The organism is Acetobacter senegalensis, assembly GCF_001580995.1.
GTDB lineage: Bacteria > Pseudomonadota > Alphaproteobacteria > Acetobacterales > Acetobacteraceae > Acetobacter > Acetobacter senegalensis.
The window spans coordinates 1-55,855 of sequence record NZ_LHZU01000128.1 but is presented as its reverse complement, the minus strand read 5'-3'; the positions used below and the strand labels follow the sequence as shown (position 1 = coordinate 55,855).

At 57.2% G+C, this 55,855-nt stretch carries 57 protein-coding genes and 1 tRNA gene (1 of these 58 cut by a window edge); 45 read left to right on the top strand and 13 right to left on the bottom strand.

The genetic code is table 11. From position 1 onward, the window contains the following. Positions 1–194: the beginning of a glycosyltransferase family 9 protein gene (locus AD948_RS08585; RefSeq protein ID WP_061471494.1), read on the bottom strand. Its footprint begins 712 nt before the window's first position; only the first 194 of its 906 coding nucleotides appear in the window; its start codon is at positions 192–194; its stop codon lies off the left edge, out of view. Between the two features lie 192 nt (positions 195–386). Between AD948_RS08585 and AD948_RS08580 the strand changes: the two genes are divergently transcribed. The 4 genes from AD948_RS08580 to der all read left to right on the top strand — a co-directional run bounded on the left by AD948_RS08580 (position 387) and on the right by der (position 4,504). Beyond that, on the top strand, positions 387–779 hold the full coding sequence (locus AD948_RS08580; protein ID WP_039905359.1) for a hypothetical protein: 393 nt from the start codon (positions 387–389) through the stop codon (positions 777–779). A gap of 182 nt (positions 780–961) precedes the next feature. Beyond that, positions 962–1,654: a tetratricopeptide repeat protein gene (locus AD948_RS08575; RefSeq protein ID WP_058988506.1), complete on the top strand. Its 693-nt coding sequence runs from the start codon at positions 962–964 to the stop codon at positions 1,652–1,654. Positions 1,655–1,662: 8 nt separating this feature from the next. Next, complete coding sequence (locus AD948_RS08570; RefSeq protein ID WP_050942394.1) at positions 1,663–3,057, top strand: PQQ-like beta-propeller repeat protein; 1,395 nt, start codon at positions 1,663–1,665, stop codon at positions 3,055–3,057. Next, positions 3,050–4,504 (top strand): ribosome biogenesis GTPase Der, encoded by a 1,455-nt coding sequence (gene der / locus AD948_RS08565; RefSeq protein ID WP_082782373.1) that lies wholly within the window; start codon positions 3,050–3,052, stop codon positions 4,502–4,504. Before AD948_RS08570 ends, der begins: the two co-directional genes overlap by 8 nt. Before the next feature lie 114 nt (positions 4,505–4,618). Here der and AD948_RS08560 read toward each other — a convergent pair whose 3' ends face one another. Continuing rightward, complete coding sequence (locus tag AD948_RS08560; RefSeq protein WP_061471493.1) at positions 4,619–5,962, bottom strand: GntT/GntP/DsdX family permease; 1,344 nt, start codon at positions 5,960–5,962, stop codon at positions 4,619–4,621. A gap of 315 nt (positions 5,963–6,277) precedes the next feature. Here AD948_RS08560 and AD948_RS08555 point away from each other — a divergent pair, with 315 nt between their 5' ends. After that, the gene (locus AD948_RS08555; protein ID WP_006557546.1) at positions 6,278–7,669 is read left to right on the top strand and encodes an MFS transporter; all 1,392 of its coding nucleotides are present in this window, start codon (positions 6,278–6,280) and stop codon (positions 7,667–7,669) included. Here AD948_RS08555 and AD948_RS08550 read toward each other — a convergent pair whose 3' ends face one another. Then, positions 7,670–9,097 (bottom strand): glutamate--cysteine ligase, encoded by a 1,428-nt coding sequence (locus tag AD948_RS08550; RefSeq protein ID WP_058988508.1) that lies wholly within the window; start codon positions 9,095–9,097, stop codon positions 7,670–7,672. A 64-nt stretch (positions 9,098–9,161) separates the two neighbouring features. After that, positions 9,162–9,926, bottom strand: a complete 765-nt coding sequence (locus AD948_RS08545) for a 16S rRNA (uracil(1498)-N(3))-methyltransferase (RefSeq protein WP_061471492.1) — start codon at positions 9,924–9,926, stop codon at positions 9,162–9,164. 311 nt (positions 9,927–10,237) lie between these two features. On the opposite strand from AD948_RS08545, the gene ubiA reads away from it, so the two are divergent. The 17 genes from ubiA to AD948_RS08460 all read left to right on the top strand — a co-directional run bounded on the left by ubiA (position 10,238) and on the right by AD948_RS08460 (position 28,188). Further along, complete coding sequence (gene ubiA / locus AD948_RS08540) at positions 10,238–11,161, top strand: 4-hydroxybenzoate octaprenyltransferase (protein WP_061471491.1); 924 nt, start codon at positions 10,238–10,240, stop codon at positions 11,159–11,161. Between the two features lie 212 nt (positions 11,162–11,373). Then, positions 11,374–12,075: a LolA family protein gene (locus AD948_RS08535; protein WP_061471490.1), complete on the top strand. Its 702-nt coding sequence runs from the start codon at positions 11,374–11,376 to the stop codon at positions 12,073–12,075. A 518-nt stretch (positions 12,076–12,593) separates the two neighbouring features. Then, the gene (locus AD948_RS08530; protein WP_061471489.1) at positions 12,594–13,961 is read left to right on the top strand and encodes a replication-associated recombination protein A; all 1,368 of its coding nucleotides are present in this window, start codon (positions 12,594–12,596) and stop codon (positions 13,959–13,961) included. Positions 13,962–13,971: 10 nt separating this feature from the next. Continuing rightward, positions 13,972–14,955 carry an RluA family pseudouridine synthase gene (locus AD948_RS08525; protein WP_006557539.1) on the top strand — a complete coding sequence of 328 codons (984 nt, stop codon included), beginning with the start codon at positions 13,972–13,974 and terminating at the stop codon, positions 14,953–14,955. Positions 14,956–14,988: 33 nt separating this feature from the next. Further along, positions 14,989–17,151, top strand: a complete 2,163-nt coding sequence (locus AD948_RS08520; protein WP_061471488.1) for an AsmA family protein — start codon at positions 14,989–14,991, stop codon at positions 17,149–17,151. Next, positions 17,148–17,897, top strand: a complete 750-nt coding sequence (locus AD948_RS08515; RefSeq protein WP_061471487.1) for an ATP12 family chaperone protein — start codon at positions 17,148–17,150, stop codon at positions 17,895–17,897. The genes AD948_RS08520 and AD948_RS08515 overlap by 4 nt, the downstream gene beginning before the upstream one ends. Before the next feature lie 144 nt (positions 17,898–18,041). Then, positions 18,042–18,212, top strand: coding sequence for a hypothetical protein (locus AD948_RS08510; RefSeq protein WP_156105420.1), 171 nt, complete (start codon positions 18,042–18,044; stop codon positions 18,210–18,212). A gap of 103 nt (positions 18,213–18,315) precedes the next feature. Beyond that, complete coding sequence (locus tag AD948_RS08505) at positions 18,316–18,831, top strand: Spy/CpxP family protein refolding chaperone (protein ID WP_061471486.1); 516 nt, start codon at positions 18,316–18,318, stop codon at positions 18,829–18,831. A gap of 115 nt (positions 18,832–18,946) precedes the next feature. Beyond that, entirely contained in the window at positions 18,947–20,341 is a 1,395-nt protein-coding gene (gene ffh, locus AD948_RS08500) for a signal recognition particle protein (RefSeq protein WP_035381070.1), read from the top strand. A 46-nt stretch (positions 20,342–20,387) separates the two neighbouring features. After that, on the top strand, positions 20,388–20,738 hold the full coding sequence (gene rpsP, locus AD948_RS08495) for a 30S ribosomal protein S16 (protein WP_006557532.1): 351 nt from the start codon (positions 20,388–20,390) through the stop codon (positions 20,736–20,738). 28 nt (positions 20,739–20,766) lie between these two features. Then, complete coding sequence (gene rimM / locus AD948_RS08490; protein WP_045542246.1) at positions 20,767–21,309, top strand: ribosome maturation factor RimM; 543 nt, start codon at positions 20,767–20,769, stop codon at positions 21,307–21,309. Further along, positions 21,306–22,055 carry a tRNA (guanosine(37)-N1)-methyltransferase TrmD gene (gene trmD, locus AD948_RS08485; protein WP_061471485.1) on the top strand — a complete coding sequence of 250 codons (750 nt, stop codon included), beginning with the start codon at positions 21,306–21,308 and terminating at the stop codon, positions 22,053–22,055. Before rimM ends, trmD begins: the two co-directional genes overlap by 4 nt. A gap of 14 nt (positions 22,056–22,069) precedes the next feature. Then, positions 22,070–22,459: a 50S ribosomal protein L19 gene (gene rplS / locus AD948_RS08480; RefSeq protein ID WP_006557529.1), complete on the top strand. Its 390-nt coding sequence runs from the start codon at positions 22,070–22,072 to the stop codon at positions 22,457–22,459. A gap of 252 nt (positions 22,460–22,711) precedes the next feature. Continuing rightward, positions 22,712–24,115 carry a 3-isopropylmalate dehydratase large subunit gene (gene leuC, locus AD948_RS08475; RefSeq protein WP_061471484.1) on the top strand — a complete coding sequence of 468 codons (1,404 nt, stop codon included), beginning with the start codon at positions 22,712–22,714 and terminating at the stop codon, positions 24,113–24,115. Further along, positions 24,115–24,738, top strand: a complete 624-nt coding sequence (gene leuD, locus AD948_RS08470) for a 3-isopropylmalate dehydratase small subunit (RefSeq protein WP_006557527.1) — start codon at positions 24,115–24,117, stop codon at positions 24,736–24,738. Before leuC ends, leuD begins: the two co-directional genes overlap by 1 nt. A 17-nt stretch (positions 24,739–24,755) precedes the next feature. Further along, positions 24,756–25,874 (top strand): 3-isopropylmalate dehydrogenase, encoded by a 1,119-nt coding sequence (gene leuB, locus AD948_RS08465; protein WP_035380933.1) that lies wholly within the window; start codon positions 24,756–24,758, stop codon positions 25,872–25,874. Positions 25,875–26,070: 196 nt separating this feature from the next. Continuing rightward, complete coding sequence (locus AD948_RS08460; protein WP_248845970.1) at positions 26,071–28,188, top strand: prolyl oligopeptidase family serine peptidase; 2,118 nt, start codon at positions 26,071–26,073, stop codon at positions 28,186–28,188. Positions 28,189–28,320: 132 nt separating this feature from the next. Here the strand turns inward: AD948_RS08460 and rpsU are convergent, their stop codons facing one another. Next, positions 28,321–28,524, bottom strand: coding sequence for a 30S ribosomal protein S21 (rpsU, locus tag AD948_RS08455; RefSeq protein ID WP_006557524.1), 204 nt, complete (start codon positions 28,522–28,524; stop codon positions 28,321–28,323). A 201-nt stretch (positions 28,525–28,725) separates the two neighbouring features. Here rpsU and def point away from each other — a divergent pair, with 201 nt between their 5' ends. From def to AD948_RS08430, 5 genes are read left to right on the top strand one after another with little or no spacing between them, the layout of a single operon-like run. Then, complete coding sequence (def, locus tag AD948_RS08450) at positions 28,726–29,256, top strand: peptide deformylase (protein WP_035380931.1); 531 nt, start codon at positions 28,726–28,728, stop codon at positions 29,254–29,256. After that, positions 29,253–29,933, top strand: a complete 681-nt coding sequence (locus AD948_RS08445; protein WP_061471483.1) for a ubiquinone biosynthesis protein COQ9 — start codon at positions 29,253–29,255, stop codon at positions 29,931–29,933. Before def ends, AD948_RS08445 begins: the two co-directional genes overlap by 4 nt. A gap of 21 nt (positions 29,934–29,954) precedes the next feature. Further along, entirely contained in the window at positions 29,955–30,482 is a 528-nt protein-coding gene (locus AD948_RS08440) for a MarR family winged helix-turn-helix transcriptional regulator (protein ID WP_006557521.1), read from the top strand. After that, positions 30,472–31,206, top strand: a complete 735-nt coding sequence (locus AD948_RS08435) for a response regulator (RefSeq protein ID WP_006557520.1) — start codon at positions 30,472–30,474, stop codon at positions 31,204–31,206. Before AD948_RS08440 ends, AD948_RS08435 begins: the two co-directional genes overlap by 11 nt. Positions 31,207–31,211: 5 nt before the next feature. After that, positions 31,212–32,591 (top strand): ATP-binding protein, encoded by a 1,380-nt coding sequence (locus tag AD948_RS08430; protein WP_061471482.1) that lies wholly within the window; start codon positions 31,212–31,214, stop codon positions 32,589–32,591. A 263-nt stretch (positions 32,592–32,854) separates the two neighbouring features. Here the strand turns inward: AD948_RS08430 and AD948_RS08425 are convergent, their stop codons facing one another. After that, complete coding sequence (locus AD948_RS08425; protein WP_058988522.1) at positions 32,855–33,412, bottom strand: outer membrane protein assembly factor BamE; 558 nt, start codon at positions 33,410–33,412, stop codon at positions 32,855–32,857. 282 nt (positions 33,413–33,694) lie between these two features. Between AD948_RS08425 and AD948_RS08420 the strand changes: the two genes are divergently transcribed. The 7 genes from AD948_RS08420 (at position 33,695) to AD948_RS08390 (ending at position 38,314) form a co-directional block, all read left to right on the top strand. After that, complete coding sequence (locus AD948_RS08420; RefSeq protein ID WP_058988523.1) at positions 33,695–34,249, top strand: DUF177 domain-containing protein; 555 nt, start codon at positions 33,695–33,697, stop codon at positions 34,247–34,249. A 162-nt stretch (positions 34,250–34,411) separates the two neighbouring features. Further along, positions 34,412–34,615, top strand: a complete 204-nt coding sequence (gene rpmF / locus AD948_RS08415; protein ID WP_035380917.1) for a 50S ribosomal protein L32 — start codon at positions 34,412–34,414, stop codon at positions 34,613–34,615. Positions 34,616–34,696: 81 nt separating this feature from the next. Then, complete coding sequence (gene plsX, locus AD948_RS08410) at positions 34,697–35,803, top strand: phosphate acyltransferase PlsX (protein ID WP_006557515.1); 1,107 nt, start codon at positions 34,697–34,699, stop codon at positions 35,801–35,803. A 65-nt stretch (positions 35,804–35,868) separates the two neighbouring features. After that, entirely contained in the window at positions 35,869–36,834 is a 966-nt protein-coding gene (locus tag AD948_RS08405; RefSeq protein WP_035380914.1) for a beta-ketoacyl-ACP synthase III, read from the top strand. Between the two features lie 38 nt (positions 36,835–36,872). Continuing rightward, positions 36,873–37,229, top strand: a complete 357-nt coding sequence (locus AD948_RS08400; RefSeq protein WP_254906989.1) for an integration host factor subunit alpha — start codon at positions 36,873–36,875, stop codon at positions 37,227–37,229. Continuing rightward, positions 37,222–38,178 carry a MerR family transcriptional regulator gene (locus AD948_RS18700; protein WP_082782375.1) on the top strand — a complete coding sequence of 319 codons (957 nt, stop codon included), beginning with the start codon at positions 37,222–37,224 and terminating at the stop codon, positions 38,176–38,178. Before AD948_RS08400 ends, AD948_RS18700 begins: the two co-directional genes overlap by 8 nt. Before the next feature lie 62 nt (positions 38,179–38,240). Beyond that, positions 38,241–38,314, top strand: a tRNA-Pro gene (locus AD948_RS08390). 251 nt (positions 38,315–38,565) lie between these two features. On the opposite strand, the gene AD948_RS08385 is transcribed toward AD948_RS08390, so the two are convergent. Next, positions 38,566–39,702, bottom strand: coding sequence for an AI-2E family transporter (locus AD948_RS08385; RefSeq protein WP_006557511.1), 1,137 nt, complete (start codon positions 39,700–39,702; stop codon positions 38,566–38,568). 198 nt (positions 39,703–39,900) lie between these two features. Between AD948_RS08385 and murJ the strand changes: the two genes are divergently transcribed. Together murJ and AD948_RS08375 are read left to right on the top strand one after the other, a co-directional pair. Beyond that, entirely contained in the window at positions 39,901–41,451 is a 1,551-nt protein-coding gene (murJ, locus tag AD948_RS08380; protein ID WP_061471481.1) for a murein biosynthesis integral membrane protein MurJ, read from the top strand. Positions 41,452–41,479: 28 nt separating this feature from the next. Beyond that, positions 41,480–42,763, top strand: coding sequence for a UdgX family uracil-DNA binding protein (locus tag AD948_RS08375; RefSeq protein ID WP_061471480.1), 1,284 nt, complete (start codon positions 41,480–41,482; stop codon positions 42,761–42,763). Here the strand turns inward: AD948_RS08375 and AD948_RS08370 are convergent. Continuing rightward, positions 42,760–43,050, bottom strand: coding sequence for an integration host factor subunit beta (locus AD948_RS08370; protein ID WP_039903402.1), 291 nt, complete (start codon positions 43,048–43,050; stop codon positions 42,760–42,762). The genes AD948_RS08375 and AD948_RS08370 overlap by 4 nt on opposite strands. Before the next feature lie 213 nt (positions 43,051–43,263). Beyond that, positions 43,264–43,725, bottom strand: coding sequence for a MucR family transcriptional regulator (locus AD948_RS08365; protein ID WP_006557507.1), 462 nt, complete (start codon positions 43,723–43,725; stop codon positions 43,264–43,266). 411 nt (positions 43,726–44,136) lie between these two features. On the opposite strand from AD948_RS08365, the gene AD948_RS08360 reads away from it, so the two are divergent. Continuing rightward, positions 44,137–45,576, top strand: coding sequence for a mannose-1-phosphate guanylyltransferase/mannose-6-phosphate isomerase (locus AD948_RS08360; RefSeq protein WP_006557505.1), 1,440 nt, complete (start codon positions 44,137–44,139; stop codon positions 45,574–45,576). A gap of 79 nt (positions 45,577–45,655) precedes the next feature. Here the strand turns inward: AD948_RS08360 and AD948_RS08355 are convergent, their stop codons facing one another. Together AD948_RS08355 and trxB are read right to left on the bottom strand one after the other, a co-directional pair. Beyond that, positions 45,656–46,537, bottom strand: a complete 882-nt coding sequence (locus tag AD948_RS08355; RefSeq protein WP_006557504.1) for a LysR family transcriptional regulator — start codon at positions 46,535–46,537, stop codon at positions 45,656–45,658. Between the two features lie 104 nt (positions 46,538–46,641). Then, positions 46,642–47,592: a thioredoxin-disulfide reductase gene (gene trxB / locus AD948_RS08350; RefSeq protein ID WP_039903421.1), complete on the bottom strand. Its 951-nt coding sequence runs from the start codon at positions 47,590–47,592 to the stop codon at positions 46,642–46,644. Between the two features lie 255 nt (positions 47,593–47,847). On the opposite strand from trxB, the gene AD948_RS08345 reads away from it, so the two are divergent. The 4 genes from AD948_RS08345 to gshB all read left to right on the top strand — a co-directional run bounded on the left by AD948_RS08345 (position 47,848) and on the right by gshB (position 52,048). Beyond that, complete coding sequence (locus AD948_RS08345; protein ID WP_264372216.1) at positions 47,848–48,273, top strand: Lrp/AsnC family transcriptional regulator; 426 nt, start codon at positions 47,848–47,850, stop codon at positions 48,271–48,273. Further along, positions 48,273–49,391, top strand: a complete 1,119-nt coding sequence (locus AD948_RS08340) for a glycosyltransferase (RefSeq protein ID WP_061471479.1) — start codon at positions 48,273–48,275, stop codon at positions 49,389–49,391. Before AD948_RS08345 ends, AD948_RS08340 begins: the two co-directional genes overlap by 1 nt. 10 nt (positions 49,392–49,401) lie before the next feature. Continuing rightward, positions 49,402–50,871, top strand: coding sequence for a glycosyltransferase family 39 protein (locus AD948_RS08335; protein ID WP_061471478.1), 1,470 nt, complete (start codon positions 49,402–49,404; stop codon positions 50,869–50,871). A gap of 178 nt (positions 50,872–51,049) precedes the next feature. Then, entirely contained in the window at positions 51,050–52,048 is a 999-nt protein-coding gene (gene gshB, locus AD948_RS08330; protein ID WP_058988529.1) for a glutathione synthase, read from the top strand. 5 nt (positions 52,049–52,053) lie between these two features. Here gshB and AD948_RS08325 read toward each other — a convergent pair whose 3' ends face one another. Continuing rightward, positions 52,054–52,272, bottom strand: a complete 219-nt coding sequence (locus AD948_RS08325; RefSeq protein ID WP_061471477.1) for a hypothetical protein — start codon at positions 52,270–52,272, stop codon at positions 52,054–52,056. Positions 52,273–52,425: 153 nt separating this feature from the next. Here AD948_RS08325 and AD948_RS08320 point away from each other — a divergent pair, with 153 nt between their 5' ends. The 4 genes from AD948_RS08320 (at position 52,426) to AD948_RS18395 (ending at position 55,656) form a co-directional block, all read left to right on the top strand. Next, a complete protein-coding gene (locus AD948_RS08320; RefSeq protein ID WP_061471497.1) occupies positions 52,426–53,109 on the top strand; it encodes a class I SAM-dependent methyltransferase in 684 nt (227 codons plus the stop codon). Positions 53,110–53,315: 206 nt separating this feature from the next. Continuing rightward, positions 53,316–54,563 (top strand): heme-copper oxidase family protein, encoded by a 1,248-nt coding sequence (locus tag AD948_RS08315; RefSeq protein ID WP_169797402.1) that lies wholly within the window; start codon positions 53,316–53,318, stop codon positions 54,561–54,563. Then, on the top strand, positions 54,560–55,519 hold the full coding sequence (locus tag AD948_RS08310) for a heme o synthase (RefSeq protein WP_061471475.1): 960 nt from the start codon (positions 54,560–54,562) through the stop codon (positions 55,517–55,519). Before AD948_RS08315 ends, AD948_RS08310 begins: the two co-directional genes overlap by 4 nt. After that, entirely contained in the window at positions 55,519–55,656 is a 138-nt protein-coding gene (locus tag AD948_RS18395) for a hypothetical protein (protein WP_169797401.1), read from the top strand. The genes AD948_RS08310 and AD948_RS18395 overlap by 1 nt, the downstream gene beginning before the upstream one ends. A gap of 10 nt (positions 55,657–55,666) precedes the next feature. On the opposite strand, the gene AD948_RS18520 is transcribed toward AD948_RS18395, so the two are convergent. Then, positions 55,667–55,855 (bottom strand): hypothetical protein (locus AD948_RS18520; RefSeq protein WP_211264459.1); only part of this gene is annotated, 189 nt, incomplete at its 5' end.

Sequence of the window (55,855 nt, the reverse complement as noted above, 5' to 3'; positions counted from 1 at the left end):
TGCAGATCGTATTTGCGTTTGTCCATCACCAGCACTTTGTCGAGTCCCGGCAGGTTCTGGAACAGCCCGGCGGCGACAGGGCCGCAGGCAATGGTAAAACGGGCATCAGGTATGGTGCGTATCAGATGTGCCAGCAGGCCAGTGGAGAGCACGGCATCGCCCAGGCGTGTGGCCGTGATGAAGAGAATACGCATTAGACCTCTGTTATACCGCCCTTTTGTTTTTTCCAAGGCAGGGGAGAGGATGGGCGTGAGCCCGTGCTGCGTGAAGAGGGTCTGGACATTTATACAGCCTGTGCCATGAACCCGGCGTTGCAGCGGCCGCCTGATTTTTACCTTTGTGGTGTGTCAGGCAGGAGAGGTTGCTTATCACAGGGAATAAAAAAAATGAGGAAAGGTTTTTTTCTGGTTTGTGGCGTAGCCGTTATGGCGAGCCTGCCGACTGCGGGCGGTAAGGCGCAAGCCGCTACCACCGCCTGGACGGCATCAGCCTGCGGTGCTGAGCCCACCATGCCTTCCATGGATGTCTCCTCGGTCGAACATTATAACGCCAGCGTTGACAAAGCCACGGCCTACGAAAAAGCGGCCCGCGCCTATAACAGTTGTGTTGCGCGCACTGCCAATAAGGAAGAAACAGCCATCAGCAATGAAGCGCGCGAAAAAATTGCGCACATTCATGAAGGCAGTGCTGCGGTGCAGAAGCGGATTGCAGCCAATTTCAGCCGCATGACGGCAACCCTCAAGACGGGAAGCAGCAAGTTCGGAGGGGCGTCTCACTAAATAAAGTGTCCGGCGGGAGGCATGCCGGTCGGGCAACGTCCTGTCCGGTATGGGGGAAAACGCACGCGGTGCACGCCTGTTAGGGGCTGTCTTTCCGGAGTGGTGCCTTGTATGATGCGTGCATGTAGGGCAGATATGCCCGTTACGCACTTATAGTTAGCCAGAACGGGAACGGGCCAGACGTGGCAGAAGATGTTTTCAAGGAAGTTGATGACGAACTGAAGGCAGAGCGCCTGCGGCAGGCCGCCCGTCGTTACGCGGGGCTGGGGCTTGGGGTGCTTGTGGTGGTTCTGGCAGGTGCGGGCGCATGGTCCTGGCATCTTTCAAGCCAGAAATCAGCCTCTCTTGCCGCGACAGGCACTTATCTGACCGCGCTGCGGCAGACGGATCATCTCCCTCCGGCTTCCGAAAATCTTACGCCTTTGGGTGAAACAGCGCAGGCCGGTCTTGCCAGCCTGCAGAAGCTCGCAGCCTCCAGCCCTGATGGCATTGCCACCCTTGCGCGTTTGCAGGAAGGGGCTGTGCAGGCCGCTCATGGCGACATCAAAGCGGCGCTGGCGGCATGGGATGCCGTGCAGAATGACCAGAAGGCAGACCCGCTCCTGCGCCAGCTTGCCACGCTGTTGTGGTGCCAGAAACAGATTGATGCAGGTGACATTCCAAGCCTGCGCTCGCGCCTTTCCGTGCTGACGGGCAAGGACAAGGCATGGCATGGGCTGGCGACCGAAGCGCTCGCCACGCTGGATGTAAGGGAAGGGCATATGGATGATGCCCGCAAGAAATTTGCAGAACTGGCTGCGGCGGATGATGTGCCCTCTGGCGTAAGAAGCCGGGCGCAGGCAATGACCCAGGCACTGGATCCTTCGGCAGGGTGAGGCATTTCATGACCAAGACGCGCTTTTCTACCGTTGTGCGGGCCTCCCTGGCGCGCCGGAAACTTCTGGCCGGGGCGGCGCTTGCGCCAGCGCTGGCCGGATGCAGCCTGTTTGATGAAGACGAAAAGCCCATTCTGGCTGGCCACCGGACAGATGTGCTGTCCTCCGGTTCCGGTCTGGAAGTAGACAAGGAAGACCATACCTCCATCACCCTGCCAGATCCGATCACGGTTTCTGAATGGCCGTTGGTGGGGCGTGTGAGCTCCCATGTGGGCAGCAACTATAAGTGGGCTGGGCTACGGGAACGGTGGTCCAAATCCATCGGGGCCGGTATTTCCGAGCCGGACATGCTGGCATGGGCGGCGCTGGGCGGTTTTGGCCGCGGGCTGATCCAGTCTTCCCCTGTTATCCAGAATGGTCGCCTGTTCATTATGGATGCGCAGGGCATTGTGCGGGCGTTCTCTTGGCCACGCATGTCTCATCTCTGGACGGTTGACCCCAAGCCTAAAAAGATGCGCTCCAGCAATCTGGGCGGCGGCGTGGCTGTGGATGGAGACACGGTTTATATTGTCAGCGCCATTTCAGAAGCGCTGGCGGTCAATGCCTCAACCGGCAAGGTGAAGTGGCGGTCAGATATCGGCACTCCTGGTCGGTCCGCTCCTACGGTTGTTGATGGACGTGTCTTTTTTGGCACGATTGATGAACGCTTTTTTGCGCTGGATGCCGCTACAGGCCGCCAGCTTTGGTCCTATGGGGCCACGCAGGCAGATACAACGGTGTTTGGTCTGCCCGCGCCAGCCTATGCCAATGGCGTGGTGATTGGTGGCTTTGGCGGGGGAGACCTGGTGGCCTTCCGTGCTGAAACGGGTGAGGTTGTGTGGAGCGACATGCTTGGCAACGTAAGCAGCCAGGCCAGCACCCTGAACCTGACCTGTGTGCGCGGTCTGCCCGTGGTGGTGGACAGCACTGTCTATGCTGTCAGTATGGCGCAGGTTCTGGCCGCGGTGGACATTCGGACCGGGCGCCGCCTGTGGGAGCGTGCCGTTGCCAGCCAGAACAGCATTCTGTGCGTAGGGGACTGGCTGTTTGTGGTGTCTCTGGACGAACAGCTAACCTGTATTGATCGTCTTTCCGGCCATGTGCGCTGGATTACGCAGTTGCGTCGCTTCCGCCGTGTGGATGTGAGCAAAGATATCATAACGTGGATGGGCCCCGTTATGGCAGGGGGACAACTGGTTTGCATCAGTACCCTGCCCGGCAACGGAGTGGTGCGGGTTAACCCTGTAACCGGTGGCATTATCTCCGTTGATTCCTCTGATGCGGTTTCTTTCGTGCCGCCTATTGTTGTTGATGAGCAAATGTTGATTGTAACAAACGACGGAAAGCTGCGCTCTTATGGCTGATCGCCGTCGGCCCATGCGGCCTGTTGCGCCGCTTCCTTCCGGTGATCTACCGGTCGTGGCCATTGTTGGCCGCCCCAATGTTGGAAAATCCACTCTTTTCAATCGGTTGGTTGGACGGCGTCAGGCTCTGGTGGCAGATACCCCCGGCGTGACGCGGGACCGTAAGGAAGGTCTGGCCATTCTACGCGGCCGGCATGTCCGCCTGATTGATACTGCCGGGTTGGAAGAAGCCGCGCCGGATACCTTGTTCGGCCGCATGCGCTCGTCATCCGAAGGTGCGATGGTGAACGCGGCGCTGGTGCTGTTCTGTGTGGACGCCCGTGCCGGCATTACCCCGGCAGATGAGCATTTTGCCCAATGGGTGCGCCGTCAGGGCCGTCCGGTGTTGCTGGTGGCTAACAAGGCCGAAGGTCGGTCCGGCGCTGCCTCCGCCATGGAAGCCTATGCACTTGGGTTGGGTGAACCGGTTGCAGTTTCTGCCGAGCATGGGGAAGGTCTTGCTGACCTCATGTCTGAAATTGTGGAGCATCTGCCCCCGGAACCAGAGCCGGAAGAGCCAGAATTTCCGGAAGAAGACTTTGCCGTTGATGACGTCGATCTTCCAGAAGGCGAGGACGTTCCTGATGTCGGCCCCAAAGGCCCCATGCGTCTTGCCATTGTTGGTCGCCCCAACGCGGGGAAATCTACCCTGATGAACGCCCTTCTGGGTGAAGAGCGGATGATTACCGGCCCAGAACCGGGGCTGACCCGCGATTCGGTTGCTGTTACGCTTTATGATGATGGTGACGAGTTCGAGGTTGTGGACACCGCCGGTCTGCGCCGTAAGGCGCGGATTGATGAGGCGTTGGAAAAAATGTCCGTCTCAGCTTCCATCGAAGCACTGAAAATGGCGGAAGTCGCTGTGCTGGTGCTTGATGCCACGCTGGGCGTGCATGAGCAGGATTTGCAGATTGCCCGCCTGATTGAGCGGGAAGGCCGTGCGTGTGTTCTGGCCCTCAATAAATGGGACATGGTGGAAGACCGGGTTGGCACGCGCAAAGCCATTCTGGATCGGCTGAGCATTTCTCTGGCGCAGATGCGCGGCGTGCCGGTGGTAACGTTCTCTGCGCTGACCGGGGCAGGGTTGCGTCGTCTGCTTCCTGCCGTGCGAGATGCGTGGACGGTATGGAACGCGCGGGTACCAACAGGCGAACTCAACCGCTGGTTTGAAGCAGCGCTTGAACGCCATACCCCGCCGCTGGTGGAAGGCCGTCGCCTGAAGCTGCGTTATATGACGCAGGTGAAGTCCCGCCCGCCCACGTTTGTTATTTTCGGCACCCGTGCGGAATTGCTGCCGGAAGATTACAAGCGGTATCTGGTCAATGGCCTGCGTGAAACGTTTGATCTGCCGGGCGTGCCTATTCGCTTACAGTTGCGTGGCACAAAAAACCCTTATGCCGATCGCTGAGATATCGGTTTTCTGGTATTGGTTATTGTAAAGAAATGCTTTCTTCTTTCGGGAAGGAAGCATTTTTTTGTTTGGGGCAGGATTTTACAATAGCCCAATCTGGCGATTTGTATCTCAGTGAATAATCCATGAAAGCGGCAGGCAGATCAGCAGGCCGAGTATCGCGATCAGGGTTTCTATAACCGTCCAACTGCGCAGGGTCTGGCTGAGATTCATGCCCAGATATTCTTTTATCTGCCAGAATCCGGCATCATTCATCAGACTCAGCCCGACTGACCCGGCACCAGTTACCAGCACCAGCAGTTCTGGTGACACCGTGGGGGAAGACGCCAGAATGGGGCCAACAATGCCTGATGCTGTGGTGGTGGCCACCGTTGCGGACCCAGTGGCAATGCGGACCAGAAGCGCGAGCAGCCATGCCAGCACCAGCAGCGGAACATGTGCGCCCAGTGCCATGTCCGTAATGGAATGGGAGAGGCCACTGTCAATCAGCTCCCGGCCAAATCCGCCGCCCGCGCCAATCAGCAGCATGATGGTTGCTGTGGGGGCCAGACATTCGTTGGAAAAGCGCAGAATGGTCTCGCGCGAGAGACCACTGACGCTACCGAGCAGCCAGAAGGACATCAGGGTTGCGACCAGCAGGGCGATATCTGTATTTCCCAGAAAATGCAGCAGCCGATACTGCCATGCGGCCGGAGGATAGATCATTTCCGCCACCGCGCCACCGAGCATGAGGATAACAGGCATCAGCAACGTAAGGCAGGACAGGACAAAAGAAGGACGTTTCTGCGGGGAAGACGCGCGCGTGAACTGGGCGGCCAGAGGTGTGGGCTCAATCTCTCCCAAACGGGGAACAATGTAATAGGCGTAAAGAGGTCCGGCAATTGCGGCGATGGGTGTGCCCACCAGTATCCCCCAGAACAATGTGCGCGCGGTGTGGGCATGATAGGCGGAAATGGCCAGAAGTGTTGCGGGGTGAGGCGGCACCATGGCGTGCGTAACCGAGAGTGCTGCCGCCATAGGAAACGCCAGCATGGTCAATGGCAGGCTGTTCTGGCGGGACAGCACAACAGCAAGCGGAATCAGCAACACAAACCCGACTTCATAAAACACAGGCAGACCAACCAGCAGGCCGATCACCATCATGGCCCAGTTCAGCCGCCTTTTGCCCGCAACGCGGGAAATGGTGAGCGCAATCTGATCAGCGCCTCCCGTTTCAGCCAGAATCTTTCCCAGCATGGTGCCAAGGGCCATAACCCCCGCAACATGCCCGAGCACATGGCCCATGCCCGCCTCAAACGACGCCACGGCTTTCTCGGCCGGCATACCGGCGACCAGCGCCAGCCCAACCGAGACGATAAACAGCGTGATGAACGGGTTGAGGCGTACCCATCCAATCAGGAAAACCAATGTCAGAATGGCGGCGGCTGTCAGAACCGTAGCGAGAAGAGGCGTCATGATCGGAGGATGGAGCGAGGTGGCTGGGGGATGTCAACTCCTTCCTTGCGGGCAAACTGTTTCAGCCTGCCGCATTCCGTGAAAAACTTTGGGCACAAGGATGTGAGAACAGGGAGAATGCCCCATCGCGTAAAACAGGCCATGTTATATCAAGTGGATTGCACGTTTTCGTGTGGAGCGACGCACATGCGCACCGCAACGCATCATACGAAGGCGGAAGCCGAGATAAAATGCTTTCTCTTTAGGAAGAGGAATGGCACAGAAGCGCGCGGCGCAAGATCATGACGCGAATGAAACAGGAGCTTCGGCAAGCCCATGACAGACCTTGCGCATCCGGCTGAGCGCGTAACAACTTCCCCTTCTACCGATGGCTTGCAGGGTTCGGCACGCACCTTGGCTGTGATTGCTGTCTCTCTTTCCGTTTTGTTGGCGCTGCTGGATTACGCCATTGCCAATGTGGCCTTGCCGGATATCGGGCGCGATCTCCACGCATCAGCTTCATCCTCAATCTGGGTGGTGAACGCCTATCAGCTTGCCAGTCTGGTCTCCCTTCTGCCTCTGGCGTCTTTGGGAAGTAAGGTCGGATTTTCCCGCCTCTGCCGGGTGGGGATCATGGTGTTCATGGTTTCCTCCCTGCTATGCGCTACGGCAACCTCCCTGCCCATGCTGGCGGGCGCGCGGGTGCTGCAGGGCATTGGGGGCGCGTGCATCATGAGCGTAAATATTGCGCTGCTGCGCTTTATTTACCCTCATGCGGAAATCGGGCGTGGCATTGCCCTGAACGGCGTGGTTGTGGCTGTGGGGGTGGCGCTTGGCCCTACAGCGGCAGCCGTTATTCTGAGTGTTGCTTCCTGGCCGTGGCTGTTCTGGGTCAATCTGCCGTTGGGGGCTTTGGCGCTTATTATGGCGTTCAAGGCATTGCCGGAAACGCCCCGGAGCAATCAGAAATCTGACACGTTGGGCAGTTTTCTGTGCATTCTGGGCGTAGGGGCATTGGTTATGGGGTGTGATGAACTCTCCCATCACGGCAATGTTGCCCTGTCTGTCTGCCTGATTTTGATCGGGCTTGGTGCTGGTGTGGTACTGGTGCGGCGGGAAGCGGAAGCACCGCAGCCCATTCTGCCGGTTGATCTGCTGGCCAAGCCAGATTTCACCGTGGCGTTTGTCACGGGCTTTCTGGGGTTTGTCGCTTCCAATTTCTACATTATTTCCATGCCGTTCACTTTGCATGACGAACTGGGGCTGAGCGCCGCGCTGACGGGCTTGCTGATTACACCATGGCCTATTGGCATCATGTGTGCCGCCCCCGTGGTGCGGCGCGTGGCAGATAGTGTTTCTGCCGGTGTGCTGTCATCCATCGGGCTTTCTGTCACGGCAACCGGCTTTTTGCTGCTGTGGCTTTTACCGTTGCAGCCCTCGGTTTTTGATATCGCCTGGCGCACGGCAGTAGCCGGGTGGGGGTTCGGCTTTTTTCAGCCGCCCAATAATCGCGCCATGATGGTTTCTGTCTCCCATGCCCGTGCTGGCGGGGCCAGTGGCATGGTGCAGGTGGCGCGTCAGGCCGGGCAGGCGTTTGGGGCGATGGGGGTTGCGGCGTTCTTCGCGCAGTTTGCGCATGAAGGCGCGCGGGCCTGCCTGCTGGCTGCCACCTGTGTTGCGGCAAGTGCGGCGGCTTTAAGTGCAAGCCGCCTGTTTATGCGCGGGTGATCAGATCTCGCTTTCCAGGAAGATCCGGCTGGTGTCACCCATCCATGCTCCGTAATAGCGGTCCAGCCACCGTTCAGCCTGTGTGGGGGCACCAGCGGCAAGAGCGGTGAGGGGGGCCAGATAGGCCCATTCTTCCACGCCGTTCTCATCCACAATTCCACGCCCCTGCAAACCATCCATGGCAATGCCGATCATCTGTGCGGCCAGATCGCGCACAGTGCCTTCACCCCATGGCGTATCCAGGGCCTGCATGGGCACAAGGCTCCGCAGCTTTACGTAGTCTTCCCACGGGCGTTCACATACCAGTTCGTAAGCAGCTTCCAGTGCGGCATCATCATAAAGTAGACCAACCCACAGGGCGGACTGCGCCATCATCATTTCAAAGGAGCCCGCATCGGCTCCCCGCATTTCCAGAAACTGCTTCAGGCGCACATCCGGGAAAGCTGTGGTCAGGTGGTCTTCAAAATCACCCAGCGTAGGGGTGACATCTTCCAGACCGTCCTGATGCTCACCATTCATCCAGGCGCGGAAAGACCGGCCTGCCACGTTGCGCATTTTGCCATTGCGCATGATGAAATACATCGGCACATCCAGCGCCCACTCTGCGTAGCGCTCAAAACCGAAATCTTTTTCAAACACGCAGGCAGGCATGCCGGAACGGCCATTGTCCGTATCCGTCCAGATCCGTGCCCGGTTGGAGAGGAAGTTGTTGGGCTTGCCCTCGACAAACGGCGAGTTGGCGAACAGGGCGGTCGCAACAGGTTGCAGGGCCAGCGAGACCTGCATCTTACGCACCATGTCCTGTTCCGAACCAAAATCCAGATTAACCTGCACCGTGCAGGTGCGCTGCATCATGTCCAGTCCCAGTTTGCCCACCTTGGGCATGTAATCCCGCATGATGGCGTAGCGGGATTTGGGCATCCACGGCAGATCTGCGCGGCTGGCGGTTGGGTGGAACCCCAGTGGTGCAAAGCCTAGGCCCAGCTTGCGGGCCAAGGGGCGCACTGTTTCATAATGGTCGTTCAGTTCCTGCGCGGTTTCATGCAATGTTCGCAACGGCGCACCGGAAAGTTCAAACTGTCCCGCCGGTTCAAGCGAAATTCCAGCGCCTTTGGCATCATTCTGGCCTTTCAGACCGATAATGCTGCCGGCATCCATAATGGGCTGCCATTCATCAGGCGCGCTTTTCTGCATCCCCATAAGCAGGTCTTCAATCCCGGCAGGGGCGTAGGGTGGGGCGGCATAGGCTGGGCGGCCCCCCTGTGGGTTGCTGCCATTGCTGGCGGCTTCCGGGCGGATGAAGCCAAATTTCTCATGCTCGGTGCCAATGCGCCACGCGTCTCGAGGTTTGCATCCCTGCGCCAGAATTTCGGCCAACTGCGAAACAGAGCGGACAGGCGTGTCGTCTAGGGCACCAGCGTTGGACATGAGAGCGTATTGTTCCTTGAAAATCGGGCCGTGACGCTGCACGGCCCAGAACGGAGAAGTCAGGTTATTGTGACTGATCCTGCGCAGAGCGCAAGCCATCACCCATCAATGCCAGTCCGGCCGCTACGGCGGTATCTGCCCGAAGCACCAATGGTCCAAGTGATACCGGGGCAACAAAGGGGCGCGCAAGCAGGGCCTGACATTCCGTATCACTCAGACCGCCTTCCGGGCCAATCAGCAGGCCATCACCGGCCCGGGCATGGTGGAAGGTCAGGCTTGGGGCCAGCCCTCTGTCCTGCGTGCGTTCTACGGCCGCGAACAGACGGTGGTTTTCCGGCCATGTGCCTAGCAGCGTTGTCAGGGCGCAGGGTTTGGCCACTTCCGGAATATCCATCCGTTCGCACTGTTCCGCAGCTTCAGTTGCAATGGCGGTCAGGCGGTCAAGATTGACGCGGTGGGTGTTGGTGCGCTCGGTTATCAGGGGCTGGAAAGACGTGACGCCCAGTTCCGTGCCCATGCGCAGGACCAGATCCGTGGCATCGCGTTTCAGCAGGGCGAAAGCAAGAACAAGGGAAGGGAGTGTCTGCGGTGTGCGAAGGCGTTCCGTTAAGGTCAGGCTGCCTTTGTCTTTGCGGATGTCTCCCAGTGTTGCCAGCCATTCTCCCACGCTGGCGTTGAAGACGCGCACGGAATCGCCCGCCTGCTTGCGCAGAACCGTGCCCAGATAGCGGGCTTGCGCAGGAAGGAGCGGGCAGGCGGACCCAGCCGCTGCTGCGGGAAGGGCGTCGGCTGGCAGGTAAAGGCGGGGCAGGTGGGCGTGGACGCTCATACTCGGATAATCTGGCTAAAAGGAGAGCGGGCGGAACGCCCAGAGGAGAAGGAGGCCACATTTAGGCGGGAACGGGGCGTTATGCAAAGTGCTTCATGGCCAGCCGATTTGTGGCGGGCTTCCAATCGTCGTATGAAAGCTGCGGATTATCGTTTTGATGCTGCTGCAGAGGGCAGTCAGGGCGGTTAGATGAACGTGCATCTTCATGGCACGGGTGGTTTGAGGGCTGGCGATTCTGTAAGAAGCTGTTCAGGCAGCTTTTATGGCTGCCATTCATAAAAAGTTTCAGCAATCAGGGATAAGTCAGCCCCGTGTCCGTATCAGCCTCTTCTTCCCATACTGATATCAAAACCACGGGGTGGATTGCCCGTCTTCCGGCAGGGTTGCGGGCTTATGCCCTGCTGGCGCGGCTTGATCGGCCCATTGGCACCTGGCTGCTGTTTCTGCCCGGGGTGTGGGGCATCCTGCTGCCGCGTGATGTGGCGGTGGCAGAACGGGTGCGGCTGATTATCCTGTTTGGCATTGGCAGTCTTGTCATGCGCGCGGCGGGCTGCGTGGTGAATGATATGTGGGACCGCGATATTGACCGGCAGGTGGCGCGCACGGCAGGGCGGCCGTTGGCATCCGGAGCGTTGAGCATGCGGCAGGCCACCCTGTTTCTGCTGCTGCTGCTGCTGATCGGGCTGGCGGTTCTGGTGCAGTTGAACGGATTATCCTGCCTGCTTGGTGTGTCTTCTCTGGTGCTGGTGGCCCTGTATCCGTTGGCAAAGCGGTTTACGTGGTGGCCGCAACTGGTGATGGGCTTCACGTTCGGGTTTGGCGCGCCCATGGGGTATGCCGCTGCTGCAGGCTCACTCTCCTGGGCTCAGGCGGCGCTCTATGGTGCGACTATCCTGTGGCAGCTTGGATTTGATACCATATACGGCTTTCAGGACATGGAGGACGATGCCCGCATTGGCGTGAAGTCCACGTCTCGTTTGTGGGCATCGCAGGCGCGGGGGTTCATTGGCGCCTGCTATGCGGGAATGGTGGTGTTGCTGGTCCTTGCCGGAGGGCTGGCGGGTGTTGGTCTGCTGTTCTGGCCCGCGCTGCTTCTGCCGGTTGTGCTGCTGGCGCGGCAGGCGGCTGGCGTTAATCCGGCCGATCCAGCCATGTGCCTGTCACAGTTTCGCTTCAGCCGTGAAATTGGACTGGCAGTCGCACTGGCGCTTGCACTCGGGCTTATCGCTGTATGAGGTGATGGGCGGTGGTTTCAAAGAGAACCGGCTTGCGCTGATATGGTTGTAAGGCATGGTCTCTGACGTAAAAAGGCCCAGCCCGTTCTTCATTCAGGACTTTTGAGGCAGCCTCTTACTGTTTGCGGCACGCTGCCATAATAATGGCGTGAGAAGGCTGTCTGGTGGCAGGCTTTGTGCCTCATGGGCCACGAGTAGGAATAACAGAACATATGACCAAGGTTTTGCGCGCCTTTTCCTCGTTTCGTCAGTGTCTGATGGCCGGTGCCGTGCTGCTGCCCGTTGCTGTGGTGAGCTTCTTGCCCGTGGCATCGGCTCAGGAGGCTGGAGCACGGATGTCCGTGCCCCAACAAGAGACGTCTGCTCCAGAAGCGGCACCGCTCTCCGATTCTGACCGTGCCTGGCTGGCGAAGATCGAGCAGACGCTGAACAGTGCCACCACCTTTCAGGCGCGGATGCAGCAACTGGATGCGGATGGTAAGCGGACAACCGGTGTGGTGTGGATGAAGCGCCCCGGTCAGATGCGTCTGGCGTATGATCCGCCAACCCCGCTTGTACTGGTGGCGAACGAAGGCAAGGTGGTGTTCCGGGATAACCAGTTGGACCAGACCACGGTTATTCCCATGGAACGGACTCCACTGGGGTTGTTGCTACGCCAGCATATCAGCCTGTCTGATGATGTGACGGTAACAGGTTTTGCGCATGAAAGTGGCCTTGTTCAGGTGTCCTTGGTGCGAACGTCCTCTCCAGGGGATGGTAGTCTGACTCTGGTCTTTCATGACAAACCCCTCTCTTTGCGGTCATGGAGCGTACTGGACGCACAGGGACGCGAGACGCGTGTGACACTGTTTGATGTGCATACGGGGATCAGCATTCCCCCCAATACATTTACGCTTCCTGCTCAGCCTGAATAAGAAACCGGACGGCCATGAATGTCGGCGGTAGAGGAGTTTCCACCTGATTTTCTCAGGTTCGGGCTGTCGTGTGCAGTGTTGAGTTTAGAAGCTGGTTTAAAAAATCAGTAGAAGGAGGTTGGTGAGGGCTTTTTGATGCAGAAAGGCGAAGTTGAAGACCTGACGTTAGCGACCGGGGCGAAAACTCAGTGCATTCAGTCTCAAAAGAGACCTGCCAGACCGATCCGACAGAGTTCTCAAGCAGCTTCCTAAAAACCTATTGCTCCTCCGTCCTTAGGGAGGTGCCCCAGTTTTTCTGATGGTACCAGTATGAAGCATAAGGGCTGCGTTCTCCGTCGCGGAGCGTCCTGTAGGCAAGCAAAGACACTGATGGGGCGTGGTCGGTCTCGGATTCTTTCCGGGGGTGGCTGGAAAAAGCCGGGCTACAGGCCGATATAGAAAGACGGAATAAAAGTGCGTCGGCTGTTTGCAAAGCAGGGGCAGTAACGCGGACCAGGATAGAACAAGGCGATAAGGGTATGGCGGCACGGCGGACAACGCCCATGGCGGGAGATCTTTTTGGGGAGGATGCACCTCCGCCGAATTTTGATGCTGCCATGTCTGCCTCGGCGCGTTCTGCCCCTAACCAACCGCTGGCGGACAGGCTTCGGCCCAACCGGCTGGAAGATGTGGTGGGGCAGGGGCATTTGCTGGGGCCGGATGGCAGCCTTACCCGCATGCTGGAAAGGGGCTCTCTGGCCAGTCTGATTCTGTGGGGCGGCCCGGGTGTGGGGAAGACCACCATTGCCCGCCTTCTTGCACAGGCGGCAGGTTTGAAGTTTGTGCAGCTTTCAGCCGTGTTTTCCGGCGTGGCAGACCTGAAAAAAGCGTTTGAAAATGCGCGGCGGCAGGCGGAAGCCGGTGGCGGTACACTGCTGTTTGTAGATGAAATTCATCGTTTCAACCGTGCCCAGCAGGACGGGTTTCTGCCCGTGGTGGAAGACGGCACCATTGTGCTGGTCGGGGCGACAACCGAGAATCCGTCCTTTGCGTTGAACTCGGCACTTTTGTCGCGCTGTCAGGTGATGGTGCTGAACCGGCTGGACGATTCCGCTATGGAAGCCCTGCTGGTGCGCGCAGAAGAGGAAACGGGGCGGCCGCTCCCCCTCACGGAAGAAGGGCGCGCCACATTGCGTGCCATGGCGGACGGGGATGGCCGTTATCTGCTGAACATGGTCGAGCAGCTTCTCAGCCTGAAAACGGAACAGCCGCTGGATGCGCAGGCACTCGCCCGGCTGCTGGCCAAGCGGGCCGTGTTGTATGACCGGGACCGTGAAGAACATTACAATCTGATTTCCGCCCTGCACAAATCCCTGCGCGGGTCAGACCCGGATGCGGCGTTGTACTGGTTTGCCCGGATGCTGGAAGGTGGGGAGGACCCCCGTTATCTGGCTCGCCGGTTGACACGCTTTGCGGCGGAAGATGTTGGCATGGCAGACCCGCACGCTCTGCCGTTGGCTATTGCCGCGTGGGAAACGTACGAACGGCTTGGTTCGCCGGAGGGGGAACTGGCGCTGGCCCAGCTTGTGGTGCATCTGGCCACGGCCCCCAAATCAAACGCCGTTTATAAAGCTTATGGTGCGGTGCGCCGTGCCGCCAAGGCGACAGGCAGCCTGATGCCGCCAGCCCATATTCTGAATGCGCCCACACGGCTGATGCAGGATATCGGCTACGGCAAGGGGTATGAATATGATCATGACGCGGAAGAAGGCTTCTCCGGCCAGAATTATTTTCCGGACGGGATGAAGCGTCAGACCTTCTATAATCCTACCGGCAGGGGGTATGAACGGGAGGTCCGACACCGGCTTGAAACATGGGCCCGCTTGCGGGATCGGCGTCAGTCGTGAATATCGTGCCATGAGTGTTGTGATTCTGACCGTAAGCGAGGACGAGGCGGACATTCGCCTTGATCGCTATTTCCGCCGCCATTACCCGCATTTAACGCAGGGCGCGCTCCAGAAACTGTGCCGTACAGGGCAGATTCGGGTGGAGGGCAAACGTGTGGAGGCCTCTACGCGCCTGCAACCGGGGCAGTCCGTGCGGGTGCCGCCTATCCCCAAGGCTGTTAAACCAGCGCCAGATACGCCCCGTCAGCTTGATGAACGGCTGGTGCGTGAAATCAAGGGTATGGTCCTGTATCAGGACAAGCAGGTGATTGTGCTGAACAAGCCTGCCGGTCTGGCTGTGCAGGGTGGCCCCGGCATTACCAAGCATGTGGATATGATGCTGGATGGCCTGCGGGCGGAAGCGGATGATCCGCGCCCCCGGCTGGTGCATCGGATCGACAGGGATACCTCCGGCCTGCTGCTGCTGGCCCGGACTCCGGGTGTGGCCGCAAAGCTGGCGGAGGCTTTCCGTGGGCGGGATGTGAAAAAAACCTATTGGGCCGTTGTGGTCGGCCGTCCTGATCCGCTGGCCGGGGAAATTGATCAGCCTCTGGCCCGGCTGGGTGCGGGTGCCAATGCTATTATGGTGGCGGCAGACCGCAAGGATGAGGATGCGCAATATGCGCGCTCCACCTACGAGGTGGTGGATGCTGCGGCCCGGAAGTTCTCGTGGCTGGCTCTTTCGCCGCTTACGGGCCGTACGCATCAGTTGCGCGTTCATTGCGAGTCCCTTGGCACGCCCATTCTGGGTGACCCGAAATATGGCGGTGCAACCGCGCATGTGGACGGGTTCAAGGATCAGCTTCATCTGCATGCCCGTGAACTGGACATGCCGCACCCTGCGGGAGGACGTCTGGTGGTCACAGCCGAATTACCGCCGCATATGCGTGAGACCTTCCGTGCTCTGGGCTTTACGCCGGGTTCAACGCCCAAGCCTGTCCGTCGGGGCGGGTAAAGGGGCAGGGCTTCGCTATCAGGAGAGACGTCTATGCGGCTGAAATGGAAGCTGGGTCTGCTGGCCGGTGCTGCTGTGCTTCTGGTGGGGGGCGGCAGCGTTGTGTCCTCCATGCAGGATGCAAACTGGATGCGTGTCAGACTGACCGAGGCAGTAGAAGCCCGGACGGGCCGCCATCTGGCCATTGACCATCTGCATGTCTGGATTTTGCCATTCCCTTGGGTGGAAGCCCGAGGCGTTCGGTTTTCCGGCGTGGAAGAGGGTGGGCCGGATATGCTCACCGCAGGCGAAATCCGCGCCCGGCTGGCGCTCATGCCGCTCTTTCATCATCGGATCGTGCTGAATGATGTAAGCATTATTGAGCCGCATATTTCCGTGCGGCGTTTGGCGGATGGCCGGGCTGACTGGCATTTTACCCCCAGACCCGAGACCGCGCAGGATACAACACCCGGCAAGCCGTCTTCTGGTTCCATGCATTGGAATCTGGGCGTGACAGGTGTGCATATCACCAAGGCTGATGTGCAATGGCAGGATATGCTGCGGCATCGGTCCGGGTGGTTACCGCTTGATGTGGTTCGGGCCAGCAATCTTGAAGGCAGCAAGCCCGAGTTCGAGGTCAAGGCAAGCAAGGGCAAGGGGCAGTTCCTGCTGACCGCCCAGACAGGCCAGCTTCTGCCTGATGCGGCGCAGACGCTGCCAGTGCAGGCCAGAATGACCTTTACGGTGGATGGGCATCCTGCCGGGCTTGCGCATCTGGATGGCACTATTGCCGATCCTGATGGAAAGCGGGCCTACACGCTGAACTTTGGCAGTTCAGTGGGGCAGCTTCAAACGCTGGAAACCTTCTTCCCGCATGCCGCGCTGCCAGACGGACAGAATATCTCCATTGATGCCATAATTGGTGGTCAGGGCGATCAGCCGCAGGTGCAGGGGCTGCATGTGCGCACCGGGCCGGTTGATGCCAGCCGTCTTGTGCCGGGGGCTGCGATCAGCCGCATGACCCTGGATGCCACCCGTCCGGAAGACCGGCTGGCCGTGCTGGTCGATGGCAAGTTGGGCGCGCAGGCGCTGGGCCTGCGGGGCACGGTTGGCACACTGGCGCAGATCACGGCGCTGGCGCTCAACCCAGAGCAGACCGATATGCCTGCGGATCTGATGGTCATGGATGGGGCCTCCAGCCTTCGGGTGGCGGGTACCTTGGGCGGAGGTCGGTCCACGTTGGATGGTCACGGTGTGCTGGATCATCTGGCGCTGGGAGATGGCCGCCCCACCGTGGAAAATCTGAAGGTGGACGGCCATGTAGAGGCTGCGAACACCCTGGCGCTGGTGCACGAGCATGACGTGCAACAGGTTATCCGTGGGGTGACGGCGGCTGTGGATGTGCAGGCCCCGCAGGTGGTGTGGCGGGGGCTGACATGGACCCAGGTTTCCGCCCATGTCACCGTGCAGAGCGGCAAACTGACGGCGGACCCGATCAAGGCAGAAGGCTCTGGCGTGCAGCAGTCAGGCCGATTTGCCTATGATGCCTCGGGCGCTGTGCCGCAGGTTGATATGGCGGCGCACCCGGTGGTGTTGCCGGTCGAATTTGTGCAGGAATGGACTGGCGCCCCCGCGCTTCTGCAAGGCGCTATGACAGTGGTGGGGGCTGTATCTGTTCAGGGAGCAGATGCCTCTACCCAGCGTCGGACAATCACGGGGCACATCGGCGCATCTGTTGTGGATGGCAGCATTGGTGGCCCGGCGTTGCGCACGCTTCTGGGGCCTAATGTGCCGCTTAAAGGAAAAATGCCCGTGCGCTGCTTTGGCACCCACATGCAGGTGGGTGATGGGGTGGCTCGTGTAGATTTGCTGGGGTTGGAGAGTGATTTTCTCTCTCTGCATGGCCACGGGACTGTGGGGTTGGAAAATCAGGCGCTTGATCTGCATCTCTCGCCCCGCGTGGCGCTGGGGGGCGCATCCGCCGCGTCTGACGTGCGGGTGACAGGTACATTTGCCGCCCCCGTGCCGCAGATGGAACCCACCTATGGCGGCCGTTATGGCATCAATATCGGTGGGGATGACGGCGGCGGGGATAATTGCCCGGCCCTGCTTTCCTCCGCACGGGAAGGGGGCACAGGACCGGCCCCTTCTGCGCCAAAGGCGGGGAAGGAAGGGAAGGTCATGAACATGTTGCGTGGGCTGGGATTGTTCAAGTGAGTGAAAATGCAAAGGCCGTAGCGGCATCGGCTGGGCGCAAGCGCTTCTGGAAGCAGGCCAGTGTGGTGCCCGATGGGGCAGGCTATGCCGTGCAGCTTGACGGCAAGCCCGTAAGGTTGCCGGAGCGCACGCCGCTGCGGGTAGAAAGCCGGGCGCTGGCAGACGCGCTGGCAGAGGAATGGCAGGCAGCAGGTAAGGAAGCGGGGGGGCTCTTTCGGCCGGAAGATCTGCCGCTTACCGGTATCGTGGGGTCCATGCTTGAACGTATTCCCGCTCAACGGGAAGGGGTGGTGGAAAGCCTGCTCGCATATGCCGGAAGTGATCTGCTGTGCTATCGGGCCGAAAACTGGTCCGATCTGGCGCGGTTGCAGAAGGAGCAATGGACGCCGTGGCTGGACTGGTGCTGCAAGCGGTTTGATGCACCGCTTGAGGTTTCCGAGGGCATCATGCCCATAGCTCAACCGGCAGAAACATTTAATGCACTGCGGCGTGTGCTGGAGCAGGCAACGCCAGCACAGCTTGCTGCGTTGAGTGTAGCCGTGCCAGCACTTGGCAGCCTTGTGCTGGGTCTGGCGTTGGTAGAGCAGCAGGCCGATCCGGAAACACTGGTGGCATGCGCAACGCTTGATGAGCGTGCGCAGATGCAACGGTGGGGAGAAGATACGGAAATAACGGACCGTATCGCAGCGCTGGTACGTGAAGTGTCAGATGCAGCCCGGTTTCTGGCGTTGTCGCGCCAGAACTAACGGGGCAAAGCAGCGAGGCTTCGGCAATTTGTCGGTATTGCCATGAATTTGCCGCGGTGTGTTTCTAGATCGCATTAGGTCATGCAGCAGGAAGAATGAACGACCTGCAACTATGCTGTCATGTTGCCAGATAAGGAGAACGTGATGCGATCTGACTCTGATACAGACGATATGCTACGCCAGCGTATGTCATCATCCGGTGGAAAAGCGCGCGTGCAGGCGCGTGCCGCTCATCTTTTTGCAACCTGCGCCATGGGATCATGGTTTCTGCTTGGTATTATCCCGATAGTGGTTATTCTTTATTCCATGACGTAAAAAGCCTTTTGCTGGTTTATGATCGCTCGGCAAAAGGTATGCGCAGAAGAATAGGCCTGCGGATGCGTGACGAACGGGATTTTCAGGAAAGGTTTGCAACCAGATGTCATACAAAAATGGATTTCTCGCTGCGGCTGCCGTGACAGGGCTTCTCTGCGCCGTGCTGCCTGCCTCCGCCAATGCCCGGCCGTCCCATCCGCCCAAGGGCGCTCATGGTGGATCTTCGTTGTGGAGCGCGCAGGGTGGTCCTGACATGCTGGAAGGGATCAGCCTGACCAAGCAGCAGCGCAAGAAGATCGACGCCATTCTGAGCGATGCGCACGATCAGGATCAGACGGACAGCATCCGTAATGACATGGGGAAGCTCCATGAGCAGATCCAGGATCAGCTGACAACGCCGGGCCCGATCAACAAGGACCAGATCAACACCCTGCTTCAGCAGCAGGCCTCTTTGCGGGCCCAGCAGGAAGCCCGCCATCTTGATGTGGCCGAGCGTATTCATGATGTGCTGACAGATGATCAGCTCGCGCAGATCAAGGCCCGTCAGACCAAAATCCGGGATCTGATGGAGCAGTTGCGGGAAGTGCAGCACCCGGAACCGACTGACGCCAGCAAGTAACAGACAGAAGTTTCTTGACTCATGGGAAGGGGTGGCTTAACCCCTTCCCCAATTCAGGACCGCCACCCCGCGAGTGTTCGCGCAGTGGCGCGTTTTCTTATGGGGTGGTACGCTATTGTTCGAGGCTCTCTCAGGCAGGCTTTCCGGAGTTTTTGATGGACTCGCCAAACGTGGCGCGCTGTCAGAAGCTGACGTTATGGAGGCAATGCGCGAGGTCCGTCTGGCTATGCTGGACGCAGACGTTGCGCTGCCTGTGGTCAAGGACTTCGTCAACAAGGTTAAAGAGCGTGCTGTGGGTGCGGAGGTGCTGGAAAGCATTTCCCCCGGCCAGGCCGTTGCCAAGATTGTCAATGATGCCCTGATTGATGCGCTGGGCGGCGCTGGTGCCGTCCCGCTCAATCTGAATGCCGTGCCGCCTGTGCCCATTCTGATGGTGGGTTTGCAGGGCTCTGGTAAAACCACCACATCCGGCAAGATCGCGCTGCGCCTGAAAACGCGTGAACGCAAGAAAGTGCTTCTGGCCTCTCTTGATACGCAGCGTCCTGCCGCGCAGTTGCAGTTGGCGCAGTTGGCAGAGCAGGCCGGTGTGCCGTCTCTGCCGATTGTCGCGGGTCAGACTCCGGTTGAAATTGCGCATCGCGCGTTGGATACCGCCCGGCGTGAAGGGTTTGACGTTGTCATTCTCGACACCGCGGGCCGTCTGTCCATTGATGAAGCACTGATGGAAGAAGTGCGGCAGGTTCGCGCTGTAACCCATCCTGCCGAAACGCTGCTGGTTGTGGATGCCATGACCGGGCAGGATGCCGTGAACACCGCCAAGGCCTTTAATGAGGCTGTTGGCGTGACCGGCGTTGTCATGACCCGTATGGATGGTGATGCGCGCGGTGGTGCCGCCCTGTCCATGAAGGCCATTACCGGCGCGCCAATCAAGCTGACTGGCTCTGGCGAAAAGCTGGATGCGCTGGAAGAATTCCACCCCGAACGTGTTGCTGGCCGTATCCTCGGTCTGGGTGACATCGCCGGGTTGGTGGAAAAAGCGGCTGATACGCTGGATCATGAAGAAGGCGAACGCCTGGCCAAGAAGATGATGGCCGGCAAGTTCGATCTTGATGACTATGCGTCCCAGATCCGGCAGATCAACAAGCTGGGGTCTATCTCCGGCATTGTTGGCATGCTGCCCGGAATGGGAAAGCTGAAAGAGGCGCTGGGGGACAAGGATCTGGATACGTCCGTCCTCAAGAAGCACCTCGCCATTATTTCATCCATGACCAAGGGCGAGCGGAAGAAGCCTGCCATTATCAAGGCATCCCGCAAGAAGCGTATTGCCGCCGGGTCTGGAACCACGGTTCAGGAAGTCAACAAGCTGCTCAAGCAGTTTGATATGATGTCCGACATGATGAAGCGCTTTAACAAGCTGGGCGTGAAAGGTCTCATGCGCCAGGGAATGTCCGCGCTCATGCCTAAAGGAATGGGAGGAGGGCCGCCGGGTGGTGGCCGTCCCTTCCGCTAAGCGGCCTGTTTCTCTTTCAAGTTTTTCTGGGTTTGGAGTGATCTGAATGAGTGTTAAAATTCGTCTTGCCCGCGCAGGTGCAAAAAAGCGTCCGTACTACCACATTGTTGTGGCAGACAGCCGTTCCCCGCGTGATGGCCGTTTTATTGAAAAGGTTGGCGCGTACAACCCAATGCTGCCGTCTGACCACGCAGACCGCGTGCGTCTGGTGAACGAACGCATCACGCATTGGCTGTCTCAGGGCGCACAGCCCACGGACCGTGTGGCCCGCTTCCTGGGGAACGCCGGTCTGGCTCCGAAGCCTGCTTATGCAGAACAGCCCAAGCAGTCTGCGCCGAAGAAGAAGGCCCAGGCTCGCGCAGAAGCTGCTGCCAAAGCTGCTGAAGCCGCTGCCTGAGTCTGAAAAGCACTGAGCAGACCGGATCATGCGTCCTGACCTTATCCTGATAGGCGTTGTAGGAAGACCCCATGGTGTGCGCGGCCTTGTGCGCGTGCACAGCTATGCGGATGATCCTGCAGCACTTGAGGGGTTCAAGGCTCTGGTGGATGATCAAGGCCGTAACTGGTCTTTGCGGTGGCGTGGGGCTGATGGTGTGGCGGAACTGCGTGATGCGCAGGGACAGGCACTGGCGGACCGTACGGCAGCGCAAGGGGTGGTGAACACGCGTCTTTACGTTCCGCGCGATGCTCTGCCCGAGCCGGAAGAGGAAGAATTCTACCATGCTGATCTGATTGGCATGGAGGCACGGGAAAACGGACAGTCTCTGGGGCAGGTGGTCATGGTGCATGACTACGGTGCCGGAGCCAGTCTGGAGCTTGCCGGGGGGATGCTGGTTCCGTTTACGCGGGCCTGCGTGCCGGAGATTGATCAGGCTAACCGTGTTCTGACCGTTATCCGCCCTGTAGAGGTTGCGGGTGAAGAAGGACGCGGTGTCGGTAGCCCTAAAACGCCGGAGCCTTCAGCGTGAGCTGGCAGGCAACAATCCTGACACTGTTTCCGGACATGTTTCCGGGGCCGCTGGGGTTGTCTCTGGCCGGGCGGGCGCTGGGTGGTGGTGTGTGGTCATGCCAGACGCATGATCTGCGCCAGCATGGTCTGGGGCGGCATCGTGCTGTTGATGATACGCCGTTTGGCGGTGGAGCAGGCATGGTGATCCGGGCAGATGTGGTTGATGCCGCACTGTCTGCCATTCAGGCTCCGGAAGGTGCGCCACGCGTGTTTTTAACGCCCCGTGGCCGCCCTCTGCGTCAGCAGGACGTCAGTCGTTACGCGCAGGGGCCCGGTGTGGTGTTGCTGTGCGGGCGGTTTGAAGGCGTGGACGAGCGTGTGCTTGAAGCCCGGGGTATCGAACAGGTCTCCATCGGAGACTATGTTCTTTCCGGGGGGGAGACGGCTGCTCTGGTGTTGCTGGACGCATGTGTCCGGCTGTTGCCCGGTGTTATGGGAAGTGATGAAAGCGGCGTGGAGGAAAGTTTTTCCGACGGGCTGCTGGAATATCCCCATTACACCCGCCCTGCATCATGGGACGGGCGAGACGTGCCGGAAGTCCTGCTCTCTGGTAATCATGCGGCAATCGCGGCATGGCGGCAGAAACAGGCTGAAGAAATAACGCGGGAAAGACGGCCGGACCTGTGGTCTGCCTGGCTGGATCGCAGGGAAAGAAATGAGGCTGCTGCCGGAAGGTCCGGACAGTCAGGCCGAACTGGGGTTTGAGGAAGGATACGGATATGAACATTATTCAGCAGTATGAAGCTGCCGAAATCGCGCGTCTGACAGCTCAGCGCGCCGTGCCGGAATTTGCTGCGGGTGACACCGTTCGCGTTTCCGTTCGCGTTGTTGAAGGTGAACGCCAGCGTCTGCAGGCTTTTGAAGGTGTGGTGATTGCCCGCTCCAACAAGGGTCTGAACAGCAACTTCACCGTGCGCAAGATCTCCAATGGTGAAGGTGTGGAACGTGTGTTCCCGCTGTATGCGCCGACCATTGCTGAAATCAAGGTTGTGCGTCGCGGTAAAGTGCGTCGCGCGAAGCTGTACTATCTGCGTGGCCGTAGCGGTAAGTCTGCCCGCATTGCTGAACGTCCGCGTGACGTTGTGGCACCGGCTGCTGCTGCCAACTAAAAACAGGCTGACCAGCCTGCGGGCTGGTCTGACTTTTCAAAACCCGGTCGGGCCTGTGCCTGCCGGGTCTTTGCGATGCTGAGAAGATGAAGGCGCGGTTCTTTTCGTCTGTCAGATAGCTGTTTTGCCTTCCGTCCAGCATGCCGCGTCATGGCTGGATGAACACCGCAGAAGCATAAGCCTTGCTCTGCTGGTTGTGGTATTGCAGATGCCTCTGCGCGAATCCGCACTGTTTCACGAAAGGGGAGGGCCATGGCGCCGCGTACGTTGTTCGACAAGATCTGGGACCACCATGTTGTCGAGACTCTGCCGGATGGCACCTCTATCCTTTATATTGACCGTCACCTCCTCCATGAAGTGACAAGCCCGCAGGCGTTTGAAGGCCTGCGCCTTGCTGGCCGCCGTCTGCGTCACCCGGAAATGACAGTTGCCGTTGTAGACCACAACGTGCCGACATCTGACCGAACGCAGCCGATTGAAGAGCCGGAAAGCCGCAATCAGATTGAAACGCTGGAACGGAACGTCAAGGAATTTGGCGTGCCGTATATTCCGCTGCTGTCCGCCAATCAGGGTATTGTGCACGTGGTGGGGCCGGAGCAGGGTATTTCCCTGCCGGGCATGACCATTGTGTGTGGGGACTCTCATACCTCAACCCACGGCGCCATGGGGGCGTTGGCCTTCGGGATCGGTACGTCTGAAGTTGAGCATGTCATGGCCACGCAGACCATTCTGCAGCGTCCCGCCAAGAACATGCGCGTGACTGTGGAAGGAACGCTGGGGGCCGGGGTTTCCGCCAAGGACGTTATGCTGGCCATTATCGGGCATATCGGCACGGCAGGCGGCACCGGGCATGTGATCGAATTTGCCGGGTCTGCCATCCGCGGGCTGGACATGGCTGGCCGCATGACCATCTGCAACATGTCCATCGAGGCAGGGGCTCGTGCTGGTCTGGTTGCGCCTGATGATGTGACGTTCGAGTATGTGCGCGGTCGTCCGTTTGCCCCCAAAGGCGACGATTTTGAAAAGGCCGTGGCGTATTGGCGCACGCTTTCTTCTGATGAAGGCGCGCATTTTGATACGGAAGTGACGCTGCGGGCGGAAGATATCGCACCCAGCCTGACATGGGGCACCAGCCCGGAAACCGTGCTGCCCATTACCGCCGCTGTGCCGGACCCTGCTCAGGAACCAGACGAAGCCAAGCGTGTGCAGATGCAGCGCATGCTGGACTATATGGGGCTGGAAGCTGGGCAGAAAATTGCCGGAACACCGGTTGACGTTGTTTTCATCGGCTCCTGCACCAACAGCCGGATTGAAGACCTGCGCGCAGCCGCCGAAGTGGCTGCAGGCCGCAAGGTGGCAGACGGTGTGCGGGCCATGATTGTACCCGGCTCTGGTCTGGTAAAGCGGCAGGCGGAAGAGGAAGGTCTGGACAAGATCTTCCTTGATGCCGGGTTTGAATGGCGCGAGGCAGGATGCTCCATGTGTCTGGGTATGAACCCTGATCGGCTGACGCCGGGCCAGCGGTGTGCCTCCACCTCCAACCGTAATTTTGAAGGGCGTCAGGGGCCCGGTGGGCGGACGCATCTGCTCTCTCCCGCCATGGCCGCGGCCGCGGCGGTTACAGGCTGCCTGACGGATGTAAGGGAGCTGGCATAATGGATAAGTTCACGGTTCTGTCTGCTGTGGCTGCGGCACTGCCGGAAGCCAATATTGATACAGACAAGATCATCCCGGCCCGCTTCCTGAAAACCACGCGCCGCACGGGCCTTGGCAAACATGCGTTTGATAGCATGCGTTACCTGCCGGATGGCTCTGAAAATCCTGATTTTGTGCTGAACAAGCAGCCGTGGCGTCAGGCTGAAATTCTTGTCACGTATGACAATCTGGGTTGTGGTTCTTCACGCGAGCATGCGCCGTGGGCTCTGCTTGATTTTGGTATCCGTTGCGTTATTGCGCCCTCTTTTGCGGACATCTTTTTCAACAACTGCTTCAAGAACGGCATTCTGCCCATCCGTCTGCCGCGTGAGGTGTGTGATGCACTGATGGCGGATGCCGCCATGGGCAGCAATGCAAAGCTGACGGTTGATCTGCCGCGTCAGGTTGTTATCCGTCCCGATGGGCAGGAAGTGCCGTTTGAGATTGATCCGTTCCGCAAGCATATGTTGCTGGAGGGGCTGGATGATATTGGTCAGACGCTTAAACATGAAGGTGAGATTGAAACCTTTGAAAGCAGCGTAGCCAAGGAACTGCCCTGGATGCCCAAAATTTCCTTCGATTGATGAGCTTGGAGAACCCCATGACTGCTCAGCCAGCCAAAAAGCTGCTTGTTCTGCCCGGAGACGGGATTGGCCCGGAAGTAATGCGCGAAGTCGGGCGTATCATCACATGGCTGGAAGAAAAGCGTGGGCTCTCTTTCGAGATTACAGAAGATCTGGTGGGTGGGGCTTCTCTGGCCGAATACGGTGAGCCCATCCGTGATGAAGTGATTGAAAAAGCACGCGCTGCGGATGCCGTGCTGTTCGGTTCCGTGGGTGATCCGCGCTGGAACCATGTGGGTTTTGAAAAGCGCCCTGAACTGGCCATCCTCAAGCTGCGTCAGGAACTGGCCCTGTTTGCCAACCTGCGCCCCGCCAAGGTGTTTGATGCTCTGGTGGATGCCAGCACCCTCAAACCCGATGTGGTGCGTGGGCTGGATATCATGATCGTGCGTGAAACCGTGGGGGGGATTTACTTCGGTAATCCGCGCGGGATTGAAACCCTGCCTGATGGCAGCAAGCGTGGGATCAATACGGAAGTTTATACCACATCAGAAATTGAGCGTGTTGCCCGTGTAGCCTTTGATCTGGCCCGCAAGCGCTCTGGCCGTGTCTGTTCCGTTGAAAAATGCAACGTGATGGAAAGCGGCCTGTTGTGGAAAGAGGTCGTGACAGACCTGCATGCGCGTGAATATCAGGATGTGGAGCTTTCCCACATGCTGGCTGATAACTGCGCCATGCAGTTGGTGCGTAACCCGCGCCAGTTTGATGTCATTGTTACCGGCAACCTGTTTGGGGATCTGCTGTCTGATCTGGCTTCCATGCTGACCGGCAGCCTGGGCATGCTGCCCTCCGCCACGCTGGGCGCGCCGGGCGCTAATGGCAAAACACCTGCACTGTATGAACCCATCCACGGCAGTGCGCCAGATATCGCCGGGCAGGGCATTGCCAACCCGATTGCACAGATCCTCTCCTTCGCCATGTTGCTGCGTTATTCCTTTGATCTGCAGGAAGAAGGGCAGTTGATTGAAGATGCTGTCTCCAACGTACTGGCCAGCGGCCTGCGTACGGCGGACATCATGAGCGAAGGTATGGCCCGCGTTGGCACGTCCGTTATGGGTGAAGCCATTGTGCGTGAACTGGACAAGTTCCAGAAATAAAAGCGTTTGCTTTCCGGATATCACTCTGGAAGCATGAAAAAACGGAAGGATAAAATGCCTTCCGTTTTCTATTCTCCCCTCTTTGTGTCATGGCCGCAGGGAGGGTGCAGAACGGGAAGGCCAAGACAAATTGTCTTCTTTCCGATACAAAATAAAACCCGTTGAAATGTGACAGCAGAATAAGAGGACAGTCTTGATGCGTCTTGGACGTTGGATACTGACATGCGCGGCATCAGCGCTTGTTATGGCAGGGGCAGCAAGTCACGGGATTGCTCAAACTGACGGGATGGGAAAAGACGCCTCTTTTCTGAATGACATTCACGGAGCAAAGGCTCTGGCCTGGGTCAGGGCGCAGAACCATCACACAACGTCAACTCTTGAAAAAGATAAGCGTTATCAAGGGTTCTATAAAAATACGCTGTCAGTTCTTCAGGCGTCAGACCGCCTTGCCATGCCGGAGATTCTGGGCGGAGATATCTGGAATTTCTGGCAGGACGCACATCATCCTCACGGATTGTGGCGGATGACCAGTCGGTCTTCCTATCTGACAAAGCAGCCAAAATGGCAGACCCGGTTGGATGTGGATGCTCTAGCAGCCAAGGAGCACATGAACTGGGTTTTTGAAGGGGCAGACTGTCTTGCTCCTGAAGATGAGCATTGTCTGGTAACGCTCTCCAACGGGGGCGAGGATGCCAACACCCTGCGCGAGTTCAATACCAAGACAGGGCAGTTTGTGCCCAACGGTTTTGTTTTTTCACGTTCCAAGCAGACGGCGGCGTGGGTTGATCAGGATACGATCCTGCTGGCGCGGGATTGGGATGGAAAAGGCACGACCCTCACGCCGTCCGGTTATCCGTTTGTTGTGAAGAAGATGGTGCGCGGTGGCCCAGAAGGGCAGGCTGTTGAACTGTACCGGGGTGAGAAATCAGACATGATTGTCTCCCCCATGGTGCTAACGGATGGAGACGGCCATAAACTGGTTATAATCCAGCGTAACGTGACGTTTTTTGAAACCCATTATGCGGTGGTTGAAGGCGATAAACTGCGTTGGCTGGCCGTGCCTGCTAAAAGTGAAATTCATGGTCTGCTGAAGGGGCGTCTTGTTTTGTCCGTTCAGGAAGACTGGCATCCTCAGGGCTTGCCCGTGGTGCCAGCGGGCAGTCTGGTCTCCATAGACCCGGCAGCACCGGAGAGCGGTGTGGAAGTTATTTTTACCCCTGGGCCGTCCCAATCCATTGATGAAGTGGGGGTGACCAAAAATACGGTTCTGGTCAGTCTGTTTGATAACGTGCGCGGTCGCGCCATGCGCTTTACGGAAATGCAGCCGGGGCGTCCATGGAATGGTGAGGCGCTGGAACTGCCAGACATGACCTCCATTCACATTGTGACGACAGATCACGCCTCAGATACCGCCTATCTGAGCGTGGAGGGATATCTGGAACCGCAACAACTCTGGCTGGTGGACGAGACAACGGCTCCCCGTAAGGTGAAGGCAGCGCCTGCGCGCTTCAATACAGCGGGCCTGACCACGGAGCAGTTCTGGGCGAAGTCCACAGATGGAACACGTATTCCTTATTTTGTGGTGCACAGAAAGAACATGAAACTGAATGGGGCCAACCCCACGCTGCTGACAGCATATGGTGGTTTTCAGGTGTCTTATACGCCCACCTATGCGCCGGAAATCGGCAAGCTGTGGCTGGAGCGCGGCGGTGTGTATGTTGTCGCCAATATTCGTGGCGGGGGGGAGTTTGGACCTGCTTGGCATGAAGCTGGCCGTAAATCAGGCAGACAGAGCGTTTATGATGATTTTGCCGCAGTGGGGCAGGATCTGGTTTCACGGAAAATAACCACGCCGCGTCACCTCGGTATTCGGGGGCGTTCTAATGGTGGTTTGCTGGCGGGTGTGCAGATGGTGCAGCATCCGGATATGTGGAACGCGGTGATTATTGGTGTGCCGCTTCTGGACATGGAACATTTTGAAACCATGTCCGCCGGGGCGTCGTGGGCGGATGAATATGGGTCCATGTCCGTTCCTGCTGAGGCAGCTTTTCTTAAAAAGATATCACCCGTGCAGCATCTCAAGGCTGAGGTGACTTACCCCACACCATTTATTTTTACGGCCACGAGTGATGACAGGGTGGGGCCGGTTCATGCCCGCCGGTTTGCGGCACGGCTGGAAGCTCTGGGCAAGCCGTTCTTCTATTATGAAGATATTGAGGGTGGTCATTCCGGTACAGTCAATGCGCCGGAAGTGGCCCATGAGCGTGCGTTGGAAGCCGTCTATCTGTCTCATCGGCTGATGGATGCACACTGAGTGATCTGACAACCGGCCCCTGTCTTCCAAGGGGCCGGTTTGACGCGGTGGGGCAGAGAGGGTTTGCTCCATAAAGAAAAGGCCGGGCACCTTGCGGTGCACCGGCCTTTTTCTGGCGTATGAAGCGGAAGCTTAGAAGCCTTCGCGTTCCAGACGCTTGCGTTCCATTTTGCGAGCGCGGCGCACGGCCTCAGCAGACTCACGGGCTTTACGCTCGGACGGCTTTTCAAAATGACGACGCAGCTTCATTTCACGGAAGATCCCTTCGCGCTGCATTTTCTTTTTGAGTGCCTTGAGAGCCTGATCGACATTGTTGTCACGGACGAGAACGTGCACTTGGCCACTAACCCCTGTTTCAGAAAACCCGGATAACCCCGGTTTTGAAGTGATATGAAAAAAGAACCGATCCAGCACCAGCGCGCTGCCGATTCCTCTATTGGCGGCGTCTATAGCACGGGCTGATGCAAATACACAATTCGTTCTTGCTTCTTGCCAACAAACTCTTGTGACACAGTTCTTTCAGAAAGGGAGTGTGGAATGGCTGTACTGAAAATTGCCCGGATGGGGCATCCTGTGTTGCTGAAAAAGGCGGAGGAGGTGGAAGATGGCACCGCGCCAGATATTCAGCGCCTTATTGATGATATGATAGAAACACTGGCTGATGCTGGCGGTGTAGGGCTGGCCGCACCACAAGTTCATGTTTCAAAAAGGCTTTTTCTCTATTCCGTTCCGGAGAGTCGGAGCGAAGGAGTGGACGATCCTGCCCTGGATGTGCAGGTGATCATCAATCCTGAACTTGAACCGGTGGATGAAGAGATGATTCCGCGGTTTGAAGGATGCCTGTCCATTCCCGGATGGCGGGGCGAAGTGCCGCGTTACAAGCGGGTCCGCTATGCTGGTTACGACAGAACAGGCAATCGCGTGGAAGGTGTGGCCTCCGGATTCCGGGCGCATGTCATGCAGCATGAAATGGACCATCTGAACGGGATTCTCTATCCCATGCGGATGACGGATCTTGGCAAGTTGGGTTTTGAGGCCGAAATGGCGCGATATGGAGTGCGGGCATGAGCGGGTGGAGCGGGAAAGTGCAGCAGGCAGTGTCTCTGGCGGTAGCCGGGCTTGCAACGAGCAGCATGCCAGCTGCGATAGAACGGGACCCAGTGCGTGATACGGCCCTGAAAAAACTCGCCTCCGTTGCCGGAGAGCGGGGCTGGAGTCTGGCGGCACTGCGGGATGTCGCAGGGCCTGAGGCTGATCTGCTTTTCCCCGGTGGGCCTGTGGAAATGGTAGAGGCTTGGTCTGACCTGTGTGACCGGGACATGATTGCCGCCATGGCGGATACCGAGGAGCCTCGCCTCAGTCAGCGTGTCAAACAGGCGCTTCTGCTGCGGTTACCCGTTGATCCGGCCATGCGGAGTGGGGCGAAAACAGGTTTTGGTGTTCTGGCTGCGCCATGCGGTCGGGGTGCGCTTCGCCGTTCCCTGATGCGCACAGTGAACGCCATCTGGCAGGCGGCTCAGGACGATTCGTCGGGCATGACCTACATGACCAAACGGCTCACTCTGGGCACGGTATATGGCGCGACGCTTCTCTACTGGCTCTCCCGTGGACAAAATGAGGCTGATCTGGCGGCGTTTGTTGAACGACGTCTGGCTGGTGTGCTGCGGTTGGGCCGCCTGAAAGCGCGTCTGACCGGGGGCCTTCAGCCCGCCAGACAGCCCGAGCCTTATGCGACATCAGCCTGACAGACGCGCAGGAACAGCGGGATGAGCGGGTATCGTCCGAGTGATGACGCCGGGGCAGGACTCCTTTTTCTCAGGGAAGAACAGATTCGGCTGGCCCAGACCATGATGCTGTTGGCCGGACGGGATATGGCACAGGCCATGGAACCGATTCTGGCGGAGCAGTCGCTGGGGAAGGCGCATTATCGGGTGTTGCAGGTGCTGGCTTTTAGCCCCGGTCTTTCTGTCAGCCGTCTGCAGGAAATTCTTGGCGTGACCAAGCAAAGCCTCGGGCGCACGCTGGGGGAGTTGACCGAACGGGGATATCTGGAAAGCGAGTCCTGCATGCGGGACAGACGGCAGAAGCTTTTACGCCTGAGCAAAGAGGGCCAGAGTGTGGAGGCACGTCTGTTTGCCGTGGTGCGCCATAGGCTGGTTGCCGCGTATCGGGAAGCGGGTGGCGCTGCGGTGGAGGGCTTCCGCCGTGTCATGTGGGGGATGTTGTCAGACAGCAGCCGCGCAGTAGTGGCGGAAGACGCCGCCGGACGAAAGAAGGGACGCCATGGTTCATAATCTGCACGACGACATGATGCTGGAAGAAGGCATGGCACCGCATGTTATTGTGGTGGATGATGATCCTCGTCTGCGGCGGCTCTTGCAACGTTATCTGTCTGAGCATGGGTTCCGTATCAGCGTGGCGGCCAATGCGGCCGAGGCGCGGCAGGCGCTGGGGGGCATTCAGCCTGATGCCATGGTGCTGGATGTGACCATGCCCGGAGAAAACGGGCTGGAGTTGACCCGCGCGCTGCGGGACACAGGGCAGGAATTTCCCATTCTGCTGCTGACAGCTCGCGGGGAACCGGCGGACCGTATTACCGGGCTTGAAGCCGGTGCGGACGATTATTTGGGAAAGCCGTTTGAACCACGTGAACTGCTTTTGCGGCTCAAGGCCCATCTGCGGCGTCTGGCGCCTGCACCGGCAGCAGACAATTTGCGGATCATTCGGCTGGGAGATCTGGAGTTTGACCCCATGCGCGCACTTCTTTCCGGGCCAGAGGGGAATATTCATCTGACCGGGGGGGAAGCTGCTCTTCTCTCTGTCCTGGCGCGGCGTCCCAACGAGGTTTTTACCCGCGAGGAAATAGCCAAGGCCCTTGATATGGCTGAAATTGGAGAGCGCGCCGTGGATGTGCAGGTTACGCGGCTGCGTCGCCGTATCGAGCCAGACCCGCGTGAGCCCCGCTTCCTCCATACAATTCGCGGGCGCGGATATGTGCTGAAGCCGGGTATTCAATAAGCCAGATGAACCGCAGAAGGCTCAGGCTGTTTCCGTCACGGATATGGAAATCCCGTCGGGTGGAGAAATCCATGCGGCGGGTTCTGCCGCGCTCCCTGCTTGGGCGGTCTCTGCTGATTGTCTTCATTCCGCTGCTTGTGACGCAGGCAATCTCCCTTGAACTGTTTTACGGAAACTTTCTCAAGGTTGTGTCCCGCCGTCTGTCAGACAGCGTCAGTTCCGAAATTGTGCTTTCTCTCAATGCGTTGGAGCGGTTGCACAAACAAAGCGACAAGGAATGGTTTGTCGAACAGGCGCGTGACCACCTGCAGCTGGTGGAAACCTGGCACGCGGGAGCCAAGCTGCGGCGGGTTGGCTTCAACCATGTGCTTGGGCCAATGGATGAAGATCTGGCCCACGCACTGGAAAATGCAATCGATCACCCATTTTTTGTAAACTGGCGGAGTGATCCGCATACCGTGAAAATTTCCATCCAGTTGAGCGATGGCGTGCTGGAGGTGGAAGCGCCCCGCAAACGGCTGGATATGGGGCAGATCTGGTTGTTTGTGGCATGGGCTTTAGGCAGTTCTCTGCTGCTGTTTATCATTGCCAGCCTGTTCATGCGTAATCAGGTGCGGGCCATCAGGCGGCTGGCGCATGCGGCCGAACAATTTGGTCTGGGGCGGGATATCGGGCCCATCAAACCGGAAGGGGCGCAGGAAGTGCGTAAGGCTTCCGTAGCCTTCAACCGCATGCAGGACCGGATCTTCCGATTTGTGTCTCAACGGACAGGTGTTCTGGCAGGTGTATCGCACGATCTACGCACACCGTTGACCCGCATTCGTCTCTCATTAGCCATGATGCCACGCACAGGGGTGGTGAAGGCAGAAGATCTGCGCGGGGATGTGGATGACATGATCGGTGATGTGGTTGAAATGGAACACATGATCGACAGTTATCTGGCGTTTGCGCGGGGTGAGGGCGCTGAAACGCCGCTTCTGGTGGAATTTGCACCATTCATGGAAGACGTTGTGATAGCAGCCCGACGCACAGGCGCGCGGGTAAGCGCCGTCAGTGTGCAGAAGGATTTGCAGGTCATGATACGCCCGGATGCCCTGCGGCGTGCATTGACCAACCTGTTGGACAATGCGCGCAGGCATGGTGGCGCAATAACCATAACAGCCCGGGCGGTCGCTGAAGGCGCTTGCATTTTAGTAGATGATGATGGCCCAGGTATCAGCCCGGAACGACGGGAAGCCGTTTTCCGGGCTTTTGAAAGTGGCCGAGGTGGCGGAACCGGGCTGGGGCTGACCATCTCCCGTGACATCGTACGGGCGCATGGCGGAGAGATGGAGCTGGATGTCTCCCCATCAGGCGGGCTGAGAGTGCGTATCCTTTTGCCCTGAGAGAATTCTCTTCATTCGTTTCAGGACGTTTGGCCCGTTCCGACGCATGGCGTTGTCGCAGATCAGGTTAAGAGGGCGCTTCGTCTCTCCTGTTTGAAGAGCCGGTGATTTCAGCGTTGTTTTAAGCCTACTCAAGACCCACATAGAGAGATGTGACGCCAAAAGGCAGATTTCCAAAGACTAACATGGCGGCTGAAGGAGAACGCTTTCACGTAACCATGGAGCGGCTAAACCAGTCCGGTAAGTCTTTTAAATCGCTACTCTTAGAGCGTGTTGCCTGAGCCAAAATGACCGGGGCCGCTGTTGTTGCCCATCATGCCAGTGCCCGATGTGCTGCCGCCGCCCATCATGTTCTGCATGGGGTTGTAGCGGCCTACGTTACCAAGAATCTGCTGCAGGATATTGATGCTGGTGCCAGGGGTGGGTGTGACCTGACTAATCATGGCAACAGGCCGGGCATCCCGGCGGCTGAGTGTCCGCAGGCTTTCCAGTGTGCCGTTGCCGCCGAACTTGAGAACAACAACCTGCTGCTTCTTGATGCCCGGAAAATCTATGGGGCGCAGATAGGTGGCCATGGAAATATAAATCCATGTGTTGTCGTCAAAGGCTCCCTTGGTCGTGGCGGAGCCGAGAAGATCGACCGCGTCAGCCCGTGTGCTCGTGCCGGGAATGAGCTGATTGTAATCATCAGCTTCAATCAGGGAGCCACGGGGGATAGGGGTGGGGCGGAACACATTGCAGCCAGAAAGAACGCACAGGGCTGCCAGCAACCCGCACTTTGCGCGGACATTGGCAATTTTTCTTGAGCGTTGCGGCATCATGTCAGTAAAGCACCCCGGTTTGTGCAGTCACTCTAACGTGTCGAGACAAAAAAAGACAGGGCTGCCCACACGCAGACACCTGCTTCTGTCGGATGCCCGAACAGGCGGGGGGCGTCAATTCCTGAATTCTGTCATGGAGCTGTTTTGCAGGAAAACCATATGTTCCGCCCTTACGGCACGCAGGGTTTGTGATAGGGCTGTGAGTGTCTGTTCCTTGCAAATACGGCGGTAGCAGCATGTTTGGATTAAACATCACAGATGTCTTTGTTTCAGGAGGCTCCCATGGCCGCTAAACCGGAATTTTCCCGCCTGACGGCCGTACGCCGAATCGCGCCAGGAGGGCTGAACGTAACGGTTGAGGCAACGCCAGAGGAATGCAGGCAGATTGCTGTGCGTCTTGGGTTGCCTGAAGTCAGCATGTTGCGGTGCAAATATCACCTGACAGCCACCGGACGAGACTGCGTTACGGCTCATGGTGCGCTGGCGGCGCGTTTCAAGCAGACCTGTGTGGTGACTCTTGAACCGTTTGAGGACGTGATGGCAGGCTCTTTTGAGGTGCAGTTCGTGCCTGCGGAAGATTTTGAAGAAAGTGCCGAGCCTGATCTGGAAGCGATTGATGAAATTCCTTATGAAGGAGACTCCATTGATCTTGGAGAAGCGGCTGTAGAGCAGTTTGCTCTGGATCTGGAGCCTTATCCTCACGCACCGGATGCGGTTCTGCCCCCCGGACTTGTGATCACTGAGGAAGAGGCGGAGAAACGGGCGCAGGAAGAGGCGCGTGCCAGAGGAAACACGCCATTTTCCGCGCTTGAACAGTTGCGCCGTAAAGATAGCTGACCTGTTAGAGGCGGATTTCTTGCAGTGTTGCTTGCGAAAGGGGCAGCTCTCTGCTAGAGCCCGCCCTCAATCTGGTGATTAACCTGTTTTGTCTTGCTGGCGGCATGGCCTGAGTGTTGTGACGCCGGTGGTCTTTAGATCTGTTTGGAGGGGCTCGGGCCCATGGCTGTACCCAAAAGAAAAACCTCGCCTTCACGTCGTGGCATGCGTCGCAGCCATGAAGCCCTGCGTGTGGAGGCCTATGCTGAATGCTCCAACTGTGGTGAGCTGAAGCGTCCGCACAACATTTGCAGCCACTGTGGTCATTATGATGGCCGTGAAGTGATTGCTGCGGGCAAAGCGCTGAAAGTCGCTGTGCGCGCCTGAAAATGAAAGTGCTCGTCTCTCCTTGAGGAGAGAGGGCACAATGCGGGGGTAAGGCATCTGCAGCATGGCAGAGAAGCAGGCATGAGCAAGAAAGAGAGTCCAGATATTTCCATTTCAGAACAGAGTGAGGTGTTCAGCCTTGCTGTTGATGGAATGGGAGGCGATGGAGCTCCTGATGTGGTTGTCGCTGGGCTTGCTATAGCTGCTGATCGTCATCCCGGCATGCGGGTGCTGCTGACAGGAGATGAAGCAAAGCTTCGTCCACTTTTGGCCAAGCACCCCAAGGCTGAGTCCATCTGCACCATCTGGCATACGGATGAGGCCGTGCCGATGGACATGAAGCCAACCGCCGCCCTGCGCGTGCGGAAATCTTCCATGCGTCTTGGTATGGATGCTGTGGCAAGCGGTCGGGCCAGAGGCGTTGTTTCCGCTGGTAACAGCGGGGCCATGCTGGCATTGGCCAAGATTGTGGTCAAAACCATGCCCGGCATTTCCCGTCCTGCCATGGCGGCCATCAGCCCCACAATCAAAGGCGACGTGGTCATGCTTGACCTCGGTGCTAATGTGGCGTGCGACTGGCGTAATCTGGTGGAATTTGCGGTGATGGGGGAAGCCTTTGCAAAGGCTGTTCTTGGTCTCCCCGCTCCACGGATCGGTCTCCTCAATATCGGTTCAGAGGAACTTAAAGGCGACGAGAAGCTGCGTATCGCTTCTGAAGTCCTGCGGGAAAGCCCGCTGGCGTCCCAGTTCCATGGCTTTATTGAAGGCCACGATATTACAGCCGGCACTACGGATGTTGTGGTGACGGACGGCTTTACAGGAAATGTCGCGCTGAAAACGGGGGAAGGGGTGCTGAAGATGGCAACCTCCCTTCTGCGCCAGGTTTTCAGCCGCGGTATTATCGCCAAGATTGGTTATCTTCTGGTTCGGCCCGGCCTTGAGCGGATGAAAGAGTGGCTTGATCCCCGCCGCTATAACGGAGCCGTGTTTGTTGGTCTGAACGGCGTGGTTGTAAAATCCCACGGCGGCACAGATGCGGAAGGCTTCGCCGCCGCAGTTGATGTTGCCATGGATATGGTCACCCACGGCTTCAATGATGGTATTCGCGAGCGTCTGACCCATATGGGGGCGCTTCTATCCCACCAGCAGGCTTCCATGGAACGTGAACCCGCCGTGACGGCGTCCTGACAGGATAGAATAGCACAGCATTGATGCCCGTGTGGTAGCCGGTGCTGGATAATGAAAGAGCAGAGATGGCGAGACGTTCGCTTCTGGTAGGGTTTGGTGGGTTCCTGCCAGATCGTGTCGTGACTAACGATGAACTGGCAGCCCAGCTTGATACATCCGATGACTGGATCAAAACCCGCACTGGCATAACCCGGCGTCATATTGCAGGGCCGAATGATACGGCAACCAGCATGGGTGCTCAGGCGGCCCGTCGTGCTTTGGATTATGCAGGCCTGACTCCGGCAGATATTGATGCGGTCATTGTTGGAACGTCCACGCCTGATCAGGCTTTCCCGGCTACGGCGGTTAGAATTCAGGCCGAACTGGGCATGCAGCAGGGATTCGGGTTTGACCTCGCGGCGGCCTGCTCCGGATTCATTTTTGCTCTTTCAACAGCAGATGCGTTTATACGCAGCGGCCAGGCCCGCAATGTGCTGGTGATTGGCAGCGAGGTTTATTCCCGTATTGTCGATTGGTCAGACCGCGGAACGTGTGTGCTGTTTGGCGATGGCGCCGGGGCAGTCGTTTTGTCTGGCACTGATGAGCCCGGTGAGGCCGGTCTCCTCTCAACCCATCTGCATTCTGATGGGACTGCAGGTGATCTGTTGTATGTGGACGGCGCCGTGGGCCGCCGGGAAATGAGCGGGCATCTAAAAATGAGCGGACGGGATGTGTTCCGCCACGCCGTGGCCAAGCTTTCTTCTTCCGTGGACGAAGCATTGAAAGCCGAAGGGCTGGAATATGGCGATGTCTCCTGGCTGGTGCCGCATCAGGCCAATATCCGTATCATCGAAGGGGTGGCCAAAAAGCTGAACCTTCCGCCAGAACGGGTGGTGATTACGGTTGACCGTCATGCCAATACGTCCGCGGCCTCGATTCCGCTGGCGTTGGATGAAGCCGTAAGGGACGGGCGTATCCAGAAAGGCGATCTGGTGTTGATGGAAGCCTTGGGTGGCGGCCTCACATGGGGGTCTGCTCTGGCTCGTTTCTAGTTTTTGATCAGGGAAGGAGGAGTCGTCGTTCAGTTTGAATTGACGAGGTCCGCCAACATGTTACCTTCTCTTTTATGGAAACTGTCACGCGTGCATCTCTGGTAGAGCAGATCTATCAGCAGGTTGGGCTGTCCCGAAAAGAATCCGCTGTTCTTCTGGAAGATATTCTGGAAACGGTAATGGTAGCGCTTGAACAAGGTGAAAGCGTGAAAATTAGCGGCTTTGGCACTTTTTCTGTCAGACAGAAAGGCCAGCGCAGCGGGCGTAATCCCAAAACGGGTGAGGAAGTCCCAATTCTTCCACGTTCGGTTCTGGTCTTCCGGCCCAGCCAGCTTTTGCGGGCAGAAGTGAATCACGAATCTCTTGATGCAGGTGTGGATGACGATAATGACTGAAGGCACGTTTTCTTCACCGGAAGACTCGATTCCCACACAGTCTGAAGAAGATACTTTCTCCCGGTCAGAAAAAGGGCCTCTGGCGTTCCGGACAATCAGTGAAGTAGCTGATGAACTGCACGTTCCGCAGCATGTGCTTCGCTTCTGGGAAACACGGTTCGAGCAGGTTCGTCCCCTCAAGCGCGGCGGGGGGCGTCGGTATTATCGTCCCGCAGATATTGAACTGCTGCGCTACATTGCAGATCTGCTTTACAGCAAAGGTTACACTGTAAAGGGTGTTCAGCGCCTGCTGCGCGAAGGGGCTCATACGGCGGCAGAGGCGGCGGACGTCCCGTCGACACAACCGACGCCTCCGTCAGAAACGGTGCAGCCTGCTGCTGAAGAAGCGCCAGTTCTTCCAGCTTCCGCAGGCACAGACCTTTCGCAACAGGCTGAGCCAGTCTCTGTTGAGGTCGCGCTTGTCGAGGTCGTTGATGCTATAGACGGTAGTGCAATAGCCGAAGAAGCTGATGCCCCTGCCAGTGTGTCTGAACCCGAGAGGGATGAAACACCGCAGGATGCGGTTGGCGTGGTCGAGACCAATATGGATGACGCCGTTTCTGCTGAAGCCCTCCTTGCTGTAGCTCCAGAGCCCATATCAGACGAGAGTGCCCCGCAGCCTGATGTTTCGGCTGTAGAAAGCTTGGAAGAAAGTTCTGCTCAGGCCCAGTCTGCTGGTGTGACGGAAGAAGACGTGGTGGCAGCGTTCGGTGCTGAAGAGCCTGCCTCGGTTGAACAAGGTGATGATGCAGTAGACACTACAGAAGTCCTGCCTGAGCCGGATAAAGCATCCGTGCAGGGTGAGGGTCATAATGTTGTGCAACTGAAAAAGCAGAATACACGGCTGCGTAATGATCTGGCCGATATCCTGCTTGAACTGCAAGCATTGCGCAGTCGCCTTTCTGCATAAAAAACAGATCAGGTGGCTTGTGCGGATAGCAGGAGGCTGCTAAAGACCTCACACCAAGCAAACGGGCAGTAGCGCAGTCTGGTAGCGCATCAGTCTGGGGGACTGGGGGTCGTGGGTTCGAATCCCGCCTGCCCGATATCTTGTTTGCTAAAGGTTTTTCTGAAAAATCAGATGCAATGATGGGTGTTCATTCTATGAGCACCCTTTTTTGTTTGCTGCGTAGGTTGGTTTTAAAAACCAACCGTAAACATCAGATGCTGCTTTCTGCTTCGGGGGGGCGAGGGCTGCGTGCTCGTTGGCCCTATATCGGGCAGCCAGTTTCCAGTGAACTATTTCCCAAAAGCCCTGACAGTCCTTCCACTTCAGGGCTTGCTACTCCCTCTAAAATTAAGAGGGAGGCAGAGGGGCTTGCGACCGTTCGTTTCCGGCTGTCCAGCGCCGCCAGAGCAGGTCCAATGCAGCCATGGCTGCTGGACCAACAAAGAGCCCAAGCAAGCCCCATGTTTCCGCTCCACCCAGAATACCGAGCAGGACCCACAGGAAGGGGAGTTTGGTGCTGCCGCCAATCAGAACCGGGCGCACAAAGTGGTCGGCCACAAAGATGATCACCGCACCGATGCAGAATGTGGCGATGCCCGCGATGGAAGCTCCCTGAGCCAGAATCAGAAGAGATACCAAGCCCACGGCAACCATGGCGCAGAAGGGAATCATTGCGGCAACGCCGGTGATCACCCCAAACAGTGCTGGGTGAGGGGCGCCACAGAGAAAATAGACAATCCCCATCAGCAGGCCTTCGGCCATGCCGACCAGCACCAGCCCCTGCACAGTGCCATGAATGGAGGCCACAATCTGACGGGCAATGGTTTCTCCACGCTTGCCAAAAGCCCGGCGGGAAGCCACCCGGCACTGCCGGATAACGGAAACGCCATCTTTATAAAGAAAGAAAAGCGTGACAATGGAGAAGCAGAACAGAGTGCCTCTGTGCGCGATCTGTGAGCCGACGGCTTTGGTCAAAGCCATGCCCTTACTGTCCAATGCTCCGGTGAGGCCGGAAACGTCTTCCGGGTTGGCAAGATGGGCCTGCCACCAGGAGGTCAGCGTCTGGCTGCCAAAGGGCAGGCGGGAAATAGCCTCGGGCACAGGAACACCCGATTGCCGTGCTTTCTCCAGCCACGCCAGTGCACTTTGTGCTTCTCCCACAGCTTCCAGTGTAATGAGCATCATGGGGATAACAAAAATCAACGCCATGGCCGCAGTGAAGAGGAACGGTAACAAAATGCCTTTTGCGGCCTTAGGCCAGGCCATCCGTGCGCGTGTGTAAAGGGGCCAGGTTGCGACAGCAAACACGCATCCCCATGCCAGAGCGGGCAGAAAACCATGAATGGTGTAAAAAGCGATGGCCAGAATAAAAAACGCCAGAACAGCCCGTGCCACTTCCTGTCCTCGCCGAGACCGCTGACTGGGTTTGACAAGAACACAACGCGGCGGCCCGGAAAGAGAGGGCAGGTTGTGATGATCTGGCATGAAGGGCGCGTCTCCTCGTTTACCGAAAAAGCATGTTTGCGCCGGGCGGGTGATCCCGGCCCATAAGAATATGGGTATGCTCTGTCGCTTGAGTAACATAATTACTGCTTTTTGGTGGCATGCCACGCTGAATATTTTGGCTTTGCCTGTTTAACTCCTCTATCTCTCTGCGGCAGGCTCCTCTTATAAGCGGCAATCATGCTCAAAAATTTTCTTACAGTTGGCGGCTGGACCATGCTCAGCCGTATTCTTGGTCTGGTGCGCGACCAGCTTCTGGCGGCCTTCATGGGGGCAGGTGCGTTACAGGATGCGTATCAGGTGGCGTTTCGCCTGCCCAATATGTTTCGGCGGCTGTTTGGGGAAGGCGCTTTTAACGCGGCCTTTGTACCGCTGTTTTCATCCGTTCTGACACAGGAAGGGGAAGAACAGGCCCGCACTTTTGCACGGCGGGCTCTTGGCGTGATGCTGGCGTGGCTGATTTTTCTGTGCGTGGCGGGTGAACTGTTCATGCCGCAGGTTTTACGGCTGATTGCACCGGGTTTTTTGCAAACGGGCGACCGTTATGCCCTTGGTGTGAGCCTCAGCCGTATCACCTTTCCCTATCTGGTGCTGATTTGTGCTGCGGCACTTGTGGCCGGGGTGCTGAATGGCCTGCATAAGTTCAGTATGGCCGCGGCGGCTTATCTGGCCTTCAATGTGGTTGGTATTGCGGCCATCCTGTTTGTCTCGCCTTTCATGCCGAATGTGGCTTATGCGGCCGCGTGGGGTGTCACGGCGTCTGGCGTGGTGCAGTTGGGATTGTTGCTCTGGTCGTGTCATCGGGCCGGATTCGGGCTTATGCCGCTCTGGCCACAGCTTACGCCGCGTATCCGGTTGCTGGTGCGTCGTATGCTGCCGGGGTTGGTTGGAAGTGGGGTGGGACAGATCAATCTGACAATTGATACCATCATTGCCACTTTGCTACCTGCAGGCAGCGTTTCCTTGATGTATTTTGCAGACCGTATCAACCAGTTGCCGTTAGGCGTACTGGGGGCGGCTGCTGGCACAACGCTTCTGCCAGTTCTTACACGCCATCTGGCCGCAGGTGAGCATGAGGCCGCGCGCGCCGCGCAAAACCGGTCAATCGAGTATGTGTTGCTACTGACACTCCCTGCTGTGGCGGGGCTATTGGTGCTGGCTGGCCCGATCATGATTGTTCTGTTTGGGCATGGCTCTTTTACGGAACATGATGCTCTTCTTTCAGCTCAGGCACTGCGCGCTTACGCCATCGGCTTGCCGGCATTTGTGATGGTGAAAGTTCTCTCTCCCGCTTTTTTTGCACGGGGGGATACCCGGACGCCTGTTTACGTAGGGATCAGCATTCTGGTCTTCAATTTCATTCTGAATCTGCTGTTCATGAAGCCTCTTCTTCATGTGGGGCCGCCCCTTGCCAGCAGTGTGGCGGCTTTTCTGAATGTGGCGTTTCTGACCATCTTGCTGCGTCGCCGTCAGGCTTTGGAGTTGGAGCCTGCAACCGGGCGTAACATGGCACTGACAATTGGCGCATCAGGATTGATGGCGGCTGGACTTCTGTGTGTTGAAGCTGTGATCGGTTTTCCCGCAGGCTTGTTTCTGCGCATGATCTGGCTTGGTATCATGATTGTGCTGGGCGCAGTCTTCTACGGAATACTACTGCATGCGTTTGGTATTATTGATGCAGCAAGCGTTCTGGCGCGTCTTCGGCGTCGTTTGGGTAAACGGAGCGTTTGAAGCAGCGTCAGTATAGGAAAGAAAGAGCGTGACCGAGATTCTTCTGGCCCATCAGGTTGATCTGGCAACATGGCGGCGGGCCGCACGGCACCATGTGTTTGCCGGAACATCGCCAGAAGAACTGACGTGGCGAGTGCAACCCTCAGCGCTGTTGTTCCAATCTCGGCCAGATGCGCAGGCCGCGTTTTCGGTCTCCGAGGAAGAAAAGCAGGAACCGCTCAGGCTTTCCCGCCGTCTGGTGGAACAACTGGTGCTGGCAATCCAGGCACATGACCCGGAACGGTTTGCTCTGCTCTATCGGTTTGTTTTTCGTGTCATGCATGAAGGGCTGGATCTGCGCACACATGCAAACGATCCGGATGTGCGACGGTTGGAAGCGCTTGCTGAGGCAGTGGTTGCTGAAACACACCGGTTTCGTGCAGATTTTGCCGCCTATTTCCGTCACGGCGGGCGGGGCGAGTGGGTCAGCCACCTCTCCAATTATATTGTTGAGGCTAATGCCTCCTATTGTCTGGCTCGTGTTGCAGAGCCGTGGTCCGTGCAAACGGGGTACAGGCGGATGCAGTGGGATGGACGGGCTCTTTCATTTGGTCCCGGCAGTGAAGAGGAGCAGCCTCTCTTATGGCAAAGAGACGGAGAGGGCGTGTGGCTGGGATATCCCAAAACAGTTTTGCCTCCCGCTGAAGAAGACATTGCGCAAGCTACCACGCTTGATCAACTGGGTAGTGAAGCTATGGATTGCCGCGCTTGCGCATTATGGCAGCCTGCAACACGAACAGTATTTGGGGAAGGCCCAATAACGGCAAGGGTCATGCTGGTGGGCGAACAGCCCGGAGATCAGGAAGATATTGCTGGGCACCCCTTTGTGGGGCCTGCAGGGCAAGTGCTTGACCGGGCTTTACAGGAGGCCGGAATTGAGCGCCCGGATGTGTATGTGACCAACGCGGTCAAGCATTTCCGGTTTGTATGGCGGGGTACGCGGCGGCTCCATCAAAAACCTGAGCCGAGCTCAGTGGATGCATGCCGACTCTGGCTGAACGCAGAACGACGGCTGATTCAGCCCGTGCTTGTTGTGATGATGGGCGTTACGGCCGCCCAAAGCCTGCTTAAGCGTCCTGTAACAATTTCACGGGAACGATCACGCATTTTTCCGCTGGAAGGCGGAAGCCACGGATTGGTTACAGTGCACCCGTCTTACCTGCTGCGTCTGCCGAACGAGGCAGATAAACAACGCGAGTATCAGCGTTTTCTAGAAGACTTGCGGCAGGTGAAGCGCTTTATGGAAGAGCGCCGTCAGCAGCCGGTGTTTTAAACTTCACGCGCCTTATTGATACGGGCGTGGAGTTCTTTCCCGGTTTTGAAAAAGGGAATGAACTTCTTGGAAACCTGAACCTGTTCCCCGGTTTTGGGATTCCGGCCAATGCGCGGGTCACGTTCCTTGATGGAAAATGCGCCGAATCCACGAAGCTCTACGCGGTTGTTATCGGCCAGACTTCTGGAGATGGCGCCAAAGACAGTATTGACGATCAGATTGATATCTTTGAGCTGAAGGTGAGGGTGTTTTCTCATGAGAGCAGCAATGAGCTCAGATTTCGTCATGCTTACCTTCCGGACTCATATGATCTGATACACTACTGAGCGGTGAACCCGGACATTTTTCAGAAGGGAACGCCACCCAGACCCAAAATGCGCAACCAAGGCCTTTAAACCAGATTGCGCATTTCAGATTTCACTATGGCGGTATTGTTCGTCAATACATAAAAACCCCGTCAGCCCTCAGCAGAGGAATGCTCACGGGGTTCTGTGGTCAAATCAGGCTGATGCTTTCTTGGTGCGGCGACCGCGACCGTTTGCATCTTCCCCTTCTGGTGTCGCGTGAATTTTGCGGCCAAGGCCGATTTCACGGGCCAGCGTGGAACGGCGCTCTGCGTAGTTCGGGGCAACCATGGGGTAATCAACCGGCAGACCCCAGCGTTCACGGTACTGTTCAGGCGTCATGCCATAAGCGCTTTGCAGATGGCGCTTGAGCATTTTCAGTTTTTTGCCGTCTTCCAGACAGATGATGTAGTCGGGGAAAACAGAACGCTTCACCGGCACAGCAGGCTGAAGCTTTTCAGGTTCGCTAACCGGCTGATCCGCTGATTTCAGAGCCTGATAAACATCTTTTATCAGGGTCGGGATCGTTGCCGGGTCCGTTGCGTTGTTGGAGACATGGGCAGAAACAATTTCTGCAACCAGGTCGAGAATGATGGGGTAGCTCTGATTCTCAGTCATGGTGGATCCGTTTTTATTTTATCGGCTGATATGCAGTAACACATACTATCAGTATCTTTTTTTGTGAATAGAAAATATTCAAATGGGCCTGAATAAAGTGGTTTTTCTTTATCCAGGTGCAAATATGGGTGAAGGCAAAATATAAATAGCAAGTAAAATAAACTTTTTGTAATTTCTGTTTCTGATCAAGATGGAAACGGTCCAATGATGCACAGTTATTTTTTGCAACCCAAACCACCTGACTGACGTTGCTCTGGCGTTGCGCAGGTATTTTAAAGCAAGATAATTGACTTTCATCTGGGTGCTATTAAGGCAGGAGGCTGGCTGTACGCCGTTTGTCTTGAAGTCAGCCAGAGGTAGTGCTGAACAGCTCTGATAATTTGTCAGAACATAAAACAAGGACCGTAGAAAATGGGGCAGGACGGTAAGACAGAAACAGGTATTGTGCCTGTCGTGTTGTCGGGCGGGACGGGGAGCCGTCTCTGGCCCATGTCCCGAGCCAGTTTTCCCAAGCAGCTCTGGGCATTACTGAGTGAACGCAGCATGTTGCAGGAAACAGTTCTGCGCGGCAGTTCCGCTGGTTTTGCGCCCCCTGTCATTGTTTGCAATGAGGAGCATCGTTTCCTGATTGCCGAGCAGTTGCGCGAAGTTATGGTTGAGAAACCAAGTATCCTTCTGGAGCCAGTCGGGCGCAATTCGGCTCCCGCTATTGCCGCTGCGGCCCTTCTGGTTGCGCAGACAAACCCGCAGGCCGTCCTGTGGATGATGCCAGCGGATGCGGAAATCAAAAACCATCATGCCTTGCAAGCTGTTATGGAAAAGGCTGTTGATGCAGCCCGGATCGGAAGAATTGTCACATTCGGCATGACCCCCACACGGCCCGAAACCGGGTATGGCTATATTGAAAAAGGCGAACCGCTGCCGGGTGTGGATGGGGCTTTTGTTATTCGTTCATTTCGTGAAAAACCGACGGCTGATGTCGCCCGGGGTTTTGTGGAAGACGGTAATTACTTCTGGAACTCCGGCATGTTTGTCTTCCGCGCGGACGTGTTGCTGGAAGAAATGAACAAATATGCTCCCAAGGTTTTGGAGCATGTGAAGGCTGCTTTTGAAAAGCGCACGACGGATCTGGATTTTATCCGGCTTGATAAAGAGGCCTTTAGTCAGGCTCCGGATATTTCCCTGGACTATGCCATTGCTGAAAAGACCGATGTTTCAGCTGTTATCCCGGCAGATCTGGGATGGTCAGACGTTGGAAGCTGGGATGCCCTGTGGGATATCAGTAACAAGGATGCGGACAACAACGTACTGATTGGGGACGTTCTGACGGAGGGAGCACACGGGTGCTATGTTCGCTCGGAAGGGATGCTGACGGCGGTTTCCGGTCTGGATGATGTTGTTGTTGTGGTGACCTCTGATGCCGTGCTGGTGACGCACAAAAATCAGGCTCAGGATGTCAAGAAACTGGTGGAACAGTTGAAGCGGGAAGGGCGATCAGAAGCCTTTACGCACCAGAGATGTTACCGGCCCTGGGGGTTTTATGAAGGGTTGATCTGCAATGACCGCTTTCAGGTCAAGCGCATTGTGGTGAACCCGGGTGGCAAGCTTTCCTTGCAGAAGCATTTTCATCGGTCTGAGCACTGGGTGGTTGTGGCTGGGGTTGCTGTGGTAACCCGGGATGACGAGCAACTTTTGCTGCGTGAAAACGAGAGCGTGTATTTGCCTCAGGGCTGCACGCATCGACTGGAAAATCCGGGAAAAATTCCCCTGACGCTGATTGAAGTGCAATCAGGTGCTTATTTGGGGGAAGATGATATTATTCGTATTGAAGACAGTTATAATAGAAATTGATAAATAAAGATGGCGATAACAAAAAAGCTCCCCCGAAGGGGAGCTTTTTTGGAAGGGAAAAACAGCAGATAATCTGCTTTTAGCGGATTCCCAGTTCGCTCATCAGGAAGTCGCGGAATACGGCTACGCGCTTGGAACTGCGCAGTTCTTCCGGGTAAACAAAATAGGCGTCCACCGTAGGCGTGGGAACTTCAGGAAGAATCTGAACCAGATCCGGAAATTCCTTGGCTGCGTAAGTGGGAATGGAGCCTATGCCAAGGCCGGATGCAATGGCGGATGCCATGGCGGCCATGCTGTTGACTTCCAGCCGGGCCTGCTGTTTGGCGCCATTATGGCGAACCGCTTCAGCCAGCCAGTTGATATGCGCCACCGGCGGATGATGCTCTCCGAAAAGAACAAGCTGATGTGCGTTGATATCGTCTAGCGATTTGGGCGTGCCGTACTTTTCTATGTAAAGCGGCGCCGCAAAAATGGGCAGATGGAAATCGGCCAGATGCCGTTGAATGAGGTCAGGCTGGCGTGGAGCGTGCATGCGCACTGCCACATCGGCTTCTCTCATGCCAAGATCAAGATCGTTATCTTCCAGAATCAGACAGATATCGATATCGGGATTGGCGGACATAAACTTGTGCAGTCGTGGCATAAGCCAGCAATTGCCAAAGCCTGTAGTGGTTGTAACCCGTAGCCGACCGGCTGCCTTTTCCTTGCTTTCGGTTAAAAGCGTTTGGGTCATTTCAAGTTTTGAAAAGACTTCGCGCACCGTCTTATGCAGCGTCTCGCCCTGTTCGGTGAGGATCAGTCCTCGGGCGTGGCGATGAAAAAGAGGAACCTGAAGAACATCCTCCAGAGCCGAAATCTGCCGTGAAACAGCAGATTGGCTCAGATTCAGGACATCCCCAGCGTGGGTAAAGGAACCCGCTTCGGCTACAGCATGGAAAACCCGGAGTTTGTCCCAGTCCACGCATGCCTCCTGCAATATTGAATAAAGTGATTAACGGCATGAATTCATGCCATTCGTTTATTACGTGCAGTAATTGTCAGGCGTGGTCAAGGGACCTGCTGTAATTAGTGCTGTATTTCAGCCAGATAGCGCTCGGCATCCAGCGCCGCCATGCAGCCGCTTCCCGCTGCCGTTACGGCCTGACGATAGATCTTGTCCTGTACGTCGCCTGCGGCAAATACGCCGGGAACGGACGTGCGGGTTGAGCCGGGGGTGGTCAGAATATAGCCTTCGTCATCCAGTGAAAGCTGGTTTGCGAAAATGCCCGTGTTGGGAGAATGCCCAATAGCGATGAAAACACCATCCGTAGGATAAACGGTTGTTGTGTTGTCCTGTGTGTTGCGGAGCTTGATGCCTGAGACAACGGCCGGCGTACCATCGGCCAGAATATCTTCCACAACACTGTTCCAGACAATGGTGGTTTTGGGATTAGCGAAAAACCGGTCCTGCAGGATTTTTTCGGCCCGCAGCGTATCGCGCCGGTGCACAAGGGTAACGTGCGCGGCGTGGTGCGTCAGATACAGGGCTTCTTCAACGGCAGTATTACCGCCCCCCACAACCACAACGTTCTTGCCCCGGTAGAAAAAGCCATCGCATGTTGCGCAGGCGGAAACACCAGCGCCCTGAAGCTGCTTTTCACTGGGCAGGCCCAGCCATTTTGCCTGTGCTCCGGTCGCGATGATGACGGATTTTGCAACGTACTGCGTGCCCGAATCTCCCACCATCCGGAAAGGAGAGCCCGCTTTGAAATCCACGGATGTAATAATGTCATGCTGGATGCTCGCGCCAACATTTTCGGCCTGCGCCGCCATCTGTTCCATCAGCCATGGGCCCTGCACCGCTTCTGCAAAGCCCGGATAGTTTTCAACGTCCGTTGTGATCATAAGCTGCCCCCCCGGCTGAAGGCCCGCCACAAGAACCGGCTTGAGGTTGGCGCGCGCCGCGTAAATGGCGGCGGTATAGCCAGCGGGGCCAGCGCCAATAACCAGCAGGTCAGTTGTAATGGTTTCAGTCATTGTCAGGCAGGCCTTCCCGGTAGATGTCAGTGTGAAAGAGCGCGTGGCACGCACCGTCTATTCCTGCTTGCGATATGGCGGGAGCCTTCCATTTGAGCAAGAGGCGTAAGTGGTTTGCGAGCCATGCAGACGCATGGCATATACGGAGCAAGATGTTCAGGAAAAAAGGCTACAGCGTAAAATGGAACAGATAAGGTGACAGAACTTGACGCTGTTGACCTGCGTATTGTGGCGGAACTGCAAGACGATGGCCGGATGACCAATGTGGAGCTGGCGCGCCGGGTTGGGATCTCCGCTCCGCCGTGTTTGCGGCGCGTGCGGCGGCTTGAGGAGCTAGGAGTAATCCGGGGGTATCATGCTGAACCGGATGCCGGGATGCTGGGCTGGCCGATTACATTTTTTGCCCTGATCGGTCTGGATAGCCAGAAAGAGGCTATTCTGTCCGCTTTTGAGCAGGATCTGGCACAGTGGCCGGAAGTGCGCGAATGCCACATGATTCGGGGCGGCGGAGATTTTCTCGTGCGCCTGATCGCACGGGATGCCGCTCACGAAAACCAACTGACTCGGCGTTTGACCGAAGGCCCGCATGTTATCCGGGTGCAGACCTTGCAGACCATCCGCACCAGTCTTGAGAGAACCGGGGTGCCACTGTCTGCCGGGGTGGAGGGGAACAGTCCGTGATGTCAGACGCTGCGGCGTCGCCCGGTGCGGTGTGTGGCGGTCCCGATATCAGTGTCATCATTCCCTGCTACAACGAGGTCAGGAATATTGCCCCACTGGTGGCAGCCCTTGATCGCGCACTGGCAGGACGCCGCTGGGAAGTGGTGTTTGTTGATGACAATTCGCCTGATGGCACCACGCATGCCGTCAGGCAGCTTGCCCAGAAGGATGCGCGCGTACGTGGATTATGCCGGGTAGGGCGGCGCGGCCTTTCTTCTGCGGTGATTGAAGGTGCATTGTCATCCTCGGCTCAGATTATCGCCGTGATGGACGGAGACCTTCAGCACGATGATACGCGTCTTGGTGCATTGATTGACGCCGTGCAAAGCGGTGGCTGTGATGTGGCGGTTGGGAGTCGCCATGTTGAAGGCGGCAGCAATGCCGGCCTTGCGAACGCATGGCGCCACGCTTTGTCTGATGGTGGTATAAAGCTGGCGCAGATGGTGTTGCCTGTCAGGCTGAGTGACCCAATGAGCGGCTTCTTTGCCCTGCGGCAGGATGTGTTTGAGGCTGTAGCCCCTCGTCTTTCCGGAACGGGGTTCAAGATTCTGCTCGATATTCTGCTTTCCTCTCCAAAACCTTTGCGTGTGCGGGAAGTCCCCTGTGGCTTCCGCGCCCGTGTGGCGGGAGAAAGCAAACTGGATGCTCTCGTGATGCTCCAGTTTCTGGCGTTGATGCTGGACAAGCTTTGCCGTGGCTGGTTGCCCCTCCGTTTTGTTGCCTTCTGTCTGGTTGGTTCTATTGGGGTCGGCGTTAATCTGGCCGTCATGCAGAGTATTCGCAGCATGGGGGGGGATTTTCCTGTAGCGCAGGGCGGAGGGACGGTTGTCGCCATGATCCTCAACTTTGTGCTCGATAATAATATTACCTATCGGGACAAACGCCTGCGGGGGATGCGCTTTATGGGTGGTCTTCTTGCCTTCATGCTGGTGTGTTCAATAGGTGCTGTGGCCAATGTTGGCGTGGCGCAAATGCTGTTTCAGGCTCATGAAGGGCTGACACAGGCCAGTGTGGCAGGGGCAATTCTGGCAGTGGTGTGGAATTACGCGGTTTCCTCCACTCTCATCTGGCGCGTGTGAGCGCCTCCTGATGCGGCTGAAACAGTCCTATTATGGGTGGAGTCTGGCGCTTCTGGCGCTGACCGCTGCACGCGTGTTGATGGGAGCGTTGGTCCCGCTTACGCCTGATGAAGCCTATTACCGTTTATGGGCGCTGGCACCGGCAGCCGGCTATCTTGATCATCCCCCCATGGTGGCAGTGTTCATCAGGCTCGGCCTCCTTCTAGGGGGAGATACGGCTTGCGGCGTCAGGCTCATGGGGCCTTTTTCTGCGGCGGTTGGTACGGTCGTGCTGGCAATGGCGACACGGGACTGGCTGCAGGTTCTGAGAGGCTACGTCCCGGACGAAGCGAAAAGAGCAGGCCTCCGCACAGCTGTTCTCTTGAACGGAACGGTCGCCCTTGGCGTGGGCACTTTATTGATGACGCCTGATACGCCCCTTCTGCTCTTTATGGCGCTGATGGTGTGGAGTCTCTCCCGGCTTTGCACAACCGGAAAGGGAGCATGGTGGCTTGTGGTTGGGGCCGCCGTCGGTCTGGGGTTTGACAGTAAATATACTGCAGTCCTTCCCGCCGCAGGTATGGGGATATGGCTTCTGCTGACCTCATCGGGGAGGCAATGGCTCAAAACGTGCTGGCCATGGTTGGGTGGTCTTGTTGCCGCTGTGTTTGTTAGCCCGGTCGTTTATTGGAATGCGACACATCACTGGGCCAGCTTCATGAAGCAGGGTGGCCGTACCGGTGACTGGCATCCGGCAAAAATGCTGACCTATTTCAGTGAGTTGCTTGGTGGGCAGATCGGTTTGGCATCCCCCGGCGTCTTCCTGTTTTTTGTGGGTGGTTGTGTTCTGCTTTGGAAATGCCGGGACTCGTTCTCTCGTTTGCTCCTGTGCATGATTCTGGTTCCTTTGGCGGTATTCCTGCAGCATGCTGTGGGTGCGCGGGTGCAGGCCAACTGGCCCGTGGTGCTTTATCCGGCGCTTACCGTGGCTGCGGCGCTCCCGCACTGGCGGGGGTGGAAAGCGGCTAGTGGGCTGGGCGTGACACTCGTGTTGCTGATTGTCATTCAGGCCGTGGCTTCACCCCTCAAACTCTCCCCGCATTTTGACATGACGTTGCGCCAGATGGGCGGCTGGCCGACTTTCTCCCGTGAGGTTGTTGCGCGCGTGCCCGCCAACTCTTTCTTGATTGCAGATGAATATGGGCTGGCGGCGGAACTGGCATTTTATGCGCCTTTGGACAAACCCGTAATGGCGGTTGAACCCCGATGGGACCTGTTTACGTTTCCCGCAGCGTCGTGTGGTGACGGGTACCTTATTCGTAGCAGGAGACGGCATGATCTGCCCGATGGTGCTTTCTTCAAGGTTCTGGGGCAGGAGCCCGATATTTCCCGTGCGCGGGATGGCGCGGTGGGCGAGACATATGCCATCTACCATGTACAGATGCAGTGCACCGCAGCGGGGCAGAGCCGGAATGCTGTTCTGCTGCCAACCCGGAATTAAGGAATTATTTGCAAGGTCAGTGGTCGCAAAACCTTCCTGAGCACCCTGACAGATGTTTCAGGCAGCCTTTAAAGAAAATGCTCTGTGCTTTCCTGCCTTGGACAGCCGGACAGAACAGCGATACGATAACGTCCGGTTATTTTATTTGATCCTGAGATTCTGAGGAAAGCGGCTGCGTATGTCATCTCCATTGAATGTTGCTGTCCAGATGGACCCCCTGGAGCATGTTGATATCAACGGAGATTCTACCTTCGCGTTGATGCTGGAGGCGCAGGGGCGCGGCCATAAACTGTTTGTTTATGAGGTACCCTCCCTGGCGTTGGGAGAAGGAACCACAACGCCTGGTGGTAAAACGGCTACGCAGGTGAGCGCATCCTTGCGCCCTGTGACGGTCCAGCGGGAACAGGGCAACCACGCGACCTTCGGGGAGCCTGCCCGTCGCTCTCTGGGCGAGATGGATGTGGTGCTGATGCGGCAGGACCCGCCATTTGATATGGCCTATATCACCGCGACACACTTGCTGGACCACGTGCATGGAATTGGGCCGGGCAAGGCGCTCGTGGTCAATGATCCTCGCTGGGTGCGGGATTCTCCCGAAAAACTGTTGGTAACGCATTTTCCGCACCTCATGCCCCCAACGCTGGTAACGTGGGATGTTGGGCAGATCCGCGCTTTCCGGGCCCATTGGCGGGATATTATTGTCAAACCTCTGTTCGGGAATGGCGGCAGCGGCATCTTTCGGATCAAGGAAGATGATCAAAATCTGAACGCTCTGCTGGAAATGCATTTCGCGCGTTCCCGTGAACCTCTGATGATCCAGCGTTATGAACCGGCGGTAAAGCAGGGGGATAAACGGATTATTCTGGTGGATGGTCAGCCTGTGGGCGCTATCAACCGTGTGCCGTCAGGGGATGATCACCGTTCCAATATGCATGTTGGCGGCGTGGCGCGGAAAGTCGCGCTGACAGAAAGAGACAAGGAAATCTGCGCAGCTATCGGCCCGTTCCTGAAAGAGCATGGCCTGATTTTTGTGGGGATAGACGTGATTGGTGATTACCTGACGGAAATCAATGTGACATCTCCCACAGGCCTGCAGGAACTGGAGCGTTTTGATGGCGTCAATGGTGCAGGTGCCATATGGGACTGCATTGAAGCAAAACTGAAAAGCGTAGCCTGAGGGGGTTACGCTTTTTTCTCGGGCTCGGAGGACTCCGGCGTTTTGGCGTGGGACGTTGAAAAAGTAGGTTCCGCACGGCTATCGGAGGCGTCATCTGCTGGTGGAAACACCGTGTCCTTACCAAAGCGGTTGTCCAGCCAGTTAAAAATAGGGTCGCGGAAATAGAAAATGAAAATGGATGACCAGATAATAAGGCTGAGCAGGGCAAGCAGGAGTTCCAGCATGTCTCTTTTCTTCTAAAACGGTTCCGGTCACACGGAAGGTAAGGCGACAATGGGCACGGAGACAAGGGCGCTTTTATGGCGCATTTTATTTAAAACAAAGGAAGATGCGTTGTGGCTCTTGAAGAAATTGCCGCCAGCGGGCACAGAGAAACCATGAGTGACGTTCTCAACAAATGCTCGCCCGGTCAGGGTGACGATCCGGCTCCTTCGCGATCAGCACTGGATGCCGAGGCCGTAAAGGTCGCCTACCGCCGGTGGGCAGGTGTATATGACACCGTATTCGGTGGTGTTTCCGGTTTTGGTCGCCGTCGGGCGGTTGAGGCTGTCAATGCCCTGCCAGGGACTGATGTTCTTGAAGTGGGTGTCGGCACGGGGCTCGCTCTTCCACATTATCTCAAGACCAAACGTATTACAGGCATTGATCTGTCAGGCGATATGTTGGCCCGCGCGCGTGAACGCGTCCAGAAAGAGCATCTCGACAATGTGGATGCGCTTCTGGAAATGGACGCCGAAGACACAACCTTTCAGGACGATTCCTTCGATATTGCTGTGGCCATGTTTGTGGCGTCGGTTGTGCCGCATCCACGCCGTCTGCTGCGTGAACTCAAACGGGTGGTCAAGCCCGGTGGTCATATTCTGTTTGTAAACCACTTTCTGGCACCGGGCGGTGTCCGTGGTGCTGTGGAACGTGGCATGGCACGTGCCTCTCGCTCACTCGGATGGCACCCTGATTTTGCCATGGGATCCCTTCTGCCGCCAGAAGATCTGGTGCGGGCGCGGATTCAGCCGGTGCCACCGGCCGGGCTTTTTACGCTCGTTACGCTTGAAAACATCTGATCACACTTCCGTGCTGTCGCCCTTTCTACACAGGGCAGGGGCGATAGGCATGCGGAGCTAAATGGGTCGTTAAGGCGCGGAAAAGCCGCTATAGATGGGGCTTTCAGGGGTGCGTCTGTCGTCACCCGGAACACATCTGTCAAAGGCGTGGGGTGAGAAACATGGCATCTGCTTGTGCGGAACAAAGCCAGAATAAGGAAAGCAGCATGGTACGGCGGACTGCATCTGTTGATGGTGTGGGAGCAGGTTACCTGCTGGTTGCGGCTCTGGCTGGTCTGCTGGGTGGCGGTGTTTCTGCAGTTCAGCAGCTTGGCATGGTACCCCAGACCGGTTTGTTGGCCGGAATTGAGCAGGCGCATGTGGCCTTGATGCTGCTTTTTGTGGTGGTGCCTGCGCTGGTTTGCGGTTTCGGTACTTTGTGGCTGCCGCGTGCCCTCAAGCGTGAAGGCACGGTTCTTCCAGGTCTGAACAAGCTGTCTCTGGCCTGCGTATCTGCCGCCGGTGTGCTGATGGTTGCGTCTCCCTGGCAGACTGGCGCTACCTTGCTGTGGTGCGCAGGCACGCTTTTGGCCGTGATGGTTGTTCTGGCCACCATTTTTGATAGCCGTGCTGATGGTGCCGCGCGCGCGCCTTTTTCTCCGTTTGTGTGGGGGGAAATGCTGGCGTCTTCCGTGCTTCTGATGACTGTGCCTGTGCTGGCCGCCGTCATGAGCCACCAGATCTTGAACGGTGTGGCCTTTACGCCTTCCGTGCTGGATGGGTTTGCTGAACCCATCATGCTGGTCACGCTGCTGGCTGGGTTTGGTATTGTTTTTGAAACGGGTGCAACGGTTGCCCGTTTTTCCCCTCTTCCTGTTGCTGGCGTTATGAGTGCTTCTGCTGCGGCTGGGAGCATTCTGTGGGTTAAAAGCGTTTTTGCCCATGGGCTGGTTGGGGCTGCCACTGTTGCGTCCCTGCTGTCTGCCCAGACACTGGTGCTGAGCGCCGCCACGCTGGCTTCCGTACTGCTGGCTGCCTTGTGGATGGCGGGCACATGGCGCGCAAGCATGACGGTCAAGATTCCCATGCTATGGGGTCTGGGCTTTCTGGCTGTTGTTTCCACGGGTTGGATCAGTCAGTTCATGCAGGGCGATGGCCTGCATTCTGCTCTTCAGGTCGGAACACTTTATGCCGTGTTCTGCGGTCTGTATCTTTGGCGCGGTGAGGGATGTAACCGCTGGTATCCCACGCCTCTGGCTGCTGTGCAGTTTGGGTTGATGGCGGCTGGCACGGCTTTGGCTATCCCAACTCTTCCGCCTGTCTGCCAGATGTGGAGCGGTGGCCTGCTGGGTGCTTCTGTCCTCTGCTTCCTGCTGACCATGGGGTTGAGCTTTACGCAAAATCGCCCGATGGCAGAGAGCGCCGAAGGAAACGAGGGTGCTTTTGATGCTGCAGAAACAATGGTGCACTCATGAGTGAAACAACCGCTCAGGTTTCAGCGACAGGCCGCATCAGGTTCAAAGCTGACCGTGTTGGCACAACGGCAAAGGACTGGGTGCAGCTTCTCAAACCCCGGGTGATTTCTCTGGTGGTCTTTACCGGGGCTGCGGGCATGATCATGGCCCCCGGTCATCTTTCACTTTTTGAAGCTGCCGTAGCTATTCTGTGCATCTGCATGGCGTCTGGTGCCGCTGGGGCCATCAATATGTGGTATGACCGCGATATTGATGCCGTGATGCAGCGTACTATTACGCGTCCTATTCCCGGTGGGCGTATTCCGGAACAGGAAGCGCTGGCTTATGGAATTGGTCTGTCCTGCCTTTCTGTCTGCCTGATGTGGATGGCAACCAATGCTTTGGCCGCAGGTATTCTGGCGTTTTCCATTTTCTTCTACGCCGTGATTTATACCATGTGGCTGAAGCGCTCCACGCCGCAGAATATTGTTATTGGTGGTGCCGCAGGCGCTTTCCCACCCATGATTGGTTGGGCCGCAGCCACAGGCCATATGGCTGTGCTGCCGGTGGTAATGTTCGGGATCGTGTTTTTCTGGACGCCCCCGCATTTCTGGTCTCTCTCCCTGTATGCGTGCAAGGATTACGGACGGGCTGGAATTCCCATGTTGCCAGTGGTCAAAGGGGCGCGGCACACACGCTGGAACATTTTTGTCTATACGCTGGTGCTGCTGGCGATCTCCCTTATTCCCTCAGCGCTGCATCTATGTGGCTGGCTTTATACCGGCACTGCGTTGGTGCTGGGGCTTGGGTTTGTGCTGTGCGCCATCCGTGTTCTTCGTGAACCGCAGGATGAAAATGGGGTAAGCTTGGCAGGAGATAAGGCAGCCCGTATCTCTTTCCGCTTTTCTCTGGCGTATCTGTTCCTACTGTTTTGCGGACTGCTGGCAGACCATATTCTGCAAGGGTGGATTGGCTGATGGAAACGCAGATTATACTGAGCCAGCCTGAACTGGCTGAAAAGCGACGCAGACAGAAAGAACGTCTGAAGGCCATGGTCGGCTTCATGATCCTGATTGCTGGCGTCATGTATGGTTTGACTCTGACCCACCTTTAAAAAGAGCCGATTAGGCAGGCGATGTCTCGAAAAACGGACAAAACGCCTTCTCAAAGCGCCCACTACAAAAAGCCTCTCTGCCACGTGGTACGAGAGGCTTTTTTTTATGCAGATAAATGAGAAAATGGTTTGACGTTGTGGTGCCCACTGGCTTGTTGAGTGCCAGTGCCAGTGCCAGTGCCAGTGCCAGTGCCAGTGC

What these genes read in the sequence shown, in the direction of transcription:
- AD948_RS08405 (WP_035380914.1), top strand. Translation starts at nt 35,869, where the DNA reads ATGGCGAGACGTTCGCTTCTGGTAGGGTTTGGTGGGTTCCTGCCAGAT.
- AD948_RS08430 (WP_061471482.1), top strand. Translation starts at nt 31,212, where the DNA reads ATGAACCGCAGAAGGCTCAGGCTGTTTCCGTCACGGATATGGAAATCC.
- def (WP_035380931.1), top strand. Translation starts at nt 28,726, where the DNA reads ATGGCTGTACTGAAAATTGCCCGGATGGGGCATCCTGTGTTGCTGAAA.
- AD948_RS08555 (WP_006557546.1), top strand. Translation starts at nt 6,278, where the DNA reads ATGACAGACCTTGCGCATCCGGCTGAGCGCGTAACAACTTCCCCTTCT.
- AD948_RS08420 (WP_058988523.1), top strand. Translation starts at nt 33,695, where the DNA reads ATGGCCGCTAAACCGGAATTTTCCCGCCTGACGGCCGTACGCCGAATC.
- AD948_RS08545 (WP_061471492.1), bottom strand. Translation starts at nt 9,926, where the DNA reads ATGAGCGTCCACGCCCACCTGCCCCGCCTTTACCTGCCAGCCGACGCC.
- AD948_RS08365 (WP_006557507.1), bottom strand. Translation starts at nt 43,725, where the DNA reads ATGACTGAGAATCAGAGCTACCCCATCATTCTCGACCTGGTTGCAGAA.
- AD948_RS08550 (WP_058988508.1), bottom strand. Translation starts at nt 9,097, where the DNA reads ATGTCCAACGCTGGTGCCCTAGACGACACGCCTGTCCGCTCTGTTTCG.
- AD948_RS08385 (WP_006557511.1), bottom strand. Translation starts at nt 39,702, where the DNA reads ATGCCAGATCATCACAACCTGCCCTCTCTTTCCGGGCCGCCGCGTTGT.
- AD948_RS08530 (WP_061471489.1), top strand. Translation starts at nt 12,594, where the DNA reads ATGGCGGCACGGCGGACAACGCCCATGGCGGGAGATCTTTTTGGGGAG.
- gshB (WP_058988529.1), top strand. Translation starts at nt 51,050, where the DNA reads ATGTCATCTCCATTGAATGTTGCTGTCCAGATGGACCCCCTGGAGCAT.
- AD948_RS08535 (WP_061471490.1), top strand. Translation starts at nt 11,374, where the DNA reads ATGACCAAGGTTTTGCGCGCCTTTTCCTCGTTTCGTCAGTGTCTGATG.
- AD948_RS08315 (WP_169797402.1), top strand. Translation starts at nt 53,316, where the DNA reads ATGGTACGGCGGACTGCATCTGTTGATGGTGTGGGAGCAGGTTACCTG.
- AD948_RS08445 (WP_061471483.1), top strand. Translation starts at nt 29,253, where the DNA reads ATGAGCGGGTGGAGCGGGAAAGTGCAGCAGGCAGTGTCTCTGGCGGTA.
- trxB (WP_039903421.1), bottom strand. Translation starts at nt 47,592, where the DNA reads ATGACTGAAACCATTACAACTGACCTGCTGGTTATTGGCGCTGGCCCC.
- AD948_RS08525 (WP_006557539.1), top strand. Translation starts at nt 13,972, where the DNA reads ATGAGTGTTGTGATTCTGACCGTAAGCGAGGACGAGGCGGACATTCGC.
- AD948_RS08570 (WP_050942394.1), top strand. Translation starts at nt 1,663, where the DNA reads ATGACCAAGACGCGCTTTTCTACCGTTGTGCGGGCCTCCCTGGCGCGC.
- rpsP (WP_006557532.1), top strand. Translation starts at nt 20,388, where the DNA reads ATGAGTGTTAAAATTCGTCTTGCCCGCGCAGGTGCAAAAAAGCGTCCG.
- rpmF (WP_035380917.1), top strand. Translation starts at nt 34,412, where the DNA reads ATGGCTGTACCCAAAAGAAAAACCTCGCCTTCACGTCGTGGCATGCGT.
- AD948_RS08560 (WP_061471493.1), bottom strand. Translation starts at nt 5,962, where the DNA reads ATGACGCCTCTTCTCGCTACGGTTCTGACAGCCGCCGCCATTCTGACA.
- rimM (WP_045542246.1), top strand. Translation starts at nt 20,767, where the DNA reads ATGCGTCCTGACCTTATCCTGATAGGCGTTGTAGGAAGACCCCATGGT.
- AD948_RS08325 (WP_061471477.1), bottom strand. Translation starts at nt 52,272, where the DNA reads ATGCTGGAACTCCTGCTTGCCCTGCTCAGCCTTATTATCTGGTCATCC.
- AD948_RS08580 (WP_039905359.1), top strand. Translation starts at nt 387, where the DNA reads ATGAGGAAAGGTTTTTTTCTGGTTTGTGGCGTAGCCGTTATGGCGAGC.
- AD948_RS08435 (WP_006557520.1), top strand. Translation starts at nt 30,472, where the DNA reads ATGGTTCATAATCTGCACGACGACATGATGCTGGAAGAAGGCATGGCA.
- AD948_RS08345 (WP_264372216.1), top strand. Translation starts at nt 47,848, where the DNA reads ATGACCAATGTGGAGCTGGCGCGCCGGGTTGGGATCTCCGCTCCGCCG.
- AD948_RS08460 (WP_248845970.1), top strand. Translation starts at nt 26,071, where the DNA reads ATGCGTCTTGGACGTTGGATACTGACATGCGCGGCATCAGCGCTTGTT.
- AD948_RS08310 (WP_061471475.1), top strand. Translation starts at nt 54,560, where the DNA reads ATGAGTGAAACAACCGCTCAGGTTTCAGCGACAGGCCGCATCAGGTTC.
- AD948_RS08510 (WP_156105420.1), top strand. Translation starts at nt 18,042, where the DNA reads ATGCGATCTGACTCTGATACAGACGATATGCTACGCCAGCGTATGTCA.
- leuB (WP_035380933.1), top strand. Translation starts at nt 24,756, where the DNA reads ATGACTGCTCAGCCAGCCAAAAAGCTGCTTGTTCTGCCCGGAGACGGG.
- AD948_RS08505 (WP_061471486.1), top strand. Translation starts at nt 18,316, where the DNA reads ATGTCATACAAAAATGGATTTCTCGCTGCGGCTGCCGTGACAGGGCTT.
- AD948_RS08335 (WP_061471478.1), top strand. Translation starts at nt 49,402, where the DNA reads ATGCGGCTGAAACAGTCCTATTATGGGTGGAGTCTGGCGCTTCTGGCG.
- leuD (WP_006557527.1), top strand. Translation starts at nt 24,115, where the DNA reads ATGGATAAGTTCACGGTTCTGTCTGCTGTGGCTGCGGCACTGCCGGAA.
- AD948_RS08320 (WP_061471497.1), top strand. Translation starts at nt 52,426, where the DNA reads ATGAGTGACGTTCTCAACAAATGCTCGCCCGGTCAGGGTGACGATCCG.
- AD948_RS08520 (WP_061471488.1), top strand. Translation starts at nt 14,989, where the DNA reads ATGCGGCTGAAATGGAAGCTGGGTCTGCTGGCCGGTGCTGCTGTGCTT.
- AD948_RS18700 (WP_082782375.1), top strand. Translation starts at nt 37,222, where the DNA reads ATGACTGAAGGCACGTTTTCTTCACCGGAAGACTCGATTCCCACACAG.
- AD948_RS08360 (WP_006557505.1), top strand. Translation starts at nt 44,137, where the DNA reads ATGGGGCAGGACGGTAAGACAGAAACAGGTATTGTGCCTGTCGTGTTG.
- AD948_RS08340 (WP_061471479.1), top strand. Translation starts at nt 48,273, where the DNA reads ATGTCAGACGCTGCGGCGTCGCCCGGTGCGGTGTGTGGCGGTCCCGAT.
- AD948_RS08370 (WP_039903402.1), bottom strand. Translation starts at nt 43,050, where the DNA reads ATGACGAAATCTGAGCTCATTGCTGCTCTCATGAGAAAACACCCTCAC.
- AD948_RS08425 (WP_058988522.1), bottom strand. Translation starts at nt 33,412, where the DNA reads ATGATGCCGCAACGCTCAAGAAAAATTGCCAATGTCCGCGCAAAGTGC.
- AD948_RS18395 (WP_169797401.1), top strand. Translation starts at nt 55,519, where the DNA reads ATGGAAACGCAGATTATACTGAGCCAGCCTGAACTGGCTGAAAAGCGA.
- AD948_RS08440 (WP_006557521.1), top strand. Translation starts at nt 29,955, where the DNA reads ATGAGCGGGTATCGTCCGAGTGATGACGCCGGGGCAGGACTCCTTTTT.
- plsX (WP_006557515.1), top strand. Translation starts at nt 34,697, where the DNA reads ATGAGCAAGAAAGAGAGTCCAGATATTTCCATTTCAGAACAGAGTGAG.
- rplS (WP_006557529.1), top strand. Translation starts at nt 22,070, where the DNA reads ATGAACATTATTCAGCAGTATGAAGCTGCCGAAATCGCGCGTCTGACA.
- der (WP_082782373.1), top strand. Translation starts at nt 3,050, where the DNA reads ATGGCTGATCGCCGTCGGCCCATGCGGCCTGTTGCGCCGCTTCCTTCC.
- murJ (WP_061471481.1), top strand. Translation starts at nt 39,901, where the DNA reads ATGCTCAAAAATTTTCTTACAGTTGGCGGCTGGACCATGCTCAGCCGT.
- leuC (WP_061471484.1), top strand. Translation starts at nt 22,712, where the DNA reads ATGGCGCCGCGTACGTTGTTCGACAAGATCTGGGACCACCATGTTGTC.